Source organism: Spirillospora sp. NPDC052242 (genome assembly GCF_040679555.1).
Lineage (GTDB): Bacteria > Actinomycetota > Actinomycetes > Streptosporangiales > Streptosporangiaceae > Spirillospora.
In genome coordinates this window covers 219,924-276,314 of sequence record NZ_JBFAUZ010000001.1, presented here as the reverse complement: position 1 = coordinate 276,314, position 56,391 = coordinate 219,924, and the positions used below count along the sequence as shown (strand labels likewise).

General features: G+C 74.7%; 48 protein-coding genes (2 of these 48 running past the window's edge). 29 read left to right on the top strand and 19 right to left on the bottom strand.

What is annotated here, in order from left to right; translation table 11 throughout:
- From AB0L25_RS01430 to AB0L25_RS01410, 5 genes are all read left to right on the top strand, one after another.
- A protein-coding gene (locus AB0L25_RS01430; RefSeq protein WP_500167442.1) for a PucR family transcriptional regulator crosses the window boundary here: on the top strand, positions 1 to 354 show its 3' portion. Its footprint begins 861 nt before the window's first position; the window shows 354 of its 1,215 coding nt (coding positions 862-1,215); its start codon lies beyond the left edge, outside the window; its stop codon occupies positions 352 to 354.
- Positions 355 to 385: 31 nt separating this feature from the next.
- Positions 386 to 994: a TetR/AcrR family transcriptional regulator gene (locus AB0L25_RS01425; RefSeq protein WP_500167440.1), complete on the top strand. Its 609-nt coding sequence runs from the start codon at positions 386 to 388 to the stop codon at positions 992 to 994.
- Positions 995 to 1,020: 26 nt separating this feature from the next.
- Positions 1,021 to 2,349, top strand: a complete 1,329-nt coding sequence (locus AB0L25_RS01420) for an MFS transporter (protein ID WP_500167439.1) — start codon at positions 1,021 to 1,023, stop codon at positions 2,347 to 2,349.
- Entirely contained in the window at positions 2,336 to 3,733 is a 1,398-nt protein-coding gene (locus AB0L25_RS01415) for a pyridoxal phosphate-dependent decarboxylase family protein (protein ID WP_500167437.1), read from the top strand. Before AB0L25_RS01420 ends, AB0L25_RS01415 begins: the two co-directional genes overlap by 14 nt.
- 120 nt (positions 3,734 to 3,853) lie before the next feature.
- The gene (locus AB0L25_RS01410) at positions 3,854 to 5,569 is read left to right on the top strand and encodes a serine/threonine-protein kinase (protein ID WP_500167435.1); all 1,716 of its coding nucleotides are present in this window, start codon (positions 3,854 to 3,856) and stop codon (positions 5,567 to 5,569) included.
- A gap of 3 nt (positions 5,570 to 5,572) precedes the next feature.
- On the opposite strand, the gene AB0L25_RS01405 is transcribed toward AB0L25_RS01410, so the two are convergent.
- Positions 5,573 to 8,179, bottom strand: coding sequence for a D-alanyl-D-alanine carboxypeptidase family protein (locus AB0L25_RS01405; protein ID WP_500167433.1), 2,607 nt, complete (start codon positions 8,177 to 8,179; stop codon positions 5,573 to 5,575).
- 551 nt (positions 8,180 to 8,730) lie between these two features.
- Here AB0L25_RS01405 and AB0L25_RS01400 point away from each other — a divergent pair.
- Positions 8,731 to 9,150 (top strand): CBS domain-containing protein, encoded by a 420-nt coding sequence (locus tag AB0L25_RS01400; RefSeq protein WP_500167431.1) that lies wholly within the window; start codon positions 8,731 to 8,733, stop codon positions 9,148 to 9,150.
- 58 nt (positions 9,151 to 9,208) lie between these two features.
- Here AB0L25_RS01400 and AB0L25_RS01395 read toward each other — a convergent pair whose 3' ends face one another.
- Positions 9,209 to 10,363, bottom strand: a complete 1,155-nt coding sequence (locus AB0L25_RS01395) for an aminotransferase class V-fold PLP-dependent enzyme (protein ID WP_500167429.1) — start codon at positions 10,361 to 10,363, stop codon at positions 9,209 to 9,211.
- Positions 10,364 to 10,490: 127 nt separating this feature from the next.
- Here AB0L25_RS01395 and AB0L25_RS01390 point away from each other — a divergent pair, with 127 nt between their 5' ends.
- Positions 10,491 to 12,377: an ABC transporter ATP-binding protein gene (locus AB0L25_RS01390; protein ID WP_500167427.1), complete on the top strand. Its 1,887-nt coding sequence runs from the start codon at positions 10,491 to 10,493 to the stop codon at positions 12,375 to 12,377.
- An 82-nt stretch (positions 12,378 to 12,459) separates the two neighbouring features.
- Here AB0L25_RS01390 and AB0L25_RS01385 read toward each other — a convergent pair whose 3' ends face one another.
- The 5 genes from AB0L25_RS01385 to alr form a co-directional block, all read right to left on the bottom strand.
- Entirely contained in the window at positions 12,460 to 13,788 is a 1,329-nt protein-coding gene (locus AB0L25_RS01385) for a tetratricopeptide repeat protein (protein WP_500167425.1), read from the bottom strand.
- Positions 13,789 to 13,945: 157 nt separating this feature from the next.
- The gene (locus AB0L25_RS01380; protein WP_500167422.1) at positions 13,946 to 15,082 is read right to left on the bottom strand and encodes a sensor histidine kinase; all 1,137 of its coding nucleotides are present in this window, start codon (positions 15,080 to 15,082) and stop codon (positions 13,946 to 13,948) included.
- Complete coding sequence (locus AB0L25_RS01375) at positions 15,075 to 15,770, bottom strand: response regulator transcription factor (protein WP_500167420.1); 696 nt, start codon at positions 15,768 to 15,770, stop codon at positions 15,075 to 15,077. The genes AB0L25_RS01380 and AB0L25_RS01375 overlap by 8 nt, the downstream gene beginning before the upstream one ends.
- Positions 15,771 to 15,821: 51 nt before the next feature.
- The gene (locus AB0L25_RS01370; protein ID WP_500167418.1) at positions 15,822 to 16,823 is read right to left on the bottom strand and encodes a D-alanine--D-alanine ligase family protein; all 1,002 of its coding nucleotides are present in this window, start codon (positions 16,821 to 16,823) and stop codon (positions 15,822 to 15,824) included.
- A 13-nt stretch (positions 16,824 to 16,836) separates the two neighbouring features.
- On the bottom strand, positions 16,837 to 17,970 hold the full coding sequence (alr, locus tag AB0L25_RS01365) for an alanine racemase (RefSeq protein WP_500167416.1): 1,134 nt from the start codon (positions 17,968 to 17,970) through the stop codon (positions 16,837 to 16,839).
- A gap of 133 nt (positions 17,971 to 18,103) precedes the next feature.
- On the opposite strand from alr, the gene AB0L25_RS01360 reads away from it, so the two are divergent.
- On the top strand, positions 18,104 to 19,252 hold the full coding sequence (locus AB0L25_RS01360; protein ID WP_500167414.1) for a serine hydrolase domain-containing protein: 1,149 nt from the start codon (positions 18,104 to 18,106) through the stop codon (positions 19,250 to 19,252).
- A gap of 104 nt (positions 19,253 to 19,356) precedes the next feature.
- Positions 19,357 to 19,686, top strand: a complete 330-nt coding sequence (gene cutA, locus AB0L25_RS01355) for a divalent-cation tolerance protein CutA (RefSeq protein ID WP_500167412.1) — start codon at positions 19,357 to 19,359, stop codon at positions 19,684 to 19,686.
- Here the strand turns inward: cutA and AB0L25_RS01350 are convergent.
- Positions 19,622 to 20,962: a helix-turn-helix domain-containing protein gene (locus AB0L25_RS01350; protein WP_500167411.1), complete on the bottom strand. Its 1,341-nt coding sequence runs from the start codon at positions 20,960 to 20,962 to the stop codon at positions 19,622 to 19,624. The two genes, cutA and AB0L25_RS01350, sit on opposite strands and share 65 nt — an antisense overlap.
- 297 nt (positions 20,963 to 21,259) lie before the next feature.
- Here AB0L25_RS01350 and AB0L25_RS01345 point away from each other — a divergent pair, with 297 nt between their 5' ends.
- From AB0L25_RS01345 to AB0L25_RS01320, 6 genes are all read left to right on the top strand, one after another.
- On the top strand, positions 21,260 to 21,469 hold the full coding sequence (locus AB0L25_RS01345) for a hypothetical protein (protein WP_500167409.1): 210 nt from the start codon (positions 21,260 to 21,262) through the stop codon (positions 21,467 to 21,469).
- Positions 21,466 to 21,873 (top strand): hypothetical protein, encoded by a 408-nt coding sequence (locus AB0L25_RS01340; RefSeq protein WP_500167407.1) that lies wholly within the window; start codon positions 21,466 to 21,468, stop codon positions 21,871 to 21,873. Before AB0L25_RS01345 ends, AB0L25_RS01340 begins: the two co-directional genes overlap by 4 nt.
- A gap of 60 nt (positions 21,874 to 21,933) precedes the next feature.
- Positions 21,934 to 22,350: a hypothetical protein gene (locus AB0L25_RS01335; protein WP_500167405.1), complete on the top strand. Its 417-nt coding sequence runs from the start codon at positions 21,934 to 21,936 to the stop codon at positions 22,348 to 22,350.
- A 93-nt stretch (positions 22,351 to 22,443) separates the two neighbouring features.
- Positions 22,444 to 22,875 carry a hypothetical protein gene (locus AB0L25_RS01330; protein WP_500167403.1) on the top strand — a complete coding sequence of 144 codons (432 nt, stop codon included), beginning with the start codon at positions 22,444 to 22,446 and terminating at the stop codon, positions 22,873 to 22,875.
- Positions 22,876 to 22,967: 92 nt separating this feature from the next.
- Positions 22,968 to 23,900 carry a DUF5996 family protein gene (locus tag AB0L25_RS01325; protein ID WP_500167401.1) on the top strand — a complete coding sequence of 311 codons (933 nt, stop codon included), beginning with the start codon at positions 22,968 to 22,970 and terminating at the stop codon, positions 23,898 to 23,900.
- 10 nt (positions 23,901 to 23,910) lie between these two features.
- Positions 23,911 to 24,375 carry a VOC family protein gene (locus AB0L25_RS01320; RefSeq protein WP_500167399.1) on the top strand — a complete coding sequence of 155 codons (465 nt, stop codon included), beginning with the start codon at positions 23,911 to 23,913 and terminating at the stop codon, positions 24,373 to 24,375.
- 116 nt (positions 24,376 to 24,491) lie between these two features.
- Here AB0L25_RS01320 and AB0L25_RS01315 read toward each other — a convergent pair whose 3' ends face one another.
- On the bottom strand, positions 24,492 to 27,317 hold the full coding sequence (locus tag AB0L25_RS01315; RefSeq protein ID WP_500167397.1) for a helix-turn-helix transcriptional regulator: 2,826 nt from the start codon (positions 27,315 to 27,317) through the stop codon (positions 24,492 to 24,494).
- Between the two features lie 203 nt (positions 27,318 to 27,520).
- Here AB0L25_RS01315 and AB0L25_RS01310 point away from each other — a divergent pair, with 203 nt between their 5' ends.
- Positions 27,521 to 28,825: a PucR family transcriptional regulator gene (locus AB0L25_RS01310; protein ID WP_500167395.1), complete on the top strand. Its 1,305-nt coding sequence runs from the start codon at positions 27,521 to 27,523 to the stop codon at positions 28,823 to 28,825.
- A gap of 17 nt (positions 28,826 to 28,842) precedes the next feature.
- On the opposite strand, the gene AB0L25_RS01305 is transcribed toward AB0L25_RS01310, so the two are convergent.
- Together AB0L25_RS01305 and AB0L25_RS01300 are read right to left on the bottom strand one after the other, a co-directional pair.
- The gene (locus AB0L25_RS01305; protein WP_500167618.1) at positions 28,843 to 29,682 is read right to left on the bottom strand and encodes an alpha/beta hydrolase family protein; all 840 of its coding nucleotides are present in this window, start codon (positions 29,680 to 29,682) and stop codon (positions 28,843 to 28,845) included.
- Between the two features lie 368 nt (positions 29,683 to 30,050).
- Positions 30,051 to 31,220 (bottom strand): FAD-dependent oxidoreductase, encoded by a 1,170-nt coding sequence (locus AB0L25_RS01300; protein ID WP_500167392.1) that lies wholly within the window; start codon positions 31,218 to 31,220, stop codon positions 30,051 to 30,053.
- Positions 31,221 to 31,547: 327 nt separating this feature from the next.
- Here AB0L25_RS01300 and AB0L25_RS01295 point away from each other — a divergent pair, with 327 nt between their 5' ends.
- From AB0L25_RS01295 to AB0L25_RS01275, 5 genes are read left to right on the top strand one after another with little or no spacing between them, the layout of a single operon-like run.
- On the top strand, positions 31,548 to 33,482 hold the full coding sequence (locus tag AB0L25_RS01295; RefSeq protein ID WP_500167390.1) for an ATP-binding protein: 1,935 nt from the start codon (positions 31,548 to 31,550) through the stop codon (positions 33,480 to 33,482).
- The gene (locus tag AB0L25_RS01290) at positions 33,479 to 33,898 is read left to right on the top strand and encodes a roadblock/LC7 domain-containing protein (RefSeq protein ID WP_500167388.1); all 420 of its coding nucleotides are present in this window, start codon (positions 33,479 to 33,481) and stop codon (positions 33,896 to 33,898) included. Before AB0L25_RS01295 ends, AB0L25_RS01290 begins: the two co-directional genes overlap by 4 nt.
- Positions 33,895 to 34,332, top strand: a complete 438-nt coding sequence (locus tag AB0L25_RS01285; protein WP_500167386.1) for a DUF742 domain-containing protein — start codon at positions 33,895 to 33,897, stop codon at positions 34,330 to 34,332. The genes AB0L25_RS01290 and AB0L25_RS01285 overlap by 4 nt, the downstream gene beginning before the upstream one ends.
- Entirely contained in the window at positions 34,313 to 34,945 is a 633-nt protein-coding gene (locus AB0L25_RS01280; protein ID WP_500167384.1) for a GTP-binding protein, read from the top strand. The genes AB0L25_RS01285 and AB0L25_RS01280 overlap by 20 nt, the downstream gene beginning before the upstream one ends.
- A complete protein-coding gene (locus AB0L25_RS01275) occupies positions 34,942 to 36,249 on the top strand; it encodes a cytochrome P450 (protein ID WP_500167382.1) in 1,308 nt (435 codons plus the stop codon). Before AB0L25_RS01280 ends, AB0L25_RS01275 begins: the two co-directional genes overlap by 4 nt.
- Positions 36,250 to 36,382: 133 nt before the next feature.
- On the opposite strand, the gene AB0L25_RS01270 is transcribed toward AB0L25_RS01275, so the two are convergent.
- From AB0L25_RS01270 to AB0L25_RS01260, 3 genes are all read right to left on the bottom strand, one after another.
- On the bottom strand, positions 36,383 to 37,585 hold the full coding sequence (locus tag AB0L25_RS01270; protein ID WP_500167380.1) for a cytochrome P450: 1,203 nt from the start codon (positions 37,583 to 37,585) through the stop codon (positions 36,383 to 36,385).
- A gap of 119 nt (positions 37,586 to 37,704) precedes the next feature.
- Positions 37,705 to 38,382 (bottom strand): SDR family NAD(P)-dependent oxidoreductase, encoded by a 678-nt coding sequence (locus AB0L25_RS01265; protein ID WP_500167378.1) that lies wholly within the window; start codon positions 38,380 to 38,382, stop codon positions 37,705 to 37,707.
- On the bottom strand, positions 38,382 to 39,077 hold the full coding sequence (locus AB0L25_RS01260; RefSeq protein WP_500167376.1) for an SDR family NAD(P)-dependent oxidoreductase: 696 nt from the start codon (positions 39,075 to 39,077) through the stop codon (positions 38,382 to 38,384). The genes AB0L25_RS01265 and AB0L25_RS01260 overlap by 1 nt, the downstream gene beginning before the upstream one ends.
- 155 nt (positions 39,078 to 39,232) lie before the next feature.
- Between AB0L25_RS01260 and AB0L25_RS01255 the strand changes: the two genes are divergently transcribed.
- The 5 genes from AB0L25_RS01255 (at position 39,233) to AB0L25_RS01235 (ending at position 46,186) form a co-directional block, all read left to right on the top strand.
- Complete coding sequence (locus tag AB0L25_RS01255) at positions 39,233 to 40,894, top strand: family 20 glycosylhydrolase (RefSeq protein ID WP_500167374.1); 1,662 nt, start codon at positions 39,233 to 39,235, stop codon at positions 40,892 to 40,894.
- Positions 40,895 to 40,979: 85 nt separating this feature from the next.
- Positions 40,980 to 41,813 carry an ABC transporter ATP-binding protein gene (locus tag AB0L25_RS01250; protein WP_500167373.1) on the top strand — a complete coding sequence of 278 codons (834 nt, stop codon included), beginning with the start codon at positions 40,980 to 40,982 and terminating at the stop codon, positions 41,811 to 41,813.
- Complete coding sequence (locus AB0L25_RS01245; protein ID WP_500167371.1) at positions 41,810 to 44,329, top strand: FtsX-like permease family protein; 2,520 nt, start codon at positions 41,810 to 41,812, stop codon at positions 44,327 to 44,329. The genes AB0L25_RS01250 and AB0L25_RS01245 overlap by 4 nt, the downstream gene beginning before the upstream one ends.
- A 44-nt stretch (positions 44,330 to 44,373) precedes the next feature.
- On the top strand, positions 44,374 to 45,546 hold the full coding sequence (locus AB0L25_RS01240) for a sensor histidine kinase (RefSeq protein WP_500167369.1): 1,173 nt from the start codon (positions 44,374 to 44,376) through the stop codon (positions 45,544 to 45,546).
- Between the two features lies 1 nt (position 45,547).
- On the top strand, positions 45,548 to 46,186 hold the full coding sequence (locus tag AB0L25_RS01235) for a response regulator (RefSeq protein WP_500167367.1): 639 nt from the start codon (positions 45,548 to 45,550) through the stop codon (positions 46,184 to 46,186).
- Positions 46,187 to 46,198: 12 nt separating this feature from the next.
- Here AB0L25_RS01235 and AB0L25_RS01230 read toward each other — a convergent pair whose 3' ends face one another.
- From AB0L25_RS01230 to AB0L25_RS01215, 4 genes are all read right to left on the bottom strand, one after another.
- Positions 46,199 to 47,062, bottom strand: a complete 864-nt coding sequence (locus AB0L25_RS01230; RefSeq protein WP_500167365.1) for an ABC transporter ATP-binding protein — start codon at positions 47,060 to 47,062, stop codon at positions 46,199 to 46,201.
- Entirely contained in the window at positions 47,059 to 48,828 is a 1,770-nt protein-coding gene (locus AB0L25_RS01225) for a dipeptide/oligopeptide/nickel ABC transporter permease/ATP-binding protein (protein WP_500167364.1), read from the bottom strand. Before AB0L25_RS01225 ends, AB0L25_RS01230 begins: the two co-directional genes overlap by 4 nt.
- A complete protein-coding gene (locus AB0L25_RS01220; RefSeq protein ID WP_500167362.1) occupies positions 48,825 to 49,766 on the bottom strand; it encodes an ABC transporter permease in 942 nt (313 codons plus the stop codon). The genes AB0L25_RS01225 and AB0L25_RS01220 overlap by 4 nt, the downstream gene beginning before the upstream one ends.
- Before the next feature lie 76 nt (positions 49,767 to 49,842).
- Positions 49,843 to 51,375 carry an ABC transporter substrate-binding protein gene (locus tag AB0L25_RS01215; RefSeq protein WP_500167360.1) on the bottom strand — a complete coding sequence of 511 codons (1,533 nt, stop codon included), beginning with the start codon at positions 51,373 to 51,375 and terminating at the stop codon, positions 49,843 to 49,845.
- A 173-nt stretch (positions 51,376 to 51,548) separates the two neighbouring features.
- Between AB0L25_RS01215 and AB0L25_RS01210 the strand changes: the two genes are divergently transcribed.
- Entirely contained in the window at positions 51,549 to 52,361 is an 813-nt protein-coding gene (locus AB0L25_RS01210; RefSeq protein WP_500167358.1) for a TetR/AcrR family transcriptional regulator, read from the top strand.
- On the top strand, positions 52,342 to 54,552 hold the full coding sequence (locus AB0L25_RS01205; RefSeq protein ID WP_500167356.1) for a glycoside hydrolase family 3 C-terminal domain-containing protein: 2,211 nt from the start codon (positions 52,342 to 52,344) through the stop codon (positions 54,550 to 54,552). The genes AB0L25_RS01210 and AB0L25_RS01205 overlap by 20 nt, the downstream gene beginning before the upstream one ends.
- A 58-nt stretch (positions 54,553 to 54,610) precedes the next feature.
- Here AB0L25_RS01205 and AB0L25_RS01200 read toward each other — a convergent pair whose 3' ends face one another.
- Positions 54,611 to 55,771: a glycoside hydrolase family 1 protein gene (locus AB0L25_RS01200; protein ID WP_500167354.1), complete on the bottom strand. Its 1,161-nt coding sequence runs from the start codon at positions 55,769 to 55,771 to the stop codon at positions 54,611 to 54,613.
- Positions 55,772 to 55,891: 120 nt separating this feature from the next.
- Between AB0L25_RS01200 and AB0L25_RS01195 the strand changes: the two genes are divergently transcribed.
- Positions 55,892 to 56,391, top strand: partial view of an FAD-binding oxidoreductase gene (locus tag AB0L25_RS01195; RefSeq protein ID WP_500167352.1) — the 5' portion only. 1,090 nt of this gene lie beyond the right edge of the window; the window shows 500 of its 1,590 coding nt (coding positions 1-500); the start codon lies at positions 55,892 to 55,894; its stop codon lies beyond the right edge, outside the window.

The following is a 56,391-nucleotide window of genomic DNA, read 5'->3' as shown; positions in this document are numbered from 1 at the left end:
GGCATCCTGCCGTCCGACCGGCTGATCCGGTGCGCCGACCACATGCCGGCGCTGGTGGTGTTCAAGGACGAGGAGCTGGTGCGGGCCGTCGCGGACCTGCGGCTCGCGCCGCTGCGGTCCGTCCGGCCCCGGCACCGCGAGCGGCTGATGCGCACGCTGCTGTCGTGCCTGCAGAACGGGTTCAACGCGACCGAGGTCGCCACCCGCCTGCACGTCCACCCGCAGACCGTCCGGTACCGGCTGCACCAGCTCGAGGAGCTGTTCGGCGACCGGCTGTACGAGCCGGAGGCGCGGCTGGAGATGGAGATGGCGCTGACCGTCTGGCTCACCGACCCCTCTCCATCAAGCGATTGACCAAGGCGCGCCGGGGGTCTACGGTCGGCGCATGACCAGCGACTCCGGCCGGGAGCGCATCCTCGACGTCGCCACCCGGCTGTTCGCCGCGCACGGCTACGACGGCACCTCCACCCGGCTCATCGCCGAGACGGCCGGGCTCAACATCGCGACGGTCGCCTACCACGTCGGCGGCAAGCGCGACCTGTACCTGGCCGTCATGGAACGCGCCCACCAGACCGAACGCGCCGCCCTGGAGGCCGCCATCGCGGACCTCCCGGGCGGCGGCGGGGCGGGGGCGCTGCTCGCGCTCGTCGACCGGTACGTCGACTTCTGCGCGGCGAACCCGGCGATCCCGGCGCTGTGGATGCACCGCTGGCTGTCGGACGCCGCCGACGTCGCGCACCTCGAGAGCCTTTACGTCCGGCCGCTCATGGAGCTCGTCGCGGACGCCGTCCGCGCGTTCGTCGACGACGGCGTCGACGTCGAGTACGCCGTGTGGACGGTCATCTGGGCGACGCACGGGTTCGCGCGCGGCGGCGTCCTCGACGCGGACGGCCGCCGCCGCGGCATGGACGACCCCGCCGAACTCGCGCGGTTCCGCGCCCACCTGCACCGGCTCGTCACCGCCGCCCTGGGGCTCCCCGGCGGTTCGCGGTGAGCGCCCCGACGACGACGGCGACCTCGGTGCCGCTGACACGCGCGCGCCTGTTCGGCTATGGCGTCGGGTCGGTCGGCACGGGCGTGTTCTCGGCCGTCCCCGGGCTGCTCCTGCTCTACTACCTCACCGACGTGCTCGGCGTCGGCGCGGCCGTCGCGGGCGCGGTCCTCGTCCTGCCGAAGGCGTGGGACGTCCTGCTGAACCCCGTCGTGGGCGCCGCCAGCGACCGCGAGGCCGTCCGGACGGGGCGCCGCACCCGGCTGCTCACGGCCGGCGCGTGCACGCTGCCCGTCCTGTTCGCCGCGATGTTCGCCGTCCCGGTCGACTCGCCCGGCTTCGCCGCCGTCTGGGCGGGCCTCGCGTTCCTCCTCGCCGCGAGCGCCTTCGCCTGCTTCCAGGTCCCGTACGTCGCGCTGCCCGCCGAGATCTCCGCCGACCCCGCCGAACGCGGCCGCGCTATGGCGTGGCGCGTCGTCTGCCTCACCGTCGGCATCCTCATCGCGGGCGGCGTCGCCCCCGCCGTCACCGACGCCGCCGGCGGCGGCCGCGCCGGGCACGCGCTGATGGGCCTCGCCGTCGGCGCCGTCATGGCCGCCGCCCTGCTCGGCAGCGCCCGCGCCACCCGCTGGATCCCGTCCAGCCCCGGCCCGCACGCGCTCGGCCTGCGCGCCGCGCTCCGCACCGCCCGCGGCAACCGCCCGTTCTTCGCCCTGCTCACCGCGTACGTCCTGCACACCCTCGCGGTCGCGATCATGCTCGCGGGCGCCCCCTACGTCGCCACCTACCGGCTGGACGACTACGCCCTCACCTCCGCGATGTTCGTCTGCATGGTCGCGCCGAGCGCGTTCGCGGTGCCGATGTGGCGGGCGCTCGCGCGCCGGTACGGGGCCGTGCCCTGCTACGCCGCCGCACTCGCCGCGTTCGCCGTCCTCGTCGCCGTCCTGTTCCCGCTGATCGCCTCGACGGCCGCGGTACTCGCGCTCAGCGCCGCCGTCGGCGTCTGCTACGCGGCGACGCAGTTCCTTCCCCTCGCGCTGCTGCCCGAGACCGTCCACGCCGACGCCGGACGCACCGGGCACGCCCAGTCGGGCGCGTTCACCGGCCTGTGGACGGCCGCCGAGACCGGCGCGCTCGCCCTCGGCCCCGGCGTGTTCGCGCTGATCCTCGCCGCCTGCTCGTTCCGCTCGTCCGACTTCGACACCCCGGTCGTCCAGCCGGACGCCGCGCTGACCGGCCTCGCCGCCGGGTTCACGCTCGTCCCCGCCGCCCTGCTCCTGCTCAGCGTCCCGCCGCTGCTCGCCTACCGGCGGCTCGCCGCCGCCCACGCCCCGAGGAACCTCGATGACCCTGCCTGAGGACGGCCGCCCCGCCGCCGAACTGCTCGACCGGCTCGCCGCCCTCCGCGACGCCGACCTGCCCGTCCGCGGCGGCAAGGTCACCGCGTACGTCTACGACACCGGACGCGACGCCGTGCACGACCTCGCCGCCGCCGCCTACCGGGAGATGCTCGAGGTCAACTGCCTCGACCCCACGGCGTTCCCCAGCATCGTCGCCCTCGAACGCGACGTCGTCGGCGCCGTCGCCGACCGGCTCGGCGGCGGCACCGGCGTGTTCACCAGCGGCGGCACCGAGTCGATCATGCTCGCGGTGAAGGCCGCGCGCGACGCGCGTCCCGTCGCGGGACGGCCGCAGCTCGTCCTGCCCGTCACCGCGCACCCCGCCTTCCACAAGGCCGCGCACTACCTCGGCCTGGAGGCCGTGGCCGTCCCCGTGGACGACGGGTTCCGCGCCGACCCCGCGGCCGTCGCCGCCGCGATCACCCCGCGCACCGTCCTCGTCGTCGCGTCCGCGCCCTCCTACCCGCAGGGCGTCATGGACCCCGTCCCCGAGATCGCGGAGATCGCCGCGTCCGCCGGCGTCCTGTGCCACGTGGACGCCTGCGTCGGCGGCTGGGTCCTGCCGTGGCTGCGCGACACCGGACGGGACGTGCCGCCGTTCGACCTCTCCGTCCCGGGCGTCACCTCGCTGTCGTGCGACCTGCACAAGTACGGCTACGCGCCCAAGGGCGCGTCCGTCGTCCTGTTCGCCGACCCCGCCCTGCGCCGCCGCGCCTACTTCGCGTCCGCCGAATGGCCCGGCTACACGGTCATCAACTCCGGCGTCCAGTCGAGCAAGAGCGCGGGCCCGCTCGCCGCCGCCTGGGCCACCCTCCACGCCGTCGGCGCCGCCGGCTACCGCGACCTCGCCGCCCGCGCGATGGACGCCGCCGAACGCCTCGCCGCCGGGCTCCCCGACGGGCTGCGGGTGCTCGGCTCCCCGGTCGTCCCGCTCGTCGCCGTCGCCTCCACCGACCCCGCACTCGACGTGTTCGTCCTCGCCGACGAGGCCCGCGCCCGCGGCTGGTTCTTCCAGCCCCAGCTCTCCTACCGCGGCATCCCCGCCAACCTGCACTTCACGATCACCGGGGTGTCCGACACCGGCGCGCTCCTCGACGCCCTCGCCGCGTCCGCGAAGGCCGCCCGCGCCGCCGGGCCGCCGCCCGTCCCCGACGGGCTCGCCGCCGCGATCGCCGGCCTCGATCTCGACGCCCTCACCGACGCCGGGTTCGCCGAACTGCTCGCGTCCGTCGGCGCCGAGCCGTCCGGGGGGATGGCCGTCGTGAACGCCGTCCTCGACGCCCTGCCCCCGGACACCCGCGAGGCCCTGCTGATCAGGTACCTGTCGGCGCTGTACGCCTGACCCGGGCCGGACGGCCCTTCGGAAACCGGGCCAACCGGGCGATACCGCTGTGGCATCATGCGAGCGGGGAAAGCAGTTCCGTCGTGATCCGCCCTGCGCGCGGGGCATGGAAGGGTGTCCATGGCCGCATCTCCGCTCGGCGCCGACGACCCGGCCTCGATCGGGCCCTACCGGCTCGCCGGACGCCTCGGCGAGGGCGGCCAGGGAGTGGTGTACCTCGGCGAGGACGAGTCCGGGCAGCGCGTCGCCGTCAAGGTGCTCAAGACGTCCGACCCGGCGGCCCGCACCCGGTTCCTCCGCGAGATGGAGTCCGCCCGCCGCGTCGCCCCCTTCTGCACCGCGGCGGTGCTCGACTCGTCGACGCGCGGCGACCGGCCCTACGTCGTCAGCGAGTACATCGACGGCCCCTCCCTGGCGCAGCGCGTGCAGGAGGACGGCCCGCTGCACGGCGGCGCGCTCGTCCGGCTCGCCGTCAACACCGCCAGCGCGCTCGCCGCGATCCACTCCGCCGGGATCGTCCACCGCGACCTGAAACCGGCCAACGTGCTCCTCGGCCCGGACGGCCCCCGCGTCGTCGACTTCGGCATCGCGCGCGCCATCGACGCCGACACCAACACCCAGATGGTCGGCACCCCCGCCTACTTCGCGCCCGAATGGATCGACGGCCGCCCGCCGACCGAGCGGTCGGACGTCTTCGCCTGGGCGGGCACCGTCGTGTACGCGGCCACCGGGACGCCGCCGTTCGGGTCCGGGCCCTCCTTCGCCGCGCTGATGAACCGCATCGCCAACGAGGAGCCGCGGCTCGACGGGGTGCCCGCCGCGCTGCGCCCCGTCATCGGCCGCTGCCTCGCCAAGGACCCCGCGCGGCGGCCCACCGCACGCGAGCTGATCGACCTGCTCGTCAGCCCGGAGGGCGACGCCCGCCCACCGGCCGGGGACGTCCGCCCGCCGGCGGTGTTCGCCCACCCCTCCCCGCCGGCCGGTGCGCCGTCCGCGTCCGGTCCGGCACCGGGGCCGTCGTTCGCCGCGCCGCCCGTCCCGCCCACCGTCGAGCGGGGGCGGCAGGCGCCGCCGCGGCCCTGGCGGCACCCGGGCGTGCTCGCGTCCGGCGCCGCCGTCGCGGTCGCGGCGGCCGTCACGATCGCGTTCGCCGTCGTGATCGCCGTACAGGCCGCGGGCTCCGACGAGGGGAACGCGTCCGGAACGGGCTCCCAGACCGCCGCCTACGACAACCAGCAGCCGACCGACGCCTACGACAGCCCGCCGCAGTCCCGGACGCCCATCTACGAGACCGACTTCGTCCACGAGGCGACGCTCCCGGCGCGCAGCCGCTCCTGGACGCAGGACGAAGAGAACCGCTACATCCCGGGCGGCTACCAGTACGGCATCGCCGCCGGATCCGGATCGGCGGTGCAGGCGTCGCACGCGCCCCTCGCCGACATGCTGGTCACGACGCGGGTCGGCTTCCAGGGAGCCGCCCCGGGCGCCTCCCAGGTCGGCGTCACCTGCCGCAACGACGCCGACGCGTCCTCCACCATCGGCTACGGGTTCATGATGTCGCGCGACGGCAAGACGGAGATCGAACGGTACAGCGAGGAGACCCAGTCGCTCGGCTCCGCGCGCGTCAAACCGAAAGAACGCGCCCACCACGAACTCAAGGCGCTGTGCAAAACGGTCGAGGGCGGCCTCCGGCTCGTGTTCTGGGTGGACGGCGTGAAGACCCTCGACGTCGTGGACCCCGACCCCCTCCCCGCCGGGCTGTCCGGACTCACCGTCGAGACCGACGGCGCCGCCTTCGCCGCCCTCTTCACCCGCTTCTCCGTCCACCGCGCTTGACGGCTACCCCAGCCTGATCAGCCGGTCGACCAGCGCCGGACCGCCGTAGGCGTCCCCGAACCGCAACGGCACCCGCGCCGCGCCCGCCGTCAGCGTGCCCGTCTCCTCGCCCGCCGCCGCCTCCGCCGGCGGCTCGCCGTGGGCCGCGACGGCCACCGTCAGCCCCGGCCACCCGACGACCGTCACCGCGGACGCCGCCCGCACCGGCGTCGTCCCCCCGAGCCCGTCGTCGACCACCGCGACCCGCGCCCCCGCCTGCGCGAGCGTCGCCGACGTCAACGCGCCCTCGGCCGCCTGCACCAGCCCACCGGCCGCCGACACCGCACCCGCCGCACTCGCCGTCCGCTGCCCCATCACCGCACCGACGATCAGCGTCGAGACCCCCGCGACGTCCTTGCGCGCCGCGAACACGAAGTTGCCGCCCGCCGCGTCCGTGAACCCCGTCTTGCCCCCGACGACCCCGAACTGGCCGAGCAGGAAGTTCCCGCCCTCCCGCACGGGCCCGCCGTCCGCGGGCACGAACGTCCGCTTGTTCACGATCTCCGCGAAGGCCGGCATCGCCATCGCGGCCCGCAGCAGCTTCACCTGATCCGCCGCGGTGCTCACCGTCCCCGAGTCGTAGCCGCTGGGGTCGGTGTACGTCGTGTTCGTCATCCCCAGCTCACGAGCCGCCGCGTTCATCTTCGCCACGAACGCCTGCACGCTGCCCGCGTCCCACTTCGCCAGCTCGTGCGCCACATCGTTCGCGGAGATGATCATCAGTGCCTCGAGGGCCTTCCGCTGCGTCAGCCGCTGCCCCTGCGTGATCCCCAGCAGCGACTCGCCCCGCTGCCGACGCATCGGCATCTCCGCGACACCCTCCGGCGACACCGCCAGCGTGGGCCCCGGCTCCCCCGGCCGCAGCGGATGGTCCCGCAGGTACACGTACGCCGTCATCACCTTCGCGACGCTCGCCGTCGGCGCGGGCACCGCATTGCCGGACGCCCCCATCATCCCGAGGCCCTCGACGAACACCGCCGACTGCCCCGACCCCGGCCACGGCAATTGGGGCGCCGCCCCCGGGAACGTGTGCTCCGCCGCGATCGTCAGCCGCAGCTCCGGCTCCGGCACCGGCCGCACCAGCTGCGCCGTCACGACCGCCATCACCACCACGAGCACCGCGACCAGCACCCACGGCCACGCGCGCCGCCCCGACCGCTCGTCCTCCGGCGCCTCCGCGACCCGCGGCACGTCCTGCCGCGTCACGTCCCCGACCGGCTCGTACCCGACGAACCGGACGAGCCCGCCCTCGCCCTCGGACACCTCCCCGCGATACACCTCCGGCACCGCGGGCGACGCCACCGGCACGGGCAGATCCACGACCGTCCGCGTGGCCTCCGGCCCCGCCTCCCCGGGCCGCCGCGGCGGCGCCTCATACCGCGCGCCCGCCGCCCCACCCGACGCCTGCGCCACCCCACCGCGAGACTCGCCGCCGCCGCGTTCCCCGTCCTCGCCCGGTCGGCGTGGTGGGGCCTCGCGGCGCATGGCTGCCGCCTCGCCCGTCCGGTCACGGGTCGGCGCCGTCTCGCTGCGGCCGCTGGACGTGTCAAGGGTGCGCTGCTCGGCCGCGCCCGACCGTCGCGGCGGGTCCTCGTGCTCCGCGGCTGCCGGGTCGTTGCTGGGGCGGTTGTCTGCTGGTGCCGTTTCGTTGTGGCCGTTGGACGTGTCGGACGCTTCGGCGGCGCTCTTCGCGGCCTCGTCTGGTCGGTGCGGCGGGCCTCCGCGGCGTGCGGGGGCTGCGTCGTCGTTCGTCCGGTCGTGTTCTGGCGCCGTCTCGCTGTCGGCCTCGGACGCGCGCTGCTCGGCCGCCTCCGGCCGTACCGGTGGGGCCTCGCGTCTTGTCGGTGTCGTTTCGTTGTGGCCGTTGGACGTGTCGGACGTCTCGGCGGCCTCGGCGGCGTTCTTCGCGGCCTTGTCCGGTCGGCGCGGCGGGTCCTCGCGGCGTGCGGGGGCTGCCTCGTCGTCCGTCCGGTCGTGTTCTGGCGCCGTCTCGCTGCCGGGCTCGGACGCGCGCTGCCCGGCGGCGTCCGGCCGTACCGGCGGGTCCTCGCGCTCTGCGGGCGTCGTGCCGTCGGCGGGCTCGGACGTGTGTTGCTCGGGGTCGTCGGCCGCCTGTGGGGTGTCCTCGTCCTGCGCGGTCGTTTCGGACGGCTCGTCTGCGGCGGGTGGGGCCTCGTCGGCCGTCGCGTCGTCGGCGGGGTCGGTGTCGACCTCGGCTTGGGGTTCGGCTTCCTGCTCGTTGGGCTTCTCGGGGTCGTTCTTTGCCCGGGGCTCGGCGGTCGGCTCGGCGTCCGGTGCGTCCGCGTCGGGTTCGTCCTCGCGGTCGGCGGCCTCGGCCTCTTCGGGGTCGGTCGCCTCGGCGGCCTCGGCCTGGGCGTTCGCGTCGGGGTCGTCGTCGTCCGGTGGGGTGGGGAGGCGTTCGGCTCGGGTGGTCGCGGCCTCGGGGCGGCGGACGGGGATGTCCTCGCGGGTCTTCGTGACGTCCGGGACGCGGAACTCCGCCGTGGGCGTGCGGGCGGGCGCGCGGTCGGCCGGTTCGTCGGTCTTGGGCGCGTCCGGGGTCTCGGTCACGAGCCGCTCCTCCTTGAGTTGTGTTCCGGCGTGCGGGCGGAGCGGTCGATCGCCGATGCCCCCGTGTAGTCATGAGGATGCCCGGACGAGCCGGATGGTTCGGACGCGTTACGGATTAGTGATCGAGAACCGTGAACTCCTTTGCGGGGGTGCGGAGAGACGTCGTCGAGAGAGCCCCCGCACGGGAAGGCCGGCACACAGGTCATGGTCGCCGCGATGACCGCACCTCCAGCGGTTCCGATGGTCGATAGCGAGCTCATCGAGTCTTCGCTCTCCGACCCGGAATCGTTCGCTCTCCTCTTCGACCGCTGCTCCGCGATGCTCTACCGGTACGTGTCGCGGCGGCTCGGGCCGCAGGCGGCCGAGGACGTGGTGGGGGAGACGTTCCTGCGTGCCGGTGGTGGGGGCGCCGCACGATCCCGACCGGCCGGTCGCGGACGGGGAGCGGGCGGAGCGGCTGTTCGCGCAGCTCAGGACGGATGAGTGAGCCCGGCCCCTGCGGGTAGGGGCCGAATCGTCCCGGGATACCCGCGAGGTTCGAGGAGTAAGGGATGGCCAGGAAGATTCGCGACATTATGACCGGTTCGCCGACGTCGGTGTCGCCGGAGCTCGACATCGTCACCGTGGCCCGTGCGATGCGCGACGAGGACATCGGCGCCGTGCTGGTCGCCGAGGGCGACGACATGAAGGGCCTCGTCACCGACCGTGACCTGGTGGTCCGGGGGCTCGCCGCGGGCGGCGACCCGCGGGAGATGAAGATCGGCGGGCTGGCGAGCAGCGCCACCGCGACGATCGGCCCGGACGAATCGGTGGACAAGGCCGCGCAGATCATGCGGGAGCGGGCGGTCCGGCGGCTGCCCGTCGTCGAGGACGGCCGCCCGGTGGGCATCGTGTCCATCGGCGACCTGGCCGTGGAGAAGGACACGGACTCGGCGCTCGCCGACATCAGCGCGGCGCGTCCGAACACCTGAGACCGGGGAGTCGCACGCCCGGCGGGAGGCGGAAGGCCCCCGCCGGGCGCGTCCGCGTTCAGGGGAGGGCCGCGAGCAGGCGGTCGAGGTCCTCTTCGGTGTTGTAGTAGTGCACGGACGCCCGGACGGCGGCGGGGACGGCGGTGGGGTCGTAGCCGTGCGCGGCGGGGCTGGTGACGTTGACGTTGATCCCGCGGTCCCGGGCGGCGCGCTTGATCGCGTCCGGTTCGTGGCCGTCCACGGTGAAGGTCACGATCCCCGAGCGGTGCGTTCCGCGGTCCAGGACGGACGTGCCGGGGCGGGCGCCCAGCTCGCCGCGGAGCGTCGCGGCGAGCGCGACGACGCGCTTCTCGATCTCGGCGGTGCCGAGCGCGGCCGCGTAGTCGGCGGCGGCGGCGAGCCCGAGCTGACCGGCGACGAACCGTTCCCAGGTCTCGAAGCGGCGGGCGTCCGGGCGGGGCTCGTAGTCGGGGGCGCGCCACTCGGCGGCCTGGAGGTCCAGGAACGGGGGCTCCAGGGCGGCGACGATCTCCCGCCGGACGTACAGGAAGCCGGTGCCGCGGGGGCCGCGCAGGAACTTGCGGCCGGTCGCCGACAGCATGTCGCAGCCGATCTCGCGGACGTCCACGGCGAGCTGCCCCACCGACTGGCAGGCGTCCAGCAGGTAGAGGACGCCGTGCTCGCCGCACAGCCGCCCCACCTCGGCGGCCGGGTTGATCAGGCCGTTGTGGGTGGGGACGTGGTTGAGCGACACGAGCCGGACGCCGCCCTTCGCCAGTTCGGCTTCGAGGGCCTCCAGGGAGATCGCGCCGTCCGGGCCGTCCGGGACGACCTCGACGCGCGCGCCCTTCGCGGCGGCGACCTGCCGGTAGGCGATCGCGTTGCTGGAGTACTCGCCGGCGGTGGTGAGGATGCGGTCGCCCTCGGCGAACGGGATCGCGTAGAACGCCATGTCCCAGGCGCGGGTGGCGTTCTCCACGTAGGCGATCTCGTCCGCGCGCGCGCCGATGAGGCCCGCGATCGCGCCGTAGAAGCGCTCGATCGCGGCGGCCTCGCGTTCCGCGGCCTCGTAGCCGCCGATCGCGGCCTCCAGCGCGAGGTGGCCGGTCACCGCCTCGATCACCGGGCGCGGCGGCAGCGCCGCCCCGGCGTTGTTGAGGTGCGTCACCTCCGCGCATCCCGGTGTGTCGGCCCGCAGCCTCGCGACGTCCATGAACCGTCCCTCCGCGAATTGTCGGACCCCCGCGCGACACTGGGCGCGGCGGCCGAGCTTGACCTCAACCTTTCTTGAGGTCTGATGATGTTCCGCAACGGAGCATCTCAGACGACGGGGATATCGCATGGACATGGAAGTCACCGCGTGGATGTCGCTGCACCACGCGGCCAACGCCCAGGACCGCAGGCCCTTCAACCGGGCGACGCTGCGCCGCATCGCCGCGTTCGCCCGCCCCCACCGCCGCACCCTCACCGCGTTCCTGCTGCTCAGCGTGGTCCTCGCGGTCCTCGCGGTGGCGACGCCCGTGCTCGCCGGACGGGTCGTCGACGCGATCAACGACCGGGCGGGCACGTCCACCGTGGTGTGGCTCGCGGTGCTGATCGCCGTGCTCGCGATCGCCGAGGGCGGGCTCGGGCTCGCCAACCGGTGGCTGTCGGCCCGCATCGGCGAGGGCCTCATCCTCGACCTGCGCACCGCGGTGTTCGACCACGTCCAGCGGATGCCGGTCGCGTTCTTCACCCGCACCCGGACGGGCGCGCTGGTCAGCCGCCTCAACAACGACGTGATCGGCGCGCAGCGCGCGTTCAGCGACACCCTCTCGGGCGTCGTCAGCAACCTGGTGATGGTCGCGCTGACGTTCGGGGTGATGGTGGGCATCTCGTGGCAGATCACCCTGCTCGCGCTGGTGCTGCTGCCGCTGTTCCTGCTGCCCGCCCGCCGGATGGGCTCCCGCCTCGCCCGCCTGGAGCGCGAGGCCGTCGCGCACGACTCGGCGATGAGCACGCAGATGACCGAGCGGTTCTCCGCCCCCGGCGCCACTTTGATCAAGCTGTTCGGACGGCCGGCGCGGGAGTCCGAGGAGTTCGCCGCCCGGGCCCGCCGCGTCCGCGACATCGGCGTCCGCACCGCGATGGTGCAGCACGTGTTCATCACCGCGCTGACGATGGTGTCCGCGCTGGCGCTCGCGCTCGTCTACGGGCTGGGCGGCTACCTGTCGCTGCGCGGCAGCCTGGACGCCGGCGCCGTCGTCGCCCTCGCGCTGCTGCTGACCCGCCTGTACGCGCCGCTGACCGCCCTCGCCAGCGCCCGCGTCGAGGTGATGAGCGCGCTGGTCAGCTTCGAGCGGGTCTTCGAGGTGCTGGACCTGAAGCCGCTCGTCGCCGAGAAGCCCGACGCGCGGGACGTCCCCGACGGGCCCGCGTCGATCGAGTTCGACGACGTCCGGTTCTCCTACCCGTCGCCCGACAAGGTGTCCCTCGCCTCGCTGGAGGAGGTCGCCACCCTCGACACCCGCGGAGGCCAGGAGGTCCTGCACGGCATCTCGTTCACGGCCGAACCGGGGCAGACGGTCGCGCTCGTCGGCTCGTCCGGCGCCGGCAAGTCCACGATCGCGCAGCTCCTGCCGCGCCTGTACGACGTCGACTCGGGCGCCGTCCGGCTCGGCGGCGTCGACGTCCGCGACCTGTCGTTCGCCGCGATCCGCGCGACGCTCGGCATGGTCACCCAGGACGGGCACCTGTTCCACGAGTCGATCCGGGAGAACCTGCTGCTCGCCCGCCCCGAGGCCACCGAGGACGAACTGTGGGACGTCCTGCGCCGGTCCCGGCTCGACGCGCTGATCGAGGGCCTGCCGGACGGGCTCGACACGATCGTCGGCGAGCGCGGCTACCGGCTGTCGGGCGGCGAACGGCAGCGGCTCACCATCGCCCGGCTGCTGCTGGCCCGGCAGCGGGTCGTGATCCTCGACGAGGCCACCGCCCACCTGGACTCCACGTCCGAGGCCGCGGTGCAGGAGGCCCTCGCCGAGGCCCTGGACGGCCGCACCGCCGTGGTCATCGCGCACCGGCTGTCGACCGTCCGCGCCGCCGACCTGATCCTCGTGGTCGAGGACGGCACGATCGTCGAGCGCGGCACCCACGACGAGCTGCTCGCCGCCGGCGGCCGGTACGCCGACCTCTACCGCACCCAGTTCAGCGACGACGCCCCGCCGACCCTGGAGCCCGTCGCCTGACCCGGCCCGGTGGCGGACGGCCTGCGGAACGGGCGGTGGCGGGAAGCCCGCCACCGCCCGTTCCGGTCCGCGGCCGCGGCGGTCAGGCGGCCTTGCCGCGGGCGATGTGGACGTTCATGCCGGTGAAGTCGAGGGTGATGTTGTACGGCTTGTAGAAGCTGTGCGAGAAGTGGGCCAGCACGTCGAACCCGTAGTCGCCGGGCGAGCCCTCGCCCTGCTCCGCCCTCGCCCCCGCGGCCGCGAAGCCGCCGGTCCCGCCGCCCGTGTCCGCGTAGCAGTAGGCGTGCTCGGCGACGGCGTCCCCGAGACGGACCTCCTTCGGGTAGCAGGGGTGGCTCACGACCGGCTGCCCCCCGGCGAAAGCCTCCAGCGGACGATCGTGGTCGATGCGGACCTGCAACCGTCTGGCCGTCTCCGCGGACATGCCCGCGACCTGCTCGCCGATCCCGCCGATGTCGAGGGCCACCACCCGCGGTCCGGAGCCGGCGACACTGCCGATGCTGTGCACCAGGTGCTCACGGGCCAGCCACAGCGGCAGGGGCTTCGCGCCCGTCCGGGCGGCGGCGGCGCGCGCTTCGGGCGTCGGGCGGCGCAGGATCAGCGACCGGCCCGCGTAGTCGATGGTCGTCAGGAAGTGGTACAGGATCCACGTGCCGATGATGCCGTCGTTGGGCTGGGCGGGCGTGCCGTCGTCGTCCGACCACTGCACGGGGACGTTGCGCAGCTCGATGCCGCCCAGCTCGAAGGAGTCCAGCACCCCGAAGTACTGCCAGATCGTGCGGCCCGCGTACTCGATCTTCTGGCTGGTGACGGGGCTCAGCCCCGCTTCCTCGGCCGTCCCGGCGGAAACGCCCAGCCAGGGGACGCGGGTGTAGAACATGAAGCTCTTCGGCGGCCCGCCGTTGACCGACGCCTCCACCATCGGCGGGTCGAGCTGCAGCCACGGCACCCGGCCGATGTCGCCGTGGACCTGGTACGGCTCGCCGCGGACCGCCCCGAACCACCGGGCGTAGACGTCCTCGCCGGCGGCCTGCCAGCGCGGCACGGCGAGGGAGAACTCGTCCTGCCGGGTGTAGCAGTCGCCCAGCAACTGGTTGGTCTGCTTGTCGTCGGGGGCCAGTTCGAGGGCTCTCGTCAGGTACTTCTCGGCGTCGGGGAACTTGTTGCCGAGCAGCCCGACGTGGCCGCGCTGCCGTGCCGCGTGCACGTTCGTCGGGTCCGTTTTCAGGATCTCCTCGTAGGCGCGACCGGCCTGCTCGAACTTCCCGGCCCTGAACAGCGCGTCCGCGTCACCGGTGCCGGCTCGTGCTGCGGCCGTCCCGCCCAGCAGCGGTGCGGTCGCGGCGGCACCGGCCACCACGGCGGCGCCCCGGAGCAGCGAACGCCGGTCCCATTCTCGGCCATCGGCCACGGCGTCTCCTTCTCGTGATCGGCTTCCGAAGCCGGGGGCGCGACGCCCCCGGCACGGACCTCCGCGGTCCGTGCCTCCACTGAAGACGGGCGGCCGTTGCGGCGGCGTATGCGTTTTCCGATACGCCCGCGATACGTCCCGTCCCCGGCGTGACGTTCTATCGGGGGACGGCCGGGGGCGGTTGCGGTGCGCCGGGGAGGTGGACGGTGACGACGAGGCCGCCGGTGGGGCGGGCGGCGAGGGCGAGGGTCCCGTTGTGGGCTCGGACGATGCTGTGCACGATCGCCAGGCCCAGGCCGATGCCGGCGTGCTCGTCGGTGCGGGCGCGCCGGGTTCCGCGCTGGAAGGGCTCGGTGAGCGTCGGGATCAGGTCCGGCGGGATCGGGGGGCCCGTGTTCTCGACCCGCAGGACGCTCGCGTCGTGCCGGGACTCGGTGTGGACGGTGACGGTCCCGCCGGCGGGGAGGTTGTGGACGATGGCGTTCTGGACGAGGTTCGTCATCATCCGGAGCATGAGCTCGGCGGAACCGAGGACGTGCGTCGCCTCGCCGGTGACGTCGAGGGCGATGGCGCGCCGTTCGGCGAGGGGAAGCAGCGTTTCGGCGGTCTCTTCGGCGATGAGGGACAGGTCGACGGGCTCGCGGGTGAAGCTCTGCCGGTCGGCGCGGCTGAGCAGCAGGAGCGCCTCGGTGAGCTCGATCGCCCGGGTGTTGACGACCTGGAGGCGTTCGATGAGCTCCGTCTGGTCCCGGGTGGGGTCGTTGCGGGCGACGTCGAGGAGCGTCTGCGAGATCGCCAGCGGGGTGCGCAGTTCGTGGGAGGCGTTGGCGGCGAACCGCTGCTGTTCGGCGACGTGGGCTTCGAGCTGCCCGAGCATGGAGTCGAAGACGTCGGCGAGTCTGCGGAACTCGTCGCCCGGGCCGTCCATGCGGATCCGGTGGGACAGCGATCCGTCGGCGGCCATCCGCGCGGCGTCGGTGATCCGGGTGAGCGGCGCGAGCATCCGGCCCGCGAGGATCCACCCGCCGACGAGGCCGAACAGCAGGAGGAACGCCAGCGCCTGGGCCGCGCGGGGGGCGAAGGCGCGCTCGAGGTCGGAGCGGTTGGGGACGAACTGCGGGGCCGGTGCCCCGTGCCGTCCGCCCATCGGCCCGGTGAGCAGCGCGCCGTCGGGGACGTAGCGCAGCAGGAACACCCGGACCACGGCGAGGAGCAGGGCGCCGGCGAGGAGGAGGAACCCGGCATAGCTGAGGGTGAGTTTCAGCCGGACGCTGAGCCCCGGACGCCTATTCATCGGCGCCGCCGGGGCGCGCCGAGTCCCGTCCGGTGTCGATCCGGTAGCCGACCCCCGGCACCGTGGCGATCAGCCACGGTTCGCCGAGCCGCTTGCGCAGGGCGGAGACGGTGATGCGGACGGCGTTGGTGAACGGGTCGGCGTTCGCGTCCCAGGCCCGTTCGAGGAGTTCCTCTGCGGCGACGACACCGCCTTCGGCGGCGACGAGCACCTCGAGCACGGCGAACTGCTTGCGGGTGAGCGCGACGTAGCGCCCGTCGCGGAAGACCTCCCGGCGGAACGGGTCCACCCGCAGGCCCGCGATCTCGCGGACCGGGGGCCGCGCGTACGCGCGCCTGCGGTCCAGCGCCCGCAGCCGCATGACGAGCTCGCGGAGCTCGAACGGCTTCGTGAGGTAGTCGTCGGCGCCCAGCTCGAACCCGGACGCCTTGTCGTCGATCCGGTCGGCCGCGGTGAGCATCAGGATCGGGACGCCGCTGCCCGACGCGACGATCCGCCGGGCGATCTCGTCGCCGGAGGGGCCGGGGATGTCGCGGTCCAGGACCGCGAGGTCGTAGGAGTGGACGGCGAGCAGCTCAAGAGCGGTCTCGCCGTCGCCCGCGATGTCGGCGGCGATCGCCTCCAGCCGCAGACCGTCACGGACGGCTTCGGCCAGGTAGGGTTCGTCCTCCACGATCAGTACGCGCATGCCCGGAGACTAGGCGGCGCGGCATATCGCCGGCGTATGGAAACCGGCAGGTCACGGACTCACACGCTCGGGTACGGGGACGGGTACGGGGACGGGTACGGGGACGGCGGCGGCGTCGACCAGGCGTTCGACGAGCCGCGCGTAGGGCAGTCCCGCCGCGGCGAACATCCTCGGCACCTGCGACTCGGCCGTCATCCCGGGCATCGTGTTGACCTCGTTGAGGACCGGGCCGTCGGCGGTGAGGAAGAAGTCGACGCGGGCGACACCGGCGCAGCCGAGCGCGTCGAACATCCGCAGCGCCGCCTCGGTGAGGGCCGTCCGGTCCGCGGCGCCGAGGTCGGCGGGCACGCCGAACCGGGCCGAACCGTCGTACTTCGACCGGGTGTCGAACAGGCCGTCGGCGTGGATCTCCAGCGGCGGCGACGCCCACCGGCGGCCGTCGGCCTCCCGCAGGACGGCCACGTCGATCTCCCGGCCGGCGACGACGTCCTCGATCAGGATCCGGTCGTCCAAGCGCGCCGCACGGCGCAGCGCGTCCCGCAGCCCGGAGGCGTCGCGGGCCAGGGCGACACCGAAACTCGACCCGGCCGAAACCGGCTTCACCACCACATCGTTCTCGAACTCGACATCGGCGATCTGTCCCGCCGTGACGAGCCGGCCGGGGGCGGTGCGGATCCCGACGGCCTCGGCCACGAGCTTGGTCGCCCACTTGTCCATGCCGAGCGCTCCGGCGCGCACGCCCGAGCCGACCAGCGGCGTGTGCGCGAGGACGCACAGCGCCGCGAGCGTCCCGTCCTCACCGGACGGGCCGTGGACGGCGGGGAAGACGGCGTCGGCGCGTTCGATGGCGCGCAGCGCCGCCGCCAGCGAACCGGCGGCCCCCGCCCCGAGCGCGTCCGTCCCGCGCCGCCACGTCCCGTCGCGGCCGATGGTCAGCTCGTCGACGTCGGCCCCGCCGGACCGCAGCGCCTCCGCGACCGCCGCGGCGGTGGCGAGGGAGACGTCGTGCTCGGTGTTCTCGCCGCCGCCGATCACCACGATCCGCCGTGTCATGCGATCCTCCCCTTCACCCGATGCTCCGTTTCACGCGCGGCCCGATGCCGGTGACGATGGTGTGCGGGATGGTCCCGGCCCAGCGGGCCCAGTCGCCGACGGACGGGACGGCGCCCCCGTCCGGGCCGAACACCGTCGCGGACGTGCCGACGGGAAAGGACTCGGCGCCGGTGTCGATCACGATCTGGTCCATCGAGACCCGCCCGACGATCGGGAAACGTCGTCCGCGGATCTCGACCCCGGCCTGCGGCGAACGCTCCCGCGGGATCCCGTCGGCGTACCCGACGGGCAGGACGCTCAGGTTCGTGGCGCGGTCGGTGACGTACGCGCCGTCGTAACCGACCGGCGTGCCCGCCCGGACCGCCGCCGTGTGCACGACCGGCGCGGTCAGCCGGGACGCACCGTGCAGCCGCGTCGTCCCGGACGGATCGATGCCGACCAGTCCCGCGCCGACGCGGACCATGTCGAAATGCGTCGCCGGATCGGTCAACGCCCCCGACGTGGTCGCGAGATGGGCGAGCGGCGCCCCGAGCCCCGCCGCCCGGACCGCCCGCCGCGCCTCGCGCATCGCGGCCACCGCCGGCGCGTTCGCCGCGGGATCCGCCGCGTCGGCCAGCGGAAGGTGCCCCATCACACCGGTGACGCGGACCTTCCGATCCTGCCGACCGCGCCGAGCGAGCCCGATCAGTTCGTCCCACCGCCCGCGCGGGCAGCCGCCGCGGGCCATCCCGGTGTCCACGTGCAGATGGACCCGCACCGCCGGACCGGTCCGCGCGACGAGCGCGCCCAGCTCGTCCACCGACCCGACCGCGACATCGACCCCGGCGGCGGCCGCCGCGTCGGCGTCGATCCCGGAGGGGTGCAGCCAGGTGAGGATCGGCACCGCCAACCCGGCGGCGCGCAACACGGACGCCTCCGCGACGCTCGTCGTCCCGAGCCATCCGGCCCCGGCGGCGACGGCGGCCTCGGCCACCGTGACGGCGCCGTGCCCGTAACCGTCGGCCTTGACCACGGCCATGATCGTGCTCGGCGTCCGCGCGCGGATCCCGGCCACGTTCGCGGCCACCGCATCGGGCAGCGTCTGCAAGGTCGGCGGCAGGAAGGCCCCGCGCGTGCGGCGGACCGCCAGTGACGCGCTGTGATTCATGCGCCCACTGAACCCGGACGGGCGTTGCCGTGGCGTATGCGGTTTTCGATACGCGGGCGATACATCGACGGCGCGATGAGTTCGGCGCCGCCGGACGGTCTGTACACGCGAGGGCCAGGGGAGGAGCCGGGACATGCCGGACCGGATACGGAAGATGCTGGACGGGCACGTCGAGTCGGGGCTCGTGCCGGGCCTCGTCGCGCTCGTCCGGCGGGGCGGGGAGACGCGGGCGATCGTGCTCGGCTCGACGGCCGCGGACGGCGGCGTCCCGATGCGGCGGGACGCACTGTTCCGGATCGCGTCGCTCACCAAGCCGGTCGTCGCGGCGGCCGCGATGACCCTGGTCGAGGACGGCGCGCTGCGCCTCGACGACCCGGTGGACGGGCTGCTGCCCGAGCTGGGGGCGCCCCGCGTGCTGCGCCGTCCGGACGGGCCGCTGGACGACACCGTCCCGGCGGAACGCGCCATCACCCTCCGCGACCTGCTGACGTTCCGGCTCGGCACCGGCGCCGTGCTCGAACCGTCCCCGATCGGGACGGCCCTCGAAGAAGCGGGCGTCGCGCCGGGCCCGGACGTGTCCCCGCTGCCGCCCGACACGTGGACGAAGCGGCTCGCGGCGCTGCCGCTCGTCCACCAGCCGGGCACGCGGTGGATGTACCACACAGGCGCGGACGTGCTCGGCGTCCTGATCGCCCGCGCGACCGCCCGCCCGCTCGCGGACGTCCTGCACGAGCGGATCTTCGACCCGCTCGGCATGCACGACACCGGCTTCCACGTCGCCCCCCGCGACACGCACCGCCTCGTCACGTCCTACGCCCCGGACGAGGCCGGTCACCTCGTAGTCCGCGACGATCCCCGCGACCGCCCGCCGGGCTTCCCGTCCGGCGGCGGCGGGCTGGTCGCCACCGCCGACGACGTCCTCGCCTTCTTCGGGACGCTGCTCGATGGTGGCGGGCCGATCCTGTCCCGGGAGTCGGTCCGGCTGATGACGTCCGACCACCTCACCGCCGCGCAGCGGACGGCCGCCGAGCCGATGCTCACGACCGGCTGGGGTTTCGGCGTCGCGGTCGAGATCCGCGACGCCCCGCCGACGTCCCGTCCCGGACGGTTCGGCTGGATGGGCGGCCTCGGCACGACCGCCTTCGCCGACCCGTCCGCGGAACTGGCCGGTGTGCTGTTCACCCAGGTCGCGGTATGGACACCCGGAGTGGGCGACCTGATGGTCGAGTTCTGGAACCAGTGCGGCGACGACCTGGACCGCAAGGCCGACTCACCGCATTGACCTGCCGAATGGGTTCCCGAAATTCCCCGCAGAAGGGACCTGCCGAATGTGCCCGGTGGACGGAATCTCGTCCACCGGCACGGCCGCCTGTAGCGTCATGAGGCATGGGTGAGTACGTACAGGTTCAGACCTCGATCCCCTCACGCGAGAAGGGCCTGGAGATCGCCAGGTCACTGATCGACTCGCATCTCGCGGCCTGCGCGCAAGTCGTCGGCCCGATCGCCAGCACCTACCGGTGGAAGGGCGAAGTCCGCGTCGACGAGGAGTATCTGCTCCTGATCAAGACCCCGGCCGCGCGGTACGCCGAGCTGGAGGCGCACGTTCACCAGATGCACGATTACAGCGTCGCCGAGATCATCTCGGTGCCGATCAACGCAGGGCTGGCGTCGTACCTGTCGTGGATGGACGAGGAGACGCAAGCTCCCGGCGCGTAGCCCGGATCCTCTCGCGCACCTGGCGGGCTCGGGGATCACCGGCCAGCGCGACGTCGAGCTCCGACAGCCGGTTGAGGGCGTAGGTCGCCCGACTGGTCTCGACGGCGTCGACCGCCCGCTCGCCGAAGCGGATGCCTTCCTCGGTGTCCCCGATCCCGACCAGGGCGAGCCCGACGCTCGCCAGCATCCGGCCGGTCTTCTTTTGCGCCGGATCCGAAGCGAGAACCACCAGCTCGCCGACTTCGTCATGGACCCCGGATTCGTCGCCGAGCCGGGTCGCGATGGTCAGGCGCATGTGGGCGAAGCGCGGCGATTCCAAACACCGGGTCCACGGCCGTTCGGCGTGCGGCCGGGCGTTGGCCATCAGGTCCGATGCCTGCTCGATCATGTCGCCGGCCGCGCGGTCGCCCAGCGCCGCCGCCTCCTCCGCCTCCCGGCCGAGCAGCCACGCCCGCGTCGCCGGATCGCCGTCACCCGGGAGGTACTGGCGGGCCTCGGCCAGCGAGCGCCGCGCCACGCCGTGCGCCTGGACGGCGCTGCCGGCGAAGCTCTGGTAGATCGCCGAGCACGCCAGGATCGCCGGGTCGTCGCCTTCGCGGGCCGCGAGCCCGGCCACCCGGTACAGGGACGCAGCCCGCGCGGCGTCCCCCAGGTCCCACGCCAGCCAGGCGCCGAGCACGGCGGTCTCTCCCGCGACCCTGGCCAGCCGCGCCCGCAGGCGATCCCGTGGGCCGGCCTCCAGCAGCGAGGTCACCTCCGACAGGTGCGAGAGGAGACTACGGAAGATCTGCTCGGCGGGCAGGACGAACTCCAGCCGGTGGAAGCCGATCGATCGGGCCTCGAGGTGGCTGACGATGTCCTCGCTGAGCCCGGTCGGGCGCGTCAGCGCTCCGGCGATCCGCTCGATCGGGTCCACGACCCCGAGGGCGGGGGCCGCCGCCAGCGTCGCGGCGAGCTGCAGCACTGCGCGTCGGTCCACGTTCTGATCGAGCCTTCCCACCGTCCAGGCCAGGGCGAGCAGGTCGACGCGCGAGCCGTTATCGAAGGAGTCTTCACCGCGGGGGTCCCTGGTCGCGGGCTCGGCTGCGAGGGCGGCCAGCTCGCCGTCGGCGCCGAGAGCCGTGTCGAGCTGATGGGCCAGCGCCCGTGACGGCGGCTTGAGGTCCCGCGAGACCTTCGAGAGCAGGCTCACGTCGTAGTGCACAGCGACCGCCAGCTTGCGCAATGACAGGCCCCGCTCGGCCATGAGCGCCTTCATCTTCTCGCCGAAGGTCATCGCGTGCACCGTTCGCCCGGTGGTCATTGCCCCGTGGACCGTTGACTTCTACGCAGGTCAACAGGTCCACGTCTTCCACGGTAGCCGTCGGCGCGCTGATCTAGAGGCGTAAGCGTGTCACGGACACGAAGGCGGCCCCGGCCCGCTGGGCGAACAGCGGGGGAGTCCGGGGCCTCGGCCGGAAGCGAGGTCCGACCTGTGGAGCATCGTATGGTCCCTCCCAACCCGCTCGCAGCGCTCGGCGCGCACCTTGGCGCCCGGCGGCTCGGGGTCGAGTTGAGTGCGCGCGGACTGCGCGTGAGCAACCCCGAGGTCCCAGGCTGCCGCCCGGAGGCGAGCCCCGCGACCGTCACTCTCACCTGCCGCGAGCGCGCCGACGACGGCGGGCGGATGTGGTTCTTCGGCCCCGGGCACGAGCCGGTCGCCGAGGCCGACCAGATCATGAACGCGGTGACGTGGGTCCTCGGTCGGCTGGTGCGCGGGGACGCGAAGGCGGTGGCGCGGTGACGGCGCCGGTGTCCGCCGAGGTCGGCCCCGACCGTACGGCGGCCGACCTGAAGCGCTGGTTCCCCGGCACCGTGGCGTGGCTCGGTCACGCCACCGGCAGCTGGTGGGCGCTCGCCCGCGACCGCGCCGGGGAGTGCCACCTCGTCGAGGCGGCGACGCCTGCCGAGCTGGTCCGCCGCCTGGACCGCCTGGACGTCCCGCGCGCCGTGCCCTCGGCCACGCCGCCGGGCGACATGGTGCTCAGGCCGAGGTACTCGCGCGCCAGGCTCGATGCCACCCTCCCGGACCTCCCGCCCGTCTTTCCGACACCCGCGCCGCGGGGGCGCGTCTCGGGCGAACGGCGGCACCGTGCGCCGCGCCGGGGCCTGGTCCGGGCCGCGCTCGGCGGCCTCATCGCCCCCTGACCCGTCCCGTTCCGCCGTGGCCGCCGGACGGCGGCCACGGCCGCGCCCCCGTGAGGAGAGATGGAAAGCATCGAGCACGGGCAGTGGGCGGCCGTCGGACGGGACGGCGTTCACCTGCCGTGCGGCGCGCCCGACGGGCGGTACGCGACGGCCGAGGCCGCGTTGATCCGGGCCCGGGACGCGTGGCGGCAGCGGGCCGTCGGCGTCTCCCACGACCTCGGCGAGGACTACTGGATCGAGCCCCGCGCGGCGGCGGGCGTGGACTCGCTGTGGCTGGGCCGCATCCACCTCGGCTACGTCCGCCAGTGCCCCGACGGTACGTGCGAGGCGTTCACCACCGACGACGAGCAGCTCGAACCCGTCCAGTTGGGTGGCCGGAAGGACTTTCCCACCCGCGCTGAGGGCCTGCTGGCCGTGCGGGCCGCGTGGCGCGCCCACCTGCGCCGCATCCTGCGCGTCGCCGAACAGCCCCGCTGAAGACGTCCGGGCCGTCCGGGCTGCGCCGAGCCGTGGCCGAGCGGATCGGTCCCCCGGCCAAGGTCATGGGGCGACGGCACCCGGGCCAACTACATGGTCGACTCGCCCGACGTCCCGCTGATCCCGTGCGAGAAACGCTGGTCGAGTTACGCCCCGGCGGGCCGGGAGCTGACGCGGCTGGCCGGTTCGGCGCTGCTGCACACCGACGTCAACCCGACGAACGTGCGGGTGGGGGTGTCGGCGGTTCTGGTCGACTGGGCCGCCGCGAGCCGTGGGGCGCCGTTCGTCAACCCGTGCGACTTCGTCATCTGCCTCATCGCGTCCGGTCACCCGCCGCGCGAGGCCGAGGCGATCGTCGCCGACCTGCCCGCCTGGCGGGACGCCGACCCGCTCGACATCGACTACTACGCCCGGACCGTGTCCACGGCATGGCTGCACGCCTTCTGGAACCTCACCAACCCGTGGGCGAAGGCGACCGTGCGTGCCGCGCAGCATTGGGCCATGCACCGCTACGAGCAGGCGTGATCGTCTCGAAGCGCCCCTGAGGCCTCGGGTTCGAGTGACCACCGTTCGTCCGGGCATGGTCGTCGGGGACGGTCCGGTTGAGGGGAGACGGGATGGCACGGCAGGGGTGGCCGCGGCTGCGGGTGACGGACTGGCACGAGACCCGCGACACGCTGCACATGTGGACGCAGATCGTGGGGAAGGTGCGGCTGGTGCACGCGCCGCTCGTGAACCACTGGTGGAACGTGACGATGTACGTGAGCCCGCGCGGGCTGACGACGTCCGCGATCCCGTACGGGAGCGGGGCGTTCGACGTCGAGTTCGACTTCGTCGGCCACCGGCTGCGGCTGCGCGCCGACGACGGGACGGACGAGGGGTTCGCGCTCGCGCCGATGACGGTCGCGGAGTTCCACGAGCGGACGATGCGCGCGCTCGACCGGCTCGGCGTCGAGGCGCGCATCCAGGGGCGCCCGAACGAGGTCGATCCGGCGATCCCGTTCGCGGAGGACGACCGGCACGCGTCGTACGACCCGGACGCGGCGCACCTGTTCTGGCGCCAGCTCCTGCAGGCGTCGCGGGTGATGGGCGAGTTCCGTTCGCGGTTCGCGGGGAAGGTCAGCCCGGTCCACTTCTTCTGGGGCGCGATGGACCTCGCGTGCACCCGCTTCTCCGGACGGACGGCGCCCGAGCATCCCGGCGGCGCCCCGAACTGCGGCGACTGGGTGATGGTCGAGGGGTATTCGCGGGAGCTGAGCAGTTGCGGGTTCTGGCCGGGCGGCGGCGAGGAGGGCGCGTTCTACGCGTACGCCTACCCGGAGCCGCACGGGTTCGCGGCCCGTCCCGTGCGGCCGTCCGGCGCCTTCTACAGCACCGAGAACGGCCAGTTCCTGCTCCCGTACGAGGCGGTCGCCGACGACCCCGACCCCGACCGGGCGCTGCTGGACTTCCTCCAGGACACCTACGAGGCCGCCGCCGACCTCGCCGACTGGGACCGGGACGCCCTGGAGGCCGACCCGGCCCGCTGGGCGCACAAGACGAGGGCTTGAGGGGACGATCATGGTGAACCGCGAACGGCTGCCCGCGCCCGTCGAGGGGCTCGTGCTCACGCACTTCCTGACCGTGCGGGACGTCGCCCGCTCACGCGCGTTCTACGCGGACGTCCTCGGCGGCGAGGTCGTCCTGCCGGAGAACCCGGCGATCGTGAAGGTCGCCAACACGTGGATCATCATGAACCCCGGCGGCGGCCCCACCCCCGACAAACCGGACCTCTCGCTGCGCCCGCCGGAGCCCGGCGACCCGATCACGGCGTTCATGAACGTGCGCGTCGCCGACATCGCGGCGTTCTACGACCACGCGACGTCGCTGGGCGCCCGGTTCCTCACCGAGCCGATCGACCGCAAGGCCGAGATCCGCTGCTACATGCGCGATCCGGACGGCCACCTCATCGAGGTCGGCCAGGCCACCGGCATGCTGCGCGGCGTCTACGCCGACCCGCCCGCTTCCGAGCCCGACCCGACCTGACCCCGCCGCCGATCGATTCCGGCGCTTGCCGGTACCGGCTCCAGCCCGTCCCCGCGTGGGCCGGTGCCGCCACCGTCCGTCCGGGTGTTGGGCTGTTGCGGTACCGGGGCGGTGGGTCAGCGGATCAGGCGGGCGAGTTCGACGCGGGAGCGGATGCCGAGGCGGGTGAAGACGTTGCGGAGGTGGTGGTCGATGGTGCGGGGGCTCAGCAGGAGGCGGGCGGCGATCTCCCGGTTGGTGGCGCCCTCGGCGACGAGGCGGGCGATGTGCGCCTGCTGCGGGGTGAGGTCGCCGAAGCCGTTCGCCTGGACGGGACGGGGCGGGCGGGCCGGCGTCCCGGGGACGGACGGGGGTTCGGCGGGCGGCGGGACGGGCAGCGGCGTGACGGTCTCGCCGGCGGCGCGCAGTTCGGCGCGGGCGCGGTCGGTCCAGGGGCGGGCGTCGTAGCGTTCAAAGATCCGCAGGGCGGTGCGGAGGTGCTCGCGGGCGGCGCGGGGGCGGCGGGCGCGGCGGAGGCGGTGCCCGTACAGCAGTTCGGTGCGGCCCTGCTCGAACACGGCCCCGGAGGTCTCGTGCAGGCGGAGGGCCGACTCGAAGTGGTCGGCGGCGTCGGCGGGGGTGTCGGCGAGCAGGGCGCGGCAGCGGTGCGCGAGCGCCCGGTGGACGGGCGACCCGGTGGCCTCCGACCAGCGGCGGAAGGTGTCGAAGGCGGTCGCGGCGCGGGCCCGGTCGCCGCCGCGGGCGAGGGCCTCGACGAGGTGCGGGGCGGACGCGAGGAGCGCGCGGGGGTGCGCGACGCCCGCGCCGCCGGGCAGCCGGAGCCGCGCGACCGCGTCGGACGGCCGGTCGGCGGCGAGGTCGAGGCAGGCGTGCGCCCACGTGCCGAGGGCGGCGGCGCGGACGAGCCCGCGGCGGCCCGCGGACTCGGTGAGCCGGTCGAGGTGCCGTTCCGCGGTGCCGGTGTCGCCGTCGAACGACGCGGCGAGCGCGAGGGTCGCGAGCTGTTCGGCGGCGTGCCCGTGCAGCCGGGTGGCCTGCGCGAGGCGGAGCCCGTCGTGGCCCGCGGCGACGGGGGCGGGCGGGCGGCCGAGGAGGACCTCGCAGCGGGCGGCGACGGCGAGGGCGTGCGACTCCAGCGGGACGGTCCCGGCACGGCGGGCGGCCGCGACGGCGGCGGCCGCGAGCGCGGGCGCGAGGCCCGCGTCGCCGAGCGCGAGCGCGGACCGCGCGGCCCACGCCAGCGCGGCCGGGTCGGTGACGGACGAGCCGAGCCGGGTGGCGCTCGCGAGGCGTTCGGCGGCGTCGGCGTACCGGCCGGCGTGGAGGGCGGCCGTGCCGGTGAGGTGGTCGAGCATGAGCCGGGTGCGGGCGTCGCACCACGGGGCGTCCGGGACGGGGAGGGACGCGGCCCGTTCGGCGATCTCGGCGTGGGCGCGGACGTCGCCGGCGGCGTCGGCGGCCTCGGCGGCCCACACGAGGGTCTCGAGGGCGAGGGACTCGTCGGCGTCGGCGAACCGTTCGGCGGCGTCCCGCAGCAGGGGGACGGCGGCGGCCGGGTCCCCGGCGGCGGCGGCGATCTCGCCGCGCAGCCGGTCCGCGCGGGCCAGCCGGGTCCCCTCGCAGCGGAACGCGGCGAGCCGCCGCAGCATCGCGCGGGCGCGGCGGGGGCGGCCGCTGGCCCACGCGTCGGCGGCGGCGGACAGCAGCCGGTCGGCGGCGAGGGTCCGGTCGGTGGTGAGGGCCGACGCGCGCTGCCACATCCGCCACGAGTCGGCGTACCGGCCGGAGCCCTGGGACGCGACGGCGGCGCGGGCGAGCTCGGCGGCGGCGACGTCGTCGGTGCCGCCGGTCATCGCCGCCCGGTGCCAGATCCGCCCCGTGTACTGCCAGTCGTGGACGAGCACCTCGGCGAGCAGCGCGTGCGCGGCGGTGCGTTCGGCGCGGGTCGCGTCCGCCCACAGCGACGACCGGACGAGCCGGTCCCGGACGGTGACCGCGTCCGTCTCGTACCGCAGCAGCCCCGACTCGCGGGCCGCCTCGACGTCGGACGCGCCGATCCCGGCGGCGCTCGCCGCCCGGTCGAGGGTGCCCGCGCCGACCCACTCGTCCGCGACGACGAGCAGCACGAGGCGCCGCGCCCCCGGCGGGAGCCGCAGGTAGCGGCTCCGGTGCAGGGCCCGCAGCGGGCTGCCGGGCGGCAGCGCCCGGGGCGGCGCGGCGGCGCCCGACAGCTGGCCGGGGGTGAGCGCGGCGGCGAGGTCGCGGATCGCGCGGGGGCACCCGTCGGCGAGGTCGACGATCGCGTCGGCGAGGGGCCCGCCGACCGCGTCGCCGATCGCGTCCCGCAGCACCCGCAGGCTCGCGTCCTCGTCGAGCGGGCCGAGCCGGAGGCGGGGGATCCCGGCGAGCCGGTCGGCGACGCGGCGGTCGTCGCGGGCGGCGAGCAGCACCGCGACCGGCAGGTCCTGCACGCGGCGCGCCGCGAACGCCAGCGCGTCCAGCGACACCTCGTCGAGCCACTGCACGTCGTCGACCCGGCAGAGGAGGGGGCCGTCCCGGGACGCGAGCGCGAGCAGCTCGCACAGCGCGGCGTAGAGCGCGAACGGCTCGGCGCGGCCCGGCCCGCCCCGCACGACGGCGAGGGCCGCGCGGTGCTCGTCCGGGAGCCGCTCCAGGTCGTCCGCCAGCGGGCGCAGCAGCCGGTGCAGCCCCGCGTACGGGACGGCCGACTCGCGTTCGACGCCGGACGCGCCGATCGTCCGGACGTCCGGTCCGGCGCGGCGCGCGGCCTCGTCCAGCAGCGCGGTCCGGCCTAGGCCGGCGTCCGCGACGACCGCGAGGGCGCCGCCGCGCCCGTCGCGGGCGCGGCCGAGCAGGTCCCCGATGGCGTCCAGCTCGGGTACGCGTCCGTGCAACGGTTCTCGTCCCTGTGACACTGTCATGCCGGTTCTCCCTCTGGGCGGGGGCCCATAGGTCAGCACGGAGTGACCGGACGGGTCCAGAGCGGCGTTCTGTTACAGGGCGCGGGCGCAATCCGGCGAGCTTCGCATTGTGCAATGGCACAGTCCGCGCGCACGATTGTGGTTTCGCGTGCGTCACGGGTGGGACCATGATGCCCCCCGTTCGGTCCTGGAGGTGACTCCCCATGACGGCGGACGCCGACGGAGCCATCCTGCGCAAGGCCGTTCTCCGCCTGGAGGACCGGCTGCCCGAGCTCGCCGACCGGCTCGCCGCCGAGATCCTGTCCGGCGAGGACGGCCGCGACCGCCCCGAGGCGGTCATCGGCGACATGTGGGAGGTGTGCCACACCGGGCTGGGGCACGGCTTCGAGGCGATCCTGCAGCCCGGCGGCGGCCGCGCCGACCTGGAGTGGGCGCGGCGGCTCGGCGAGCGCCGCGCCCAGCAGGGCGAACCGCTGGAGCACGTGCTGCGCGGCTACCGGCTCGCCGGGCGCGTGTTCTGGGAGGCGGTCGTGGAGGCCGTGGGCCGGCACGATCCCGAGCACATCCCGGCGCTCGTCCGGCAGGCCACCCGCACCTGGGACACCATCGACCAGCAGTCGGACGCCGCCGCGGACGCCTACCACCGCACCGAGTTCGCGCTCGCCCGCCGCAGCGAGGAGCGCGTCCACGCCATCGTGGACGCGCTGCTCGACGGGCAGGGCGCCGACGGCGGGCTGCTCGGCACCGCCACGACCGTCCTCGGCCTGCCGGTGAACGGCCGGTACGCCGTCGCGATGCTGCGCGCGGACGGCGGGTTCACCGGCGACGTGGACCTGCGGCCCCGCGACGTCGGCGGCATGCGGTTCCTGTGGCGGATGCGCGCGAACGCGCAGGTGGCGCTGGTCGCGCTCGGCGCCGCCGACCTCGACGACCTGGTCGGCGCGCTCGAACCCTGCACGCGCGGGCACGCCGGCGTCAGCCCCGTCGCGGAGAGCCTCGCCGACCTCGGTACCGCCCGCTGGCTCGCCGAGCTGGCGCTGCGCACCTGCCACGGGCCCGGGCCGCAGATCGCGCGGCTGGACCGGCGGCTCCCGGACGCGCTGGTGCTGTCGCAGCCGCGCCTCGCGGGGCGGCTCGGGGAGGTCGCGCTCGGCGGGCTCGCGAACGTCGACCCCGCGTACCGGGAGGTGCTGCTGAGCACCCTCGACACCTGGCTCGACTGCGGCGGCTCCGCGGCCCGCGCCGCCGAGCGGCTGTTCTGCCACCGCAACACCGTCCTCAACCGGCTCCGCAAGATCGAGCAGCTCACGCGGCGGCGGCTCGCCCGCCCCGGCGACCTCGTGGAGCTCGTGCTCGCGCTCAGCGCCGTCCGCCTGCACGGCAGCGGGACGGACGCCGCGCAGGGCGCGGGCCCGTCCGCCCCGACCGTCCCGTCCGTCCTGTCCGCCCCGCCCGGCACGCACAGGGCGGGGCCGCCCGCGCGGGGAGGCGGGCGGCCCCTGAGGTAGGTCGGGGAGCGGACGGGTCACATGGGGCAGGTGCTGCGGTACTCGGAGATGTCCGAGAGCCAGCCCGTGTCGGGGCCGGGGCAGATGAACTGCGTGTAGCGGGTGTCGTTGTCGACGTAGCGCTTGAGCCACGCGATGCTGTACTTCGCGATGTCGGTGTTCGCGGTGTTCGGCGCGAAGTGCGAGGCGCCCGCGAGCTCCACGTACGCCTTCTCCGGCGGGAGGCTCTCGTAGAACGGCTCGGAGTGCGAGGTCACCGACGCGACCGAGTCGTTCTCGGCACCGACGACGAGGGTCGGCACCCGGCTGGAGGACCAGTTCTTGCGCAGGTTCCAGCCGGTCAGCGGGATGGCGGCCTTCAGCGACGGGCGGTCCACCGACGCCTCCAGCGTGCCGCCGCCGCCCATCGAGTGGCCCATCACGGCGAGCCGGTTCGGGTCGATCAGGTCGGAGACGTCGCTGTCCTCGACCATGTAGTCGAGGGCGGCCAGCAGCTGGTCGCCGCGGCTCGCGGGCTGGTCGAGGCGGGAGTTGGTGTCGATCGTCATGACGACGAAGCCGCGGGAGGCGAGCCGCGGCCCGTACCACGACATGCTGCTCTGGTCGGCGGTGAAGCCGGGCGCGATCGCGACCGCGCCGAACGTCTCGTCGGTGTCCTCGGGGTAGTAGATCGTGCCGCCGCCGAAGCCGCTGACGAAGAGGCCGGAGACGCTGTCCTCGCCGACGTCGTAGGAGCCGAGGGGGGCCTCGATGCTCTGCTCGGTGGGGTCGGGCCCGCGCTCGTAGGGGTTCTCCTGCGCGAGCGCGGTCTGGGGAACGGCGCAGAGGCCGGCGGCGAGTGCGGCGCCCGCCAGCATCTGCACCGCACGTCTGGTTGCCTTCACGTCGATTCGCTCCTGTTCCGGGGGGGAGGAGCCCGAATGGCTCCCGGACGACGATCATTGTCCGCACGTGGACGCCGCCTCCACATCGGCGAAATCACCCGTCGTGCGCCCCGTTCGCCCCCGTTCGCCCCCGTGCGCCGTCCCGCCGTCCGGGAGACGGACGGACGGCCGTGGCGGGCGCCCGTGCCCGTGCGGCACGGCGGCGGCCTCACCGGGCGCGCGCCGTCCGGTGAGGCCGTCTCTCGTTCATCGACGATTCTCCGTTAATGGGAGAGGCGGTCGATGGGCGCTTTCGTGATCGCGCGAAGCGAATTGATCCGTCGATATACGGAGCATTTCGTTCAGTGTTCGATTCGGCGGGACGGAATGGCGGCGCGGAGGGCGCCCTCGGCGGCGCGCAGGGCGCTGTTCATCGAGATCTCGCCGCGCATGCCGGGCGCGGCGACCATGTCGCCCGCGAGGAAGACGCCGTCGCCGCGGTCGATCGCGGGACGGTCCCGCCACGTGCGGCCCGGCAGGTCGAGGGCGCCCGTGCGGCCCCGGGCCGTCGCGGTCCGCGACCACGTCGTCCGGTCCCGGCGGCCGGGGACGGCGGCGTCGGCGAGGGCGTCGAGGCGGCGCAGCGCGTCGGCGCGGCGCTCGTCCGCGCGGACCGGCACGCCGAGCTGGAACAGCGTCTCGCCCGCCGGGGCGGTGCTCGGGTCCTGCATGGAGTACGACTCGTGGAAGCCGCCCTCGTCCAGGTCGAACACGATGAACGCGTCGCGGCGGTCGTCGCGGACCGCGAGGTCGAGCATCGCGTAGTGGCCGCTCTCCCAGGTCAGCGACGGGTCGCCGAGCAGGGCGCGGGCGGACGCCAGCTCGGTCGCGACGATCGTGGGGGTGCCCGGCAGTTCGGTGACGCGGGAGCCGAGCTCGACGCGGACGCCCAGCTCGCGGGCGTGCGCGGCGAGCCGGTCCACGACCGCCTGCCAGCCGCCGATCGGCCAGCGGACGGCCGGCCGCTTCGGCGCGAACACGCGGCCGATCAGCTCCCAGACGAACGCGGCCGACAGCCGCCCGGTGTCGCCGTCGTAGGTGACGACGGAGATCGCGCTCGCGGCCCGCTCGGCGGTGCGCTCGCCGAACCGCTCGGACGCCCACGAGCGGAAGTCGCGGTCCACGGGCGCCCGCAGGAAGGGCGTCCGCGCCGCCATCCGCAGGAACCCGGCGGGCGGGACGCGCCGCAGCCGTCCGTCCGCGCGGAAGAAGGTGTGGGTCATCATGCGCGGGCTGTACCGGCCGAGGGGGCCGGCGAGCCCGCGGTCGGTGAGCCACGTCCAGTGCGGGCCGTCGGCGTAGAAGACGTGCGCGCCCTCGTGCGCGACGTAGGGCGCGGCCGTCGCGCGGCCCCGGCCGCCCAGGGTGCGGTGCGCCTCGTGCAGGACGACGGACGCGCCGCCCTCCGCGCACGCGACGGCCGCGACGAGCCCGGCCAGCCCGCCGCCGATCACGGTGATCTCGTTGTTCATCAGGACCTCCGCCGTGCGGTCGCCCGGGTTTTCCCGGACGTCGCCCGAACGACGGGACGGGCGGCGCGCCCGTGACATCGCCCGGCTGTGAGCCCGGTCACGCGGTCCCGACAGGCGCGTCGGGACGAGTAAGGGGCGTTGTCGTATATGTCGGACAAATGCCGTCAAATGCAATTCTTTTGCGGGGTTCTTCGTGGAATTTTCCCGACCAACCCTCCATGCGCAGCATTCTCCTGCATCATGGTGGCCACCTCGCACCGAGGGCCGCGCACGGCGGGTCCTCGCCCGGTCCGGTCCCATCAGCCGCCTCGAAAAAGGACATGATGGATGACATTTCACGCAGACCGTTCCCGCATTGAGCGCGCCGCACTCGAACGCGCGCTCCAGGTCTGGCTCGCCGCGGTCCTCGTCGCCGGCGCGGGCTGGCTCGCGGCCGTCCTGGCCGTCGCGCCGGACGACCGCGCGCTGGTCGCCGCGGGCGGCGGCGCGCTCGCCCTGGCGCTGTGCGTCGCCGTCGCGGCCGCCGCCCACTTCGCCGGCCTCGCCCGCCGCCTCGACGCCCACCTGGCCGTCGCCGAGGGCGAGGACGAGCGGCTGGAGCGGCGGCTCCGCGAGCTGGTCGACGGGCCGCTGCCGCTGCTCGTCGCCGGACTCCGCGACGGCACCGCGCCCGAAGCCGTCCTCGCCGACCTGCCCGAGACCCCCGATCCCGTCCTCGCCCGGCTGCTGCGCGTCGTCGTCGAGGGCGTCGCGGCGGCCCGCGCCGACGCCGACCGCGCCCGCGCCGAGACCGCCGCGCTCGAGGCCGACGCCGCCTGGCTGACCGGCACGGTCCTCCCGGAGTTCCGCACCCGGATGCCCGAACGGGTCGACTTCGTCCACGAGATCCTCGCCGAACTCGACCGGCCCGCCACCGACGCGTTCGCGCGGCTCGCGCACGAGGTCGGCCTCGCGATCGCCCACCAGCGGCGCTGGCAGTGGGGCATCACCGCGAACTGCGCGCTCACCGCGGCCCGCATGCAGGCCGCCGTCCGGCGCGTCCTCAAGCAGCTGTACGAGATGGAGTTCCGCTACGACGAGACCGAGGTGTTCTGGGAGATCATGGACCTGGACCACCAGGTCTCCCAGATGGGACGCCTCGCCGACAGCATCGCGACGATGTGCGACGGCCGGTCGGGGCGGCGCTGGCACAAGCCGATCCCGATGGAGCGGATCGTCCGCGCCGCCATGGGCCGCTGCGACGACTTCCGCCGCGTCCGCTACATCACCGACCACGACCGCGCCGTTCACGGCCCGCACGCCGAAGGCGTCATCCAGGCGCTCGCCGAGCTCATCGACAACGCGCTGATGTTCTCCCTGGACGACACCCCCGTGCACGTCTACGTCGAGAAGGAGATCACCGGCGTCGTCATCACGGTCGAGGACGCGGGCATGGGGATGCGGCACCGGGAGCTGGCCCACGCCGAGTACCTCGTGAGCCGCCCGGACGACCGGACCGCCTGGACGGGCGAGTCCGTCGGGCTCGCGGTCGTCGGGATGCTCGCGAAGAAGCACAACCTGAAGGTGAGCTTCCGGCCGTCGTCGCGCGGCGGCGTCGCCGCGGTGCTGCTCGTCCCCGCCGAGATCGTCACCCGGCCGGTGGAGCGCTGGCCGTGGTCGGACGAGGGCAAGCCGGGCACCGAGGACGACGAGGTGCCGAGCGACCGGCGCACCGCCGGGCTCGCGGGCATGCCGCCGATCCCGGACGGGCGGACGGTCATGGCGCGGGAGCGCGAAAAGCAGCAGGCGCGCGAGCGCGAGAAGCAGAATGCGCGGGAGCAGCAGCAGGCGTGGGAGCGGGAGAAGGCTCGCGAGCGGGAGAAGGCTCAGGTGCGGGAGTGCGAGCTGGCGCGGGAGCGGGAGCTCGCGCGCGGCGGCGCCGTCGCGACCGTCCCGGCACCGGCGCCGGCACCGGCGCCCGCCGAACCGTCGGGCGAGCCGTCCGCCGGGGAGGCCGAGTCCCGCGAGGACGCGCCGCACGAGGTCGTCGTCTGGGGCGACACGGAACTGCCGAAGCGCCGCCGGGGCGCCACCATCACCCCGGAGGAGTGGGCGCTGATGGGCCTGCGGCCGCCGGAGCTCGAGAAGGAGGACGAGGGGGAGGCGTTCGCCGCCTTCATGGGTCCGTCCGGCGGCGGCACCGTGCTCCACGACGGTGTGCCCGGCGACGGCGTGCCCGATGACATCGAGATGTCCGATGAGCCCGATGGAGGGGAAAGGTGACACCCGAAACGCGCGGCCTCGTCTGGCTCCTGGACGCACTGAAGGACAAGGTCCGCGGGATCCGGCACGTCCTCGTCCTGTCCAGGGACGGCCTGCGGATCAGCCACACGCACGACCTCGACGACGATCGGGCCGACCAGCTCGCGGCGCTCGCGTCGGGGGTGCAGAGCCTGTCGCTGAGCGCGTCCGCCGAGTTCGGCGACGGCGGCGGCGTCGCGGCGGGCCGGTCGATGGTCGAGTTCCACGGCGGCGTGCTACTGATCATCCCGGCCGGGCAGGGCGCCCATCTGGCCGTGGTGACCGAGCCGAACACCGACGTGGGGCTCGCCGGGCGGCGGATGGAGGAGCTGGCCCGGCAGATCCGCGGCGAGCTGTACGCCGCGCCGCGCCGGCCCGAGCACGACGCGCGCGCATGAGCGCGCAGCCGGACGCCGACGAGCCCGACCGGCTCTTCGCGGTCACCCGCGGCCGCGACCGGACCGGCGACGACCCGCCCGACCGGCGGGGGCCGCCCGGTCCCGGCGGCCCGCGGCGGCCCCGTCCGTCCGGCCGCGCCGCCGAACCGGACGTCCTCGACGTCGTCGCGCTGATCGTCGCGGAGGACGACCCGGGCGGCGGCCTGTCGGCCGAGCAGGTCGCGGTGCTGCGGATGTGCCGCGACCACCCGGTCGCGCTGGTCGAGCTCGCCGCCCGCCTCGAGATGCCCGTGCACGTCGCGCGGATCCTGCTGCGCGACATGCGCGACACCGGACGGATCACCGTCCGGCACCCGTCCACGGCCGTCGCCCCCTCGCGCACGGCCGACCTCGAAACGCTGAAGCAGGTCCTCGTTGGACTCGAACACCTTTGATCCCCCCACCGCCGCCCCGCCCGTCGAGGCGCCGCTGCGGCGCACCGCCCGGGACGCCCTGAAGATCGTGATCGTGGGCGGTTTCGGCGCCGGCAAGACCACCATGGTCGGCTCGGTCAGCGAGATCCGGCCGCTGAGCACCGAGGAGGTCATGACGGAGGCCGGGGAGGGCGTCGACGACCTCACCGGCGTCCACGCCAAGCGCGCCACCACGGTCGCGTTCGACTTCGGCCGCATCTCGCTGGACGAGAGCCGCGTGCTGTACCTGTTCGGCATGCCCGGCCAGGAGCGGTTCCGGTTCCTGTGGGAGCGGCTGTTCACCGGCAGCCTCGGCGCGGTCGCGCTCGTCGACACGCGCCGGCTCGCCGACTCGTTCCACTGCATCGACCGGCTGGAGGCGCAGGCCATGCCGTTCGTCGTGGCGGTCAACCGGTTCCCCGGCGCCCGGCCGCCGCTGGACCGCGTCCGCGCCGCGCTCTGCCTGGACGAGCGCGTCCCGCTCGTCGAGTGCGACGCCCGCGCCCGCGAGTCGTCCAAGGGCGTGCTGATCGCGCTCGTCCGGTACCTGACCCGCCTCCGCGAGAACCCCGTCGTCCGGGAGGACGCGCCATGATCGAAACGTCCGAGTCGCCCGCGCCCGTGCCGGGCCCGCCCGAGGGCGCCGACCTGCTCGCCCGCAAGGCGGTCGTGCGGGTGACCGGCGCCGACGCCGCCGCCGACCCGGCGGAGTTCTACCGGTGGCTGCACCGCGAGCATGGGCCCGTCGTCCCGGTGCTGCTGGACGGCGACGTCCCCGCCTGGTTCGTGATCGGCTACCGGGAGCTGCACCAGGTCACCGCGAACGACGGCCGGTTCGCCCGCGACTGCCGCCGCTGGAACGCGTGGCACCTCGTCCCGGACGACTGGCCGCTGATGCCGTACGTCGGCTGGACCCCGTCGGTGATGTTCGCCGAGGGCGACGCGCACCGCCGCCGGGCCGGGGCCATCGGCGACGCGCTCGACGCCGTCGACCCGCCCGTCCTCGCCGGGCTGGTCGCCCGCGAATGCGACGGGCTCGTCAGCGAGTTCGCCGGGGACGGGACGGCCGACCTCGTCGAGCAGTACTCGCACCGCGTCCCGCTGCACGTCATCGCCCGGCTGTTCGGGCTGCCCGGCGACGAGATCCCCGACCTGGTGCGGGACGTCGCCGAGTCGCTCGACGCGGACGAGCGCGCCGCCCGCGCGCACGAGCGCATCCACGCGCGGATGCGGGGGCTCGTCGGCCTCCGCGAGCACCGCCGCGCGCAGGACGTCCCGTCCGTGCTGCTGTCGCACGCGGCTGGGCTCACCCCGGACGAGATCACCATCGACCTGCTGGTGGTGATGGCCGCCGCGCAGCAGCCCACCGGGAACTGGATCGCGAACGCGCTGCGGCTGATCCTGGAGGACGACCGGCTCAGCTCGTCCGTGCAGGGCGGGCGGCTCAGCATCGACCAGGCGCTCCAGCGGGTCCTGTGGGACGACACGCCGACGCAGAACTTCATCGGCCGCTGGGCCGTGCAGGGCTGCGACCTCGGCGGGCAGCGGATCAGCGCGGGCGACCTGATGGTGCTGGGGCTCGCCGCCGCGAACCGGGACCCGCGGGCGCGGTCGGCGGGCGGCCGGCGGGAACCGGCCACCCGCGCCTACATGTCGTTCGGGCACGGCGAGCACGGCTGCCCGTACCCGTGCCCGAGGCTCGCGCTGATGATCGCCCGGACCGCGATCGAGGTGCTCCTCGACCGGCTGCCCGGCGTCGCCCTGGCCGTCCCGGTGGACGAGCTGCGGTGGCGGCCCTCGTTCTGGATGCGGGGGCTTCAGGAGCTGCCCGTCGTCTTCGACCCGGCCGGGGTCACGCCGGTCGGTCCCGCGCCGCCCGGCAGGAGCGGTGCCGCCTGACCGTCGACCTCCGCTCCGTTCCGGTCGCCGGTCAGGCGGCTCATTGTGGGGGGCGACCCCCCACGCCCCCCGGTAAGAGCGGGGCCGCCTGACCGTCGACCTCCACTCCGCTGCGCTCCGTTCCGGTCGCCGGTCAGGCGGCGGGGGTGAAGTCCATCCGCACCGCCGCCGGGCCGCGCGTGAACAGGCCCCGCTCGACGGGCGCGAACCCGGCGGCGGGCCGCAACTCGGGCAGCGCGTCCAGCAGCAGGTTCGCGCCGACCTCGACCTCCGTCTTGGCGAGCAGCGCCCCGACGCAGAAGTGCCGGCCGAGCGCGAACGCCAGGTGGTCGGCGGCCGCGGAGAACGCGCTGGTCGTGGACAGGTCGTCGCGGAAGATGTCGAACCGGTCGGGACGGGCGTAGCGGTCGGGGTCGCGGTTCGCGGCGCCGATCAGGCACGTCACGGTGCTGCCCGCCGGGATCGTCCCGCCGCTCACCTTCACGTCCTCCGCGGGCTGCCGCATGATCATGTGGACGGGCGGGCTGTACCGGAGCGTCTCGGCGAACGCGCGGGGGAGCAGGCTCCGGTCGTCGCGGACGGCGGTGAGCTGGTCGGGGTGCGCGAGGAGGTTCGCGAACAGCGCGGAGATCGCCTTGTCGGTCGTCTCGCCGCCCGCCGCGAGCAGCAGGCTGACGAACGCCTTGACGTCCTCGTCGCTCATCCGCGTCCCGTCGATCTCGGCGAGGCACAGCTTCGACAGCAGGTCGTCGCCGGGCTCCGCGCGGCGCCGCGCGATGATCGGCAGCATGTACGCGGCGAGTTCGGCGCGCGTCCGCAGCCCGGCCTCGGCGACGTCCGGGTCCTGCGCGAGGTTGCCGAGGAACGCGATGATCGAGGTGTACCAGCGCTGGAATCGCGCGTGGTCGGCGCGGTCGAGGCCGAGCATGTCGACGATGACGTTGATCGGGAAATGCGTGCTGAACTGTCCGACCAGTTCGACCGTTCCGGCCGTCCGGAATTCGTCGATCAGTTCGCGGGCGTTCCGTTCGATGATCGGCAGGAATCGGTCGCGCAGTTCGGCGCCGCGGAACGCGGGCGCCACCAGCCCCCGGCGGACGGCGTGCTCGCGCCCGCTGAGCTGCAGGATCGTCCGTCCGTGCACCGGTTCGAGCTGCCAGTCGTAGTTGGCGGTGGTGAACACCGGGTCGCGGAAGGCGTGCTCGACGTCGGCGTACCGCGAGATCAGGTAGCTTTGCGTGGGCTCGTGCCAGAAGAGCGGCGCCTCCTCCCGCAGGACGCGGTACCCGGTGTAGGGATCGGCGGCGAATTCGGGCGACAGGATGTCGGGAATCATGGTCGCTCCCGGTGCGCGGTCGTGGACGCTCCGAGCTTAGAAAGCGAAATTCGCGTGGTCTAGGGAGAATTGCCTGCTTTAGTGGAAATATCGGCGGCGAACGGTCATTTCACGTGGAGTCAGGCGCGGGCACGCGTGCGGCCGCCCGTCAGGTTGAGGGTCTGGCCGACCATGGTCGGCAGCCGGGGGTCGGCGAGCAACGCGACGGACGCGGCGACCTCCCCGGCGGTCGGGGCGGGCCCGAGCGGCGTCGGCTCGTCCGGTCCGGCCGGCGCGACCGCGTTCACCGCGACGCCGAACGCCGCCAGCTCCCGGCCCAGCGACTTCGCCAGCGCGATCACGCCCGCGTGCGCCGCCGAGCACGCCGTGGCGTCCGCCCGGCCGGACACGCCCGCCTCCGACGCCAGCAGCACGATCCGCCCGCCGCCCCGCTCCGCCATCCCCGGCAGGACGGCCTGCGCGCACGCGAACGCCCCGCCGAGCGCGGTGTCGACGACGTGCCACCAGTCGTCCAGGTCGTGCTTGGGCAGCGGCGCGGTCGTCCGGTGGGCCGCCGCCGCGACCAGCACGCCGACGTGCTCGCCCGCCGCGCGCTCCAGCCGTCCGAGCATCGCGTGGACGCCGTCCGGGTGCGTCACGTCCCCCGGCGCGGCGATGCCGCCGATCTCCGCGGCGAGGCCGCGCAGGTCGACGTCCGGGAGGTCGTTCACCGCGACCCGGTGGCCGTCCGCCGCGAGCCGCCGCGCGATCGCGGTGCCGTACCCGCCGCCCGCCCCGGTGACGAGTGCGAGCGCCATCAGATCACCGCCCCGGCGTTCGGCGACACGACCTCGCCGGTGCACGCCGTCGCGTCCTCGATCAGGAACGCCGCCGCGAGCGCGACCTCCCGCGGCGACGTCAGCCGCGCCGCGGGCACCGACTGCAGGTGCGCGGGCCGCCGCAGCATCGAGTCGTCCGGGACCAGCGGCGTGTCCGTGGGGCCCGGCGCGACAGCGTTCACCCGGACGCCGAACGGCGCGACCTCGGCGGCCAGCGACCGGACGAGCCCGAGGACCGCGCCCTTCGCCGCCGCGTAGTGCGCCTGCGCGTCCGCCCCGCCGACCGCCGACGCCGCCGACACCGCCACGACGGACCCGCGCCCCCGGTTCGCCATGTCGGGCGCGACCGTCCGGCACACGTTCACGACGCCGCCGAGATGGACCCGCAGCATCCGCCGCCAGTCGTCCCAGCGCACGTCCGACACCGGGACGATCGCGTGGTGCCCCGCCGCGCACAGCGCGGCCTCGACCGGCCCCAGCGTCCGCTCGATCCGGCCGACCGCCGCGCTCACCTGCGCGGGATCGGACACGTCCGCCACGATTGGCAGATCGACGCCCGGTGCCGGGCGCAGATCCAGCCCCGCGGTCGTCCAGCCGCGGCCCGCCAGCTCGTCCACCACGGCGCTCCCGATCCCGCCGGCCGCCCCGGTGACGAGCGCGACTCTCCGTCCCATCGCGCCTCCTCCGAAGTCCAAACGCCCAGAGAAACCGACATAACACCTGGTCGCAAGGGATATGACGGAATTTTGAACCGCAGGTGAACTCCGGCCCGATTACTTACCATGTGGTAGAAAACCGGGACACGCCATGACGAGACCCTGGAGGGGCAGTGCCGGCACCCATCCCGCTCCCGCAACACCTGACGCCCCTCGACGGCCCGCCCGCACGCCTCGGGCCCCGCCTCCGCATCGCCGTCCCGTCCGAGGCCCTGCGCCCCCTCGGCGACACGGTCGCCGACCTTCTCGCACGCCTCCACGCCGCCGGCACCGCGGTCACCGTCGGCACCGACGGCGACCTCCGCCTGACCCTCGACACCCCCACCGACACCGAACCCATCGACCCCCCGCAGGGCATCGACCCCCGAACCGGCATCGCCCCAGGCGCCGCCCCCACGGCCGGACCGGACGCCGAGGCGGAAGTCGACCCGGGTAGGCGGGAGGCGTACGGGCTGGTCGTGGACGGCGGCGGCGGGTGCGCGGTCACCGCCGGGGACGCCGAGGGGCTGTTCCGGGGCGCGGTGACGTTCGCGCAGCTCCTCCGGCGGGACAGCGGGGGCGGGTTCGTCATGCCCCGGGTGCGGATCGCGGACGGGCCCGCGTTCGCGTGGCGGGGGCTGTCCCTCGACGTGGTGCGGCGGTTCTTCACCGTCGACCAGGTGAAGAAGGTCGTCGACCTCCTCGCCCTCTACAAGTTCAACGTCCTGCACCTGCATCTCAGCGACAGCCAGGCGTGGCGGCTCGAGATCGGCGCGTGGCCGCGGCTCACGGACCCGGAGACCTGGCCGGGGCGGGCGACGAACGCCGACGAGGGCGTGCGGCCGTACTACACGCGGGACGACTTCCGCGAGATCGTCGCGTACGCGGAGGCCCGATTCGTCACCGTCGTGCCCGAGCTCGACATGCCGGGGCACGTGCTCGCGGCCGTCCGCGCGTACCCCGAGCTGCAGGGACCGGACGAACCGGTGCACAAGCTGCTCGCGTACCTGCATCCGCGCGGCGACGCGACGTTCCGGTTCGTCGAGGACGTCCTGGGCGAGGTCGCCGCGCTGACGCCGGGGCCGTTCCTGCACATCGGCGGGGACGAGGCGTTCGGCATGCCGGACGAGCTGTACCGCGAGTTCGTCGCGCGGGCGCTCGAGATCGGGCGCGCGACCGGCAAGCGGGTCGTCGCGTGGCAGGAGGCGGCGCGGTCGGGCGCGCTGACCCCGGCGGACGTCGCGCAGGAGTGGGTCGGCGCGGGCGACGAGTTCGACGCCGATGAGGCGCGCGAGCGCATCCCGCCGGAGTACCACGCGCTCGTCGACGAGATGGCGAAGGCGTTCGCCGAGTCGGCGCGCGACGTGCCCGCCGCCGTCGCCGCCGGGGCGCCGGTGCTCGCGTCGGCCAGCAGCGTCATGTACCTCGACCGCCGGTACGCCGAGGACTCGCGGGACGCGGCGCAGACCGCGCGGCGCACGCGGGTCGGGCACGGGTCGTACCCGCTGCGCACCTGCCGCGAGCTGTTCGACTGGACGCCGGGGACGCTCACCGAGATCCCGGACGGCGCGGACGTCGCGGGCGTCGAGGCGGCGATCTGGTGCGAGACCGTCGAGGGCTTCGACGACCTCGCGTTCCTGCTCCTGCCGCGGCTGCCGGGCATCGCCGAGAAGGCGTGGACGCCCGCCCGCACGGAGTGGGACGAGTACCGGGGCCGCCTCGCGTCGCATCCCGCGTGGTGGGAGGCGCTCGGCTGGCACGACCACTACCGCTCCACGACCGCCTTCCCCGAGTAGCCCCCGTTGTCCACCGGTCGGTGGACAACGGGTTCAGCCGGTCGAGGCTGTCGGCGGTGACACCCCCGCGACCAGGATCGACGGCATGACACAAGTTGCCGAGTCGGCGAGCGGGAGTCCGGCCACGGGGCCGGACGAGGTGGTGCGGCTGCAGGCCGTGCGCAAGGTGTACGGGGGTCCGGGGCGGGGGACGGCGGCCCTGGACGGGCTGACCGTCGGGCTGCCGCGCGGGACGTTCACGGCGGTGATGGGGCCGTCCGGTTCGGGCAAGAGCACGTTCCTGCACTGCGCGGCGGGCCTGGAGCGGCCCACGTCCGGTTCGGTGCGGCTGGACGGGACGGACCTGGGCGCGCTCGGCGAGCGGGCCCTGACCAGGCTGCGCCGCGACCGGATCGGGTTCGTGTTCCAGGCGTTCAACCTGCTTCCGGCGCTGACCGTGGTGGACAACGTGACGCTGCCGCTGCGGCTGGCGGGGCGGCGGCCGGACCGGGGCGCGGTCGCGGAGGTGCTGGAGCGGGTCGGGCTGGCCGACCGGCGCCGCCACCGCCCGGCGGAACTGTCGGGCGGGCAGCAGCAGCGGGTGGCGATCGCCCGGGCGCTGGTCACCCGGCCCGCGGTGATCTTCGGTGACGAGCCGACGGGCGCGCTGGACACCGGCAACGCGCGCGAGGTGCTGGCGCTGCTGCGGGAGGTCGTCGCGGAGGCGGGGCGGACGGTCGTCATGGTGACGCACGACCCGGTGGCGGCCGCGTACGCCGACCGGGTGGTGTTCCTGTCGGACGGCCGGATCGCGGGCTCGCTGAACCGGCCGACGTCCGAGCGGGTGGCGGAGTGGATGACCCGGTTGCGGGGCGAGCGGACGCCGGGCGAGGACGGGGCGGGCGCCGCGGGCGGCGAGACCGTGCGGGAGTTGTGGTGATCGGGATCTCGCTGCGCATGCTGCGCTTCCACGCGGGCGGGTTCCTCGCCGCGTTCGTCGCGATGTTCCTCGGCGCCGTGATCGTGATCGGCTGCGGGGGGCTGCTGGAGTCGGGGATCCACCGGGCGGCGCCGCCGCAGCGGCTCGGCGCCGCGCCGATCGTGGTGACCGGCGACCAGCGCTACCACGGCACCGCCTCCGACGAGGTGTTCGCCGAGCGGGTGCCGCTGGACGCGGGGCTGGCGGGCGAGCTGGCGGCCCTGCCGGGCGTGGCCGGTACGGCGGCCGACGTGTCGTTCCCCGTCCGGCGGACGGACGGCGGCGGGGAGCTGACCGGGCACGGCTGGTCGTCGGCGCGGCTCGCCCCCGCGGCGCTCGTCCAGGGGGCGGCGCCGTCCGGGGACGGTGAGGTCGTGCTGCCGGCGGGATCGGGCGCGGCCGTCGGCGACACGGTCGGCCTGCTGGCGGGCGGCGGCGCGGCGCGCTACCGGGTGTCCGGGCTGGTCGACGGCGCCGGGGCGGCCTACCTGGCGGACGCCGAGGCCGGGCGGCTCACCGGACGTCCCGGCAAGGTCGACTCCATCGGGGTGTTCACCGCGCCGGGGGCCGACGCGGCGGCGGTGGAGCGCGCGGTCGCCGCGGCGGTCGACGGCCGGCAGGTCGCGGTGCTGACCGGCGACGAGCGGGGCCGGGCGGAGGACCCCGGCGTCATGTCCGAGGGCGAGGACCTGATCCCGCTCGCCGCGGCGTTCGGCGGGCTGTCGGCGATGGTGACGGTGTTCGGCGTGGCCGCCACGCTGGGCCTGTCGATCCGGCGGCGGGCGCGCGAGACGGCGCTGCTGCGGGCCGTCGGCGCCACGCCCGGCCAGGTCCGCCGGCTGGTCGTCGGCGAGACGATGCTGCTGGCGGTCGCCGCCACCGGGCTCGCCTGCCTGCCCGGCCCGTACGTCGGGCGGTGGCTGCTCGCGGCGTTCGCCGAGGCGGGCGCGGTGCCGGAGACGCTGGCGTACCGCGCGGGGAGCGTCCCGCTGGCCGCCGGGGTGTGCACGGCGCTGCTCACCGCCCTCGGCGCCGCGTTCGCCGCGGCCCACGGCGCGGCCCGCACCCGTCCCGTCGAGGCGCTCGCGGAGGCGTCCGTGGAGAGCCGCCGGTTCGGGGCGGTCCGCATCGTCGCGGGGCTGGGGTTCGTCGCGGGCGGCATGGTCCTGGCGTCGGCCACGGCCAAGGCGGACGGCCCGGACGCCGCGGGCATCGCGACCCCGGCCACGCTGGTGTGGACGGCCGGGTGCGCGCTGCTGGGGCCCGTCCTGGTCACGGCGGTGACGGCGGCGCTGCGCCGCCCGCTGCGCGCCGTGACCGGGTACGCCGGGCACCTGGCCACCGAGAACGCGCGGGCCCGCACCGCCCGGCTGACCGGCGCGGTCCTGCCGGTGATGCTGGCCGCCGGGCTGGCGCTGGCGCTGGTCTACATGCAGACCACGCAGACGAAGGGCGCGCGGGAGGTGTTCGAGGACGGCCTGCGCGCCGACCTGGCGGTCACCTCCGCCGCGGGCGGCCTCCCCCCGGCGATGGTCGACGAGATCGCGCGGCACCCCGGCGTCGCGGCGGCGTCGGCCCAGGTCACCAGCACCGGCTACATCGAGCCCGCCGAGCTGGCCGGGCCGCTCGTCCACGCGGGCGACGGGGGCGAGGGCGCTCCGCGGCCGCCCGCGATGGCGCTGGTCGGCGTCACCGCCGCCGGGGTCGAGCGGACCACGGCGTTCCGCGCCACCGGCGGCAGCCTGGACGCCCTGGAGGGCGCGACGGTCGCGCTGCCCGAGCGGTACGCCGGGCCCTACGAGATCGGCGACACGGTCCCGATGCGGCTCGGCGACGGCAGCCGCGCGGCCCTCGAACTGGTCGCCACCGTCGACGCGCCGCCCGGCTACGAGACGGCGCTGCTCCCCGCGGCGCGGCTGCTGCCCCACACCGACGGCGGTCTCGTCCCGCAGATCTTGGTGGCCGCCGAGCCCGGCACGGACCGCGCCCGGCTCGCCCGCGCGCTCGCCGAGAGCCACCCCGGCCTGCGGGCGGTCGACCGGGGGACGCTGTCGGAACTGCGCGCCGAGCGGGACGACACGCAGGCGTGGATGGCCTGGCTCGTCCTCGCCGTCGTCGTCGGCTACGCCGCGATCGCCCTGGTCAACGCCCAGATCATCGCGACGGGGGAGCGGCGGCGCGAGTTCGGGCTGCTGCGGCTCGCCGGGGCCGCCCGGCGGCAGGTGCTGCAGATGATGGCGGTGGAGGCGGTGCTGGTCGCCGCGGCCGGCGTCGCGGCCGGCCTGCTGGTCGCCGCGGCGACGCTGGTGCCGCTCAGCCTGAGCGTCCTGGACGGCCCGGTCCCGGGCGGCTCCCCGTGGATCCTGGCGGCGGTGGCCGCCGCCGCGCTCGGGCTGACGCTGGCCGCGACGCTGCTGCCCGCGCTCGCGCTGCTGCGCGCACGTCCCGGTGCCGCGGTCGCGGGCGAGCGCGGATAGCGGGCGCGGACGGCGAGGACCGAGGAAAACGTAAGGTGATCACCATGGCGCCCCCCGACGACCGGTTCCGCATCCTGCGCTGGAACACGGCCCTATGGCTGCTGTTCGGCGCCGCGCCCTTCGCCGTCGCCGGGCTGGGCGACCAGGGCGCCCTGCGGCACTGGGCGACGTGGACGCCGATCGCGCTCGGCGCCGCCCACCTCGCCGCCGTGCGGTTCCCGCGGCACCGGGTGCCGTTCCTGGTCGTCCTGGTCGCCGGGCTCGGCGCCGTCGCCTACCTGCGCGGCGGCGGCGCCTCCCTGTTCGTCGTGTCGCTCCCGACGTTCTGGCTGTTCGCCCCCACGGTCGCGCGGGCCGTCGCGGTCAGCGGCGCGGGGGCCGCCGCGACCCTCGCGGGCGGCGCCGTCCGGACGGGCGACCCGCTCGGCGGGAACCAGGTCGTCACCGCGGCCGCCTTCGCCGCCGGGGCGGTGCTCGGCGCGTTCGTGCACCTGCTGCTCAGACGGGCCGCGGAACGTTCCAGGAAGCTCGCGGAGGAGCTGGCGGCGGCCCGGCTGGAGCTCGCCGACGCGCACCGCCGGGAGGGCGCGGCGCAGGAACGCGACCGGTTCGCCAGGGAGGTCCACGACACGCTCGCGCAGGGCCTCGCGTCCATCGTCGTCCTGGCGGAGGCGGCGCGGGCGGACCTCACCGGCGACCCGGCGACCGCCGCGCGGCTGACGTCGATCGAGCGCACCGCGCGCGAGAACCTCGCCGAGGCGCGCGTCCTGGTCGGCGCCGCGCAGCGGGACGCCTCCGGCCCGGTCGCCCGGACGCTGCGCCGCACCCTCGACCGGTTCGCCGAGGACACCGGCCTGGCCGTGGACGGCGACCTCGCCGACGTCGACTGCGACCAGGCGACCCGGATCGCGCTGCTGCGCTGCACCCAGGAGTCGCTGGCCAACGTCCGCAAGCACGCCGCCGCCTCCGCGGTGAGCGTCGTCCTCACCGCCGGTCCGGACGCCGTCGAGCTGGAGGTCACCGACGACGGCCGCGGGTTCGACGTCGCCGCCGCCCGCGGGTTCGGCCTCGCCGGGATGCGCCGGCGCCTCGCCGAGCTGGGCGGCGAGCTCACCGTGACCAGTTCGCCCGGCGACGGCACCCGCGTCCTCGCCGTCCTGCCCGCCGACCCGCCCGCCGCCGTCCCGCCCGCCTCCGTCCCGCCCGCCGAGGAGTGACATGCCCGAAGCCGAACTGCGGGTCGTCGTGGCCGACGACCATCCGGCGATGCGCGCCGGGGTCGTCGCGCTGCTGGCCCCCGAACCCGCCATCGCCGTCGTCGGCGAGGCCGCCGACGGCCGCGAGGCGGTCGAGCTCGTCGCGCGGCACCGTCCCGACGTGGCGCTCCTCGACCTGCGGATGCCCGTCCTGGACGGCGTCGCCGCCACCGCCCGGATCGCGGCGAAGGCGCCCGGCACCCGGGTGCTGATCCTCACCACCTACGACACCGACGACGACATCGAGCGGGCGGTGGAGGCCGGCGCGGTCGGCTACCTCCTCAAGGACACCACCCGCGACCGGCTCATCGACGCCGTCCGGTCCGCGGCGCGCGGCGAGACCGTGCTGGCGCCGCGGGTCGCGCAGCGGCTCGTGGCGCGGATGCGGCGGCCCGCCCCCGTCGCGCTGACCGCCCGCGAGGCCGACGTGCTCAACGCGGTCGCCGACGGCCTGTCCAACGCCGAGATCGGCCGGCGGCTGGTCATCGCGGAGGCCACCGTGAAGACGCACCTGCTGCGCATCTTCGCCAAGCTCGACGTCGCCGACCGCACCCACGCGGTCGTCACCGCGCTGGAACGCGGCCTCCTCACCCGTCCCTGAGCGGGACGGACGTCAGGAGGCGGCCCGTTCGTGCTCGAACGCCTCGCGGCGGGCGCGCTGCTCGGCGACGTCCGCGACCGGCGCCGACAGCAGCAGGCTCCGCGTGTACGGGTGCTGCGGGTCGGCCGTGACCCGCGCCGCGTCGCCCGTCTCGACGATCTCGCCGCGGTGCAGCACCGCGACCCGGTGGCTCACGAAGCGGACGACCGCGAGGTCGTGCGAGACGAACAGGTAGGAGACGTTCGTCCGCTCCTGGATCTCGAGGAGGAGGTCGAGGACGGTGCGCTGCGTGGTGAGGTCGAGCGCCGAGACGGGCTCGTCGCACACGATCAGCTTCGGGCCGATCGCGAGGGCGCGGGCGATCGCGACGCGCTGCCGCTGGCCGCCGGAGAACTCGCGGGGCAGCCGGGCGGCGGCGTCCGACGGCAGGTGCACCCGCTCCAGCAGGTCGCCGACGCGGCGGCGGGCCTCGCGGCGGCCGATCCCCTGCGCGAGCAGCGGCTCGGAGAGGGTGTCGCCGATGGCCAGGGACGGGTTCAGCGAGGTGTACGGGTCCTGGAAGACGACCTGGAGGTCCTTGCTGAGCCGCCGCCGCTGCTTGGCCGGAGCCCGCTCGATGCGCTCGCCCGCGAACGTGATCGACCCCGACCGGACGGGCGCGAGCCCGAGGATCGCGCGTCCGATCGTCGTCTTGCCGGACCCGGAGCCGCCGACCATCCCGAGCGTCTCGCCGGGCCGCACCTCCAGCGAGACGCCCTTCAGCACCTCGGTGCGCGGCGCCCGGAAGCCCTTGCCCGGGAACGAGACCCAAAGGTCCTCGACGGTGAGCAGTGCCCTGTCCTTGGCGGCGTCGTCCTTCACGGCTTCGTCCTTCACGCCGTCTCCTTCTGCGCGGGGCGCCACGGTGCGCGGGCGGGGACGTCGTCCAGGACGGCCCCGAGCAGGCGGCGCGTGTACGGTTCGGCGGGCTCGCCCAGGACCCGCTCGACGGGGCCCGACTCGACGATGCGCCCGTCGTGCATCACGCCGACGCGGTCGCACAGGTCGGCGACGACGCCGAGGTTGTGGGTGACGAGCAGGACGCCGAGGCCGCGTTCGGCCTGCAGGCGGCGGAGCAGGCCGAGGATCTCCGCCTGCACCATGACGTCGAGCGCGGTGGTCGGTTCGTCCGCGATGAGCAGCTTCGGGTCGCACGACATCGCGCCCGCGATGAGGACGCGCTGCGCCATCCCGCCGGAGATCTCGTGCGGGTACGACCCGTACGTCCGCTCGGGGTCGGGGATCTCGACCTGCCGCAGCAGGTCGAGCGCGCGCCGCTTCGCCTCCGCCTTCGAGATGCCCAGCTTGTAGCGCATCGGCTCGACGAGCTGCGCGCCGATCGTGAACGATGGGTCGAGGTTGCTCATCGGCTCCTGCGGGACGTACGCGACGACGTCGCCGCGCAGCGCCCGGTGCTCCCGCTCGGGCAGCCCGACGATCTCGCGTCCGAGGACGGTGACGCTGCCGCCGCTGACCCGCCCGCCCTCGGGCAGGATCCCGAGGATCGAGAACGCCGTCTGCGACTTGCCCGACCCCGATTCGCCCACCAGGCCGACGATCTCGCCCGCGCGGACGTCCAGGTCGATGCCGTGCACGACCTCCTTCGTCCCGTACGAGACGGCGAGCCCCCGGACGGAGAGCAGGTCGGCCCGTTCGGCGCCGTCCGCGTCCGCCGGGGCCGTCGCCGCCGGCGTGTCGGCGCGCGGGCGGCGGCGCGGACGGGCGGGGGCGGGGCGGTCGCCGCGGTCCTCGAGCGCGTCGCGCAGCGCGCCCGCGAGCAGCACGAGGGACGCGCTGGTCAGCCCGAGCGCGAGGCCCGGCCACACGATCATGGAGGGGGCCTGCTCCATGTTCTGGAACGCCTCGTTCAGCATCGCGCCCCAGGTCGGGGTGTCGCCGCTGCCGATGCCGAGGAACTCCAGCCCGGCCTGCAGCCCGATCGCGAGCCCGGCGACGAGCGCGACCTGGATGATGATCGGGGCGCGGACGACGATGAGCACGTGCCGGGCGACGATCCGCAGGTCGGTGAGGCCCGACACCTTCGCCGCGTCCACGTACAGCTCGCCGCGGACGCCCGCGACGATGCCGCGCACCAGCCGGAAGAAGCTCGGCGCGACCAGCACGCCGAGGACCACCATCAGCACCCACACCGTGTTGCCGAGGATCGCGCGGGACGCGAGCAGCACGACCATCGCGGGCAGCGCCATGACGAGGTCGACGGTCCAGCTCGCCGCGGCGTCGAACCGTCCGCCCCGGTACCCGGCGAGCAGGCCGGCCGGGACGCCGAGCGCGAGCGCGACGAGCAGGGCGATGACCGCGCCGCCGAGCGTGAACCGGCCGCCGTGCAGCAGCCGGGACAGCAGGTCGCGCCCGGCGGAGTCGAACCCGAGGGGGTGGCCGGCGGCGGCGCCGCCGAACGAGTCGGCGAGGTCGGCGGTGTCGGGGTCCTGCGGGCTGAGGACGGGCGCGAGCAGCACCGCGACGACGATCGCCGCGAGCAGCACGGCCGGGATCAGCCCGAGCGGGTTGCGCAGCAGCCGCCGCAGCGCGCCGCCCGGCCGCCGGGCGGGCGCGGCCGGGGCCTTCTCGACGGTTTCGCTCACGAGACCCTCGCCTTCGGGTTGAGCCAGCCGATCAGGACGTCCACCAGCAGGTTGATCGCGATGACGCCGACCACCGTGAACATCACGATCGCCATGATCATCGGGATGTCGCCCCGGGTGGTGTAGGTGACGGTCATGCTGCCGATGCCCGGCAGGCCGAAGATCTGCTCGACCAGCACCGCGCCGCCGAGCATCCCGACGAACTGCAGGCCGAGGACCGTCAGCGGCGGGGCCGCCGCGTTGCGCAGCACGTGCCGGAACAGGATCCGGCCGGGCGGGAGGCCGCGGGCGCGCAGCGTCCGCACGTAGTCCTGCCGGAGCACGTCGATGACGGCGCCGCGCACCTGCTGGGACACGCCCGCGACGGTCGCGACCGACAGCGACGCGATCGGCAGCGTGATCGTCGACAGCCAGCCGGACGGCGACTCGGAGAACCCGATGTAGCCGATGGCGGGGAACCAGCCCAGCCGCACCGCGAACACCACGACGATCACCAGGGTGACCAGGAACCCGGGCAGCGCGTACCCGACCACGCCCAGGATCTGGACGAACCGGTCGATCGCGCCGCGCCGCACGCCGGCCCACACGCCGAGCAGCAGCGACAGGACGGCGCTGACCAGCGTCACCCCGACCATCAGGCTGAGGGTGACGGGCAGCCGGGTGGTGATGGACTGCAGGACGTCCTCGCCGGTGAACCACGAGGTGCCGAAGTCGCCGCGCAGCGCGTGCGCGAGCCAGTCGGCGTACTGGGCGAGGACGGGACGGTCGAGGCCCAGTTCGGCGTTCTTGGCGTCCACCAGGTCCTGCGCGGCACGGTTGCCGAGCAGTTGGCGGCCCACGTCGTTGTCGGGGATCGACAGCAGCAGGTAGGACAGGACGGAGATCACGAACAGGAGCACGACCCCCGCCGCGGTCCTGCGCAGTACGAAGCTCAGCATCTGACTCGGCTTCTGTGGTGGGGAGGGCTGGTCCGGGGGACGCCGGACGGGAGCGGGCCGTCCGGCGCCCGCGCCGTCATTCGGCCGGCGCGTAGTTGTAGATCGACGGCAGGGCCATGCCGGACTGCGGCTTGATCGTCACGCTGCCGTCCGACACGTGCAGGTACGACAGCCGGTAGAACGGGACGAACCACGCCTCCTCGACGAGGTGCCGGTTCAGTTCGTGCAGCTGCGCCTCGGCCTGGTCCGGCTGGACGGCGCTGATCTGCGGCAGCAGCTTCTGCACGGTCGCGTCGGTGGTGGCGAAGAAGTTGAACGTGCCGGGCAGCACGAGCTCGCCGATCGCGACCCAGTCGTTGGCCGACTGGCCCATGTTCATGACCATGCCGGAGTACTCGCGGTCGGTGAAGATGCGCCGGACGGCCGACGCGTCCATGTCGTCCCAGGTCAGTTCGACGCCGACCGCCTTGAAGTACGTCTGCAGCGAGGAGGCGAGCGCGTCGGGGACGATGGCGGAGATGCGCGGCAGCTTCAGGTCGAAGCCGTCCGCGTAGCCGGCCTCCTTGAGGAGCTGCTTGGCCTTGGCCGGGTCGTAGGAGTAGTAGGAGTCGAGTTCCTCCTGGTAGGCGACGCTCTCGGTGCCGAACACCTGGCTCGTCGCCTCGCCGCGGCCCTGCTGGATCTTGGCGAGCATCGTCTTGCGGTCGATGGCGTGGTTGAGGGCCTGCCGCACCTTCGGCTCGGCGAGCGCGGGCGTGATCTTCCCGCCGCGGTCGAACAGCAGGATGCCCTGGAAGTCGAACTCCTGCTTCTGCGTCTCGACGCCCGGGTCCTTCTCGATGCGGGACTGCGCGTTGGCGGTCTGCAGGACGGCCGCGTTGACCTGCCCGGTCTTGAGCCCGTTGACGATCGCGGTCTCGTTGTCGAAGTACTGCAACGTGAGCTGCTTGTAGGGCGGCTTCGTGCCCCAGTAGCCGGTGGCGGCGGTGTAGACCCACTTCGTGCCGATGGCCGTCCGGCCGGAGTCGAGGTCGTACGGGCCGGTGCCGTCCGGCCTGGTCTTCAGCGGGTCGCCCGCGTCGTCGAACTTCGCCGGGTTGGCCATGAGCCCGGCGGCGTCGCTGAGGTAGAACAGCATCGCCGGGTTCGGCTGCTTCAGGTGCAGGACGACGTGCGTCGCGTCGGTGACCTCGATCTTCTCGACGTCCGCGAGCGTCTTGGCCATCCCGCCGCCGCCCTTGGCGAACCGCTCCATGTTCGCCTTCACGGCGGCCCCGTCGAACGGCGTGCCGTCGTCGAACTTCACGTCGCCGCGCAGGGTGAGCGTCAGCTCGGTGCGGTCGCCGTTGTACTCCCACTTCGTGGCGAGCATCGGGCTGTACGTCCCGTCCGGTTCGCGCTTGACGAGCGTGTCGTAGGCCGCCTGGAAGAACGGCATCGCGCTGCCCGCCGCGTCCTTGGGGTCGAGGCTCTGCGGCAGGGTCATGGTCGCGACGGTGAGGGAGTCGGACGAGCCGCCCTCGCCGCCGGAGCCGCCGCACGCGCTCAGCGCGGCCGCCGCCGTGGCGCAGGCCGCGAGGGCCGCGACCCCCCTCGTGATCTTCTTCATCGTTACTCCGTTCTCCGAGCACAACGGCTGTTCCACGCACGGGCGGTCGGAGGTTCCGCCGGGGTGTCGGCGAGCATACACGCGGAACTAACCACGTGGTAGGTTTTGCTCGGTCGAAGGATGCGCTGGAGGATGAACCCGCCCAGCCCGACATCCCAGGAAGGCCCGCACCCATGAGCGAACAGACCCCGCGCCGGGCGTCCGGCGGCCGCGCGACCGGCCATGCCTCCGGTCGCGCGACGGGCCGCGCGTCCGGCCGCGGGACGGGCCGCAAGGGGCCGACGAAGGGCGAGCGCACCCGCGCGACGATCCTCGACTCGGCCACCGAGCTGTTCTCCCGGTCCGGGTTCCACGCCGTCTCCCTGCGCGACATCGCCGCGCACGCCGGGCTCACCCACGCGGGCCTGCTGCACCACTTCCCCGGCAAGGAGGACGTGCTGATCAAGGTGCTCGGCCGCCGCGACCGCGCCGACGCCGCGCTGATGTTCGGGCCCGGCACCGACGAGCGCCCCGAGGCGCTGCTGGACGCGGTCGTCCGGATCGTCCACCGGAACATGCGGACGCCCGGCATGGTCGGCCTCTACGTCAAGATCTCCGGCGAGGCCGCCGACCCCGGGCACCCCGCGCACGACTACTTCGTCCAGCGCTACCGGCTGCTCCGCGAGCGGCTCACCAAGGCGTTCGCCGAGCTGTTCGCGCGGCCCGACCCGCCCCTGCACCACGACGCGGGCATCGTCGCCGGCCAGTTCCTCGCCCTCATGGACGGCCTGCAGACGCAGTGGCTCCTGGAACCCGAGGCCGTCGACATGCACGCGTCCGTCGTCGCGTTCCTCCGCCAGCTCGGGCTCACCCTCGAACTGTCCGCCGAGCCCGCGCCGCCGACGCCCGCGACGTCCGGCACGGCCCCGCCGCCCGCGACGTCCGACACCGGCTCCGCCGACCCGTCCCCGCCCGCAAAGGAACCGCATGACACAGACCGACCGTGACTCCGCGCGCCTCTCCCTGGAGGAGCGGGCGTCGCTCACCTCGGGCCGCGACACCTGGCACACCGAGGAGGTGCGGGACGTCCCCGCGATCACCCTCGCGGACGGCCCGCACGGCGTCCGCCGCCAGACCAAGGGGTCCGGCGACGCGCTCGGGCTGACCGACAGCGTCCCCGCGACGTGCTTCCCCCCGGCCGTCGCGCTCGGCTCCTCCTGGGACGCCGACCTGGCCCGGCGCGTCGGCGAGGCCCTCGCCCGCGAGGCGTCCGCGCTCGGCGCCGACGTCCTGCTCGGCCCCGGCGTCAACATCAAGCGGTCCCCGCTGTGCGGCCGCAACTTCGAGTACTTCTCCGAGGACCCGCACGTCAGCGGCGTCATGGGGGCGGCGCTCGTCGCCGGGATCCAGTCCCGCGGCATCGGCGCGTGCGTCAAGCACTTCGCGGTCAACAACCAGGAGACCGACCGGATGCGGATCAGCGCGGACGTCGACGAGCGGACGCTCCGCGAGATCTACCTGCCCGCGTTCGAGCACATCGTCCGCGAGGCCGCCCCGTACCTGGTGATGTGCTCCTACAACAAGATCAACGGCGTGTACGCGAGCGAGAACCCGTGGCTGCTCACCGAGGTCCTGCGCGAGCAGTGGGGCTTCGACGGCGTCGTCGTCTCCGACTGGGGCGCCGTCAACGACCGCGTCGCCGCGCTCGCCGCCGGTCTCGACCTGGAGATGCCGCCCACCCGCACCGACCACGAGATCGTCGACGCCGTCCGCGCGGGCCGCCTCGACGAGGACGCCGTCACCCGCGCCGCCGACCGCGTCATCGCGCTCGCCGACCGGGTGGGACGCGCCGAGCGGTTCGACGACTGGGACGTCGACGCGCACCACGAACTCGCCCGCGAGGCCGCGCGCGGCTCGATCGTCCTGCTGAAGAACGACGGCGTCCTCCCGCTGGCCGCCGGGCGGCGCGTCGCCGTCGTCGGCGAACTCGCCCGCACCCCCCGCTACCAGGGGCACGGCAGCTCCCACGTCGTCCCGACCCGCCTCGACAACGCGTGGGACGCCCTCCGCGCGGGCGCCGACGCGACGTTCGCCGCCGGCTACCGGCTGGACGGCGAGCCCGACGCGTCGCTCGCCGCCGAGGCCGTCGCCGCCGCCGCGTCCGCCGACGTCGCCGTCGTCTTCCTCGGCCTGCCCGACCAGGCCGAGTCCGAGGGCTTCGACCGCACGACCATCGACCTGCCCGCCGTCCAGACCGACCTGCTGCGCCGCGTCTCCGGCGTGTGCCCCGAGGTCGCCGTCGTCCTCGCCAACGGCGGCGTCGTGTCCGTCGCGGAGTGGCAGGACGCCGCCGGGGCCGTCCTGGAGGGCTGGCTGCCCGGCCAGGCGGGCGGCTCCGCCATCGCCGACCTGCTGCTCGGCGTGCACAGCCCGTCCGGCCGGCTCACCGAGACGATCCCGAACCGGCTCGCCGACGTCCCGTCCCACCTGCACTTCCCCGGCGCGGACGGCCACGTCGAGTACGGCGAGGGACGGTACGTGGGCTACCGCTACTACGACACCCTCGGCCGCGACGTCGCCTACCCGTTCGGGCACGGCCTGTCGTACACGCGGTTCGAGTACTCCGACATCGACGCCCGCGAGACCGGGACGAACGCGTGGACCGTCGAGGTCACGGTCGCGAACGCCGGCGACCGCGCGGCGCACGAGGTCGTCCAGCTGTACGTGGCCTTCGACGAGGAGCTCCCGACGCGGCCCCGGCACGAGCTGCGCGGCTTCACGAAGGTCCGGCTGGAGCCGGGGGAGAGCACCCGCGTCCGGTTCGACCTCACCGGCCGCGACATCGCGTGGTGGTCGCCGTCCCTCGGCGACTGGCGCGTCGACGTCGGCGCGTTCACGGTCGAGGTCGGCGCGTCGTCCCGCGACATCCGCCTCCGCGCCGAGCTGTCCGCCCCCGGGGACGGCCGCACCGCCGAACTCGGCCGCATGTCCACGCTCGGCGAGTGGCTCGACCACCCGGTCGGCTCGCGGGTGCTGAAGTCGCGGCTGCGCAAGGCCGACGGCCTCGCCTCGCAGGGGTCGCCCGCGCTGCTGGCGCTCGCCCGCGGGATCCCGCTGGCGAAGTTCAGCACGTTCGGCATCGGCCTGACCGGCGACGTCGTGGACGAACTCGTCGCCGCCGTCCGCGCGGAGTCGTGAGACCGGAGTCGTGAGACCGGGGGCCGGCCGCACCGCGCCGCGGCCGGCCCCCTTCCCGTCAGCCCAGGTCGCCGGTGCGGGCGACCTCGCCGAGCCACCGGGCGCTCGGCTTCACCGTGCGGGCGAACGTGTCCCGGTCGACCGCGACGAGCCCGAACGTCGGCGCGTACGTCCCCCACTCGTAGTTGTCGAGCAGCGACCAGTGCAGGTACCCGCGGACGTCCGCGCCGTCGGCCATCGCGTCCCGCAGGCCCGCGAGCGCGCCCCGCGTGTACTCGATCCGCTCGGCGTCGTCCCGGGTCGCGATGCCGTTCTCCGTCACGAGGATCGGCACCCCCGGGATCCGCGCCGCCGTGTGCCGCACCGCGCCGCCGAGCGCCGCCGGGTAGAACTCCCAGCCGGTGAGGGTGCGGCGCGCGCCGTCCGGCTCCGGCAGCGCCCCGTCCCGGCCGATCCGCACCCGCGTGTACGCCTGCACGCCGACGAAGTCGTCGTCCTTCGCCGCGTCGATGAACCGGTCCTCGCGCGACCAGGCCCATTCGTCCCGCTCGGCCTCCGCGCCGTCGACGGCCTCGAAGTTCTGGTTCGCGATCGTCCATCCCGACGCCAGCGGTGCGAGTTCCTCCCGCGCGGCGCGGTGCGCCTCCGTGAGCGCGTCGGCGACGGCCGGGTCGGGCGGGGGCATGGCCCCGGCGACGTTCTCGCTGCGCTTCTCGCGCTTCACCATGTTCGCCATCATCGCGAGCATGTTCGGCTCGTTGATCGTGCACACCCACGGGACGCCGTCCAGGATCGGTCGCACCCCCCGCACGTACCGGCGGAACCGGTCGACCGCGCCGCCGTCCGTCCAGCCGCCCGCCTTCGCGAACCACAGCGGGCTCGTGAAGTGGTGCAGGGTCACGACCGGCGTCAGCCCCCGCTCCAGGCACCCCTCGATGACGCGCCGGTAGTGCGCCAGCGCGGCCCGCGACACGTGCCCCTCGACGGGCTCGATCCGCGCCCACTCGATGCCGAACCGGTAGGCGTTGAGCCCCGCGTCGCGCACGATGTCGAGGTCCTCGGGCCACCGGTGGTAGGAGTCGCACGCGTCGCCGCTCCGCTCCGGCAGGAAGCCGTCCGGCCGGTTCTCCAGCGCCCAGAAGTCGCTCGCGACGTTGTTGCCCTCGGTCTGGTGGGCGCCCGTCGCCGCACCCCACAGGAACCCGTCCGGAAAGCCCACGTTCGTCCTCCTCGATCGCCGTTCGACACGCAAAACCTACCAGCTGGTTAGTTTTGTGGTCTTGATCCGCCGGCCGCGCCACGGCAGCGTGTTCCGGACGCGGCACGAGGAGGACGGGCGATGGCGGAACGGTCGTGGTGGGGCTGGGGGAACGTCGCCGACGCGGTGACCGGCGCGGAGGCGCGGGTCCTCGCTGAACGGGTGGCGGCGCTCCTGCCGGACGCCGACCTGACCGAGCACCGCCCGCCCGCGATCGCCGACCTCGGCGTCCCCCGCCCGAGGGTGCGCGCGCCGCGCGCGCTGGAGCACCTCGCGTCCGGCGACCCGGCGGACCGGGCGGCGCACAGCCACGGGCAGGCGTTCCGCGACGTCGTCCGGTGCCTGCTCGGCCGCCTCGACCGCTTCGTCGACCTGGTGGTGCGCCCCCGCACCGAGCAGGACGTCGTGGACGTCCTCGACTGGGCCACCGGCGCCGGCATCGCGGTCATCCCGTTCGGCGGCGGGACCTCCGTCGTCGGCGGCGTCGAACCCCGCGACCTGGACGACCACCCGGGCGTCGTCTCCCTCGACCTCACCGGCCTCGGCCGCGTGCTCGAAGTCGACCGCACGAGCCGCGCGGC

What these genes read in the sequence shown, in the direction of transcription:
- AB0L25_RS01425 (WP_500167440.1), top strand. Translation starts at nt 386, where the DNA reads ATGACCAGCGACTCCGGCCGGGAGCGCATCCTCGACGTCGCCACCCGG.
- AB0L25_RS01415 (WP_500167437.1), top strand. Translation starts at nt 2,336, where the DNA reads ATGACCCTGCCTGAGGACGGCCGCCCCGCCGCCGAACTGCTCGACCGG.
- AB0L25_RS01410 (WP_500167435.1), top strand. Translation starts at nt 3,854, where the DNA reads ATGGCCGCATCTCCGCTCGGCGCCGACGACCCGGCCTCGATCGGGCCC.
- AB0L25_RS01400 (WP_500167431.1), top strand. Translation starts at nt 8,731, where the DNA reads ATGGCCAGGAAGATTCGCGACATTATGACCGGTTCGCCGACGTCGGTG.
- AB0L25_RS01395 (WP_500167429.1), bottom strand. Translation starts at nt 10,363, where the DNA reads ATGGACGTCGCGAGGCTGCGGGCCGACACACCGGGATGCGCGGAGGTG.
- AB0L25_RS01390 (WP_500167427.1), top strand. Translation starts at nt 10,491, where the DNA reads ATGGACATGGAAGTCACCGCGTGGATGTCGCTGCACCACGCGGCCAAC.
- AB0L25_RS01380 (WP_500167422.1), bottom strand. Translation starts at nt 15,082, where the DNA reads ATGAATAGGCGTCCGGGGCTCAGCGTCCGGCTGAAACTCACCCTCAGC.
- AB0L25_RS01375 (WP_500167420.1), bottom strand. Translation starts at nt 15,770, where the DNA reads ATGCGCGTACTGATCGTGGAGGACGAACCCTACCTGGCCGAAGCCGTC.
- AB0L25_RS01370 (WP_500167418.1), bottom strand. Translation starts at nt 16,823, where the DNA reads ATGACACGGCGGATCGTGGTGATCGGCGGCGGCGAGAACACCGAGCAC.
- alr (WP_500167416.1), bottom strand. Translation starts at nt 17,970, where the DNA reads ATGAATCACAGCGCGTCACTGGCGGTCCGCCGCACGCGCGGGGCCTTC.
- AB0L25_RS01360 (WP_500167414.1), top strand. Translation starts at nt 18,104, where the DNA reads ATGCCGGACCGGATACGGAAGATGCTGGACGGGCACGTCGAGTCGGGG.
- cutA (WP_500167412.1), top strand. Translation starts at nt 19,357, where the DNA reads ATGGGTGAGTACGTACAGGTTCAGACCTCGATCCCCTCACGCGAGAAG.
- AB0L25_RS01350 (WP_500167411.1), bottom strand. Translation starts at nt 20,962, where the DNA reads ATGACCTTCGGCGAGAAGATGAAGGCGCTCATGGCCGAGCGGGGCCTG.
- AB0L25_RS01335 (WP_500167405.1), top strand. Translation starts at nt 21,934, where the DNA reads ATGGAAAGCATCGAGCACGGGCAGTGGGCGGCCGTCGGACGGGACGGC.
- AB0L25_RS01330 (WP_500167403.1), top strand. Translation starts at nt 22,444, where the DNA reads ATGGTCGACTCGCCCGACGTCCCGCTGATCCCGTGCGAGAAACGCTGG.
- AB0L25_RS01325 (WP_500167401.1), top strand. Translation starts at nt 22,968, where the DNA reads ATGGCACGGCAGGGGTGGCCGCGGCTGCGGGTGACGGACTGGCACGAG.
- AB0L25_RS01320 (WP_500167399.1), top strand. Translation starts at nt 23,911, where the DNA reads ATGGTGAACCGCGAACGGCTGCCCGCGCCCGTCGAGGGGCTCGTGCTC.
- AB0L25_RS01315 (WP_500167397.1), bottom strand. Translation starts at nt 27,317, where the DNA reads ATGACAGTGTCACAGGGACGAGAACCGTTGCACGGACGCGTACCCGAG.
- AB0L25_RS01310 (WP_500167395.1), top strand. Translation starts at nt 27,521, where the DNA reads ATGACGGCGGACGCCGACGGAGCCATCCTGCGCAAGGCCGTTCTCCGC.
- AB0L25_RS01305 (WP_500167618.1), bottom strand. Translation starts at nt 29,682, where the DNA reads ATGCTGGCGGGCGCCGCACTCGCCGCCGGCCTCTGCGCCGTTCCCCAG.
- AB0L25_RS01300 (WP_500167392.1), bottom strand. Translation starts at nt 31,220, where the DNA reads ATGAACAACGAGATCACCGTGATCGGCGGCGGGCTGGCCGGGCTCGTC.
- AB0L25_RS01295 (WP_500167390.1), top strand. Translation starts at nt 31,548, where the DNA reads ATGACATTTCACGCAGACCGTTCCCGCATTGAGCGCGCCGCACTCGAA.
- AB0L25_RS01285 (WP_500167386.1), top strand. Translation starts at nt 33,895, where the DNA reads ATGAGCGCGCAGCCGGACGCCGACGAGCCCGACCGGCTCTTCGCGGTC.
- AB0L25_RS01275 (WP_500167382.1), top strand. Translation starts at nt 34,942, where the DNA reads ATGATCGAAACGTCCGAGTCGCCCGCGCCCGTGCCGGGCCCGCCCGAG.
- AB0L25_RS01270 (WP_500167380.1), bottom strand. Translation starts at nt 37,585, where the DNA reads ATGATTCCCGACATCCTGTCGCCCGAATTCGCCGCCGATCCCTACACC.
- AB0L25_RS01265 (WP_500167378.1), bottom strand. Translation starts at nt 38,382, where the DNA reads ATGGCGCTCGCACTCGTCACCGGGGCGGGCGGCGGGTACGGCACCGCG.
- AB0L25_RS01260 (WP_500167376.1), bottom strand. Translation starts at nt 39,077, where the DNA reads ATGGGACGGAGAGTCGCGCTCGTCACCGGGGCGGCCGGCGGGATCGGG.
- AB0L25_RS01250 (WP_500167373.1), top strand. Translation starts at nt 40,980, where the DNA reads ATGACACAAGTTGCCGAGTCGGCGAGCGGGAGTCCGGCCACGGGGCCG.
- AB0L25_RS01240 (WP_500167369.1), top strand. Translation starts at nt 44,374, where the DNA reads ATGGCGCCCCCCGACGACCGGTTCCGCATCCTGCGCTGGAACACGGCC.
- AB0L25_RS01235 (WP_500167367.1), top strand. Translation starts at nt 45,548, where the DNA reads ATGCCCGAAGCCGAACTGCGGGTCGTCGTGGCCGACGACCATCCGGCG.
- AB0L25_RS01220 (WP_500167362.1), bottom strand. Translation starts at nt 49,766, where the DNA reads ATGCTGAGCTTCGTACTGCGCAGGACCGCGGCGGGGGTCGTGCTCCTG.
- AB0L25_RS01215 (WP_500167360.1), bottom strand. Translation starts at nt 51,375, where the DNA reads ATGAAGAAGATCACGAGGGGGGTCGCGGCCCTCGCGGCCTGCGCCACG.
- AB0L25_RS01210 (WP_500167358.1), top strand. Translation starts at nt 51,549, where the DNA reads ATGAGCGAACAGACCCCGCGCCGGGCGTCCGGCGGCCGCGCGACCGGC.
- AB0L25_RS01205 (WP_500167356.1), top strand. Translation starts at nt 52,342, where the DNA reads ATGACACAGACCGACCGTGACTCCGCGCGCCTCTCCCTGGAGGAGCGG.